This is a genomic window from Micromonospora sp. NPDC007271, from assembly GCF_040634005.1.
Lineage (GTDB): Bacteria > Actinomycetota > Actinomycetes > Mycobacteriales > Micromonosporaceae > Micromonospora.
The window spans coordinates 1-46,489 of sequence record NZ_JBEYER010000059.1 but is presented as its reverse complement, the minus strand read 5'-3'; the positions used below and the strand labels follow the sequence as shown (position 1 = coordinate 46,489).

At 72.4% G+C, this 46,489-nt stretch carries 41 protein-coding genes; 14 read left to right on the top strand and 27 right to left on the bottom strand.

Features of this window, described 5'->3' with window-relative positions; all coding sequences use genetic code 11:
- Positions 1-77: 77 nt before the first annotated feature.
- The 3 genes from ABZ570_RS21290 to mug all read left to right on the top strand — a co-directional run bounded on the left by ABZ570_RS21290 (position 78) and on the right by mug (position 2,044).
- Complete coding sequence (locus ABZ570_RS21290; RefSeq protein WP_358066150.1) at positions 78-572, top strand: hypothetical protein; 495 nt, start codon at positions 78-80, stop codon at positions 570-572.
- 43 nt (positions 573-615) lie between these two features.
- Complete coding sequence (locus ABZ570_RS21285) at positions 616-1,377, top strand: SDR family oxidoreductase (RefSeq protein WP_358066142.1); 762 nt, start codon at positions 616-618, stop codon at positions 1,375-1,377.
- A 166-nt stretch (positions 1,378-1,543) separates the two neighbouring features.
- Complete coding sequence (gene mug, locus ABZ570_RS21280) at positions 1,544-2,044, top strand: G/U mismatch-specific DNA glycosylase (protein ID WP_358066147.1); 501 nt, start codon at positions 1,544-1,546, stop codon at positions 2,042-2,044.
- Here the strand turns inward: mug and ABZ570_RS21275 are convergent.
- The 4 genes from ABZ570_RS21275 to ABZ570_RS21260 all read right to left on the bottom strand — a co-directional run bounded on the left by ABZ570_RS21275 (position 2,041) and on the right by ABZ570_RS21260 (position 7,013).
- Positions 2,041-4,026: an ABC transporter ATP-binding protein gene (locus ABZ570_RS21275; protein ID WP_358066144.1), complete on the bottom strand. Its 1,986-nt coding sequence runs from the start codon at positions 4,024-4,026 to the stop codon at positions 2,041-2,043. The two genes, mug and ABZ570_RS21275, sit on opposite strands and share 4 nt — an antisense overlap.
- Before the next feature lie 114 nt (positions 4,027-4,140).
- Entirely contained in the window at positions 4,141-4,908 is a 768-nt protein-coding gene (locus ABZ570_RS21270; protein WP_358066139.1) for an enoyl-CoA hydratase/isomerase family protein, read from the bottom strand.
- 46 nt (positions 4,909-4,954) lie between these two features.
- Positions 4,955-5,182, bottom strand: a complete 228-nt coding sequence (locus ABZ570_RS21265; RefSeq protein WP_007462679.1) for a helix-turn-helix domain-containing protein — start codon at positions 5,180-5,182, stop codon at positions 4,955-4,957.
- Between the two features lie 223 nt (positions 5,183-5,405).
- A complete protein-coding gene (locus tag ABZ570_RS21260; protein ID WP_358066136.1) occupies positions 5,406-7,013 on the bottom strand; it encodes an ABC-F family ATP-binding cassette domain-containing protein in 1,608 nt (535 codons plus the stop codon).
- A 248-nt stretch (positions 7,014-7,261) separates the two neighbouring features.
- Here ABZ570_RS21260 and ABZ570_RS21255 point away from each other — a divergent pair, with 248 nt between their 5' ends.
- Positions 7,262-8,173 (top strand): neutral zinc metallopeptidase, encoded by a 912-nt coding sequence (locus ABZ570_RS21255; protein ID WP_358066133.1) that lies wholly within the window; start codon positions 7,262-7,264, stop codon positions 8,171-8,173.
- On the opposite strand, the gene ABZ570_RS21250 is transcribed toward ABZ570_RS21255, so the two are convergent.
- The 4 genes from ABZ570_RS21250 to ABZ570_RS21235 all read right to left on the bottom strand — a co-directional run bounded on the left by ABZ570_RS21250 (position 8,170) and on the right by ABZ570_RS21235 (position 14,622).
- Positions 8,170-8,832: an acVLRF1 family peptidyl-tRNA hydrolase gene (locus tag ABZ570_RS21250; protein ID WP_358066130.1), complete on the bottom strand. Its 663-nt coding sequence runs from the start codon at positions 8,830-8,832 to the stop codon at positions 8,170-8,172. The two genes, ABZ570_RS21255 and ABZ570_RS21250, sit on opposite strands and share 4 nt — an antisense overlap.
- A gap of 77 nt (positions 8,833-8,909) precedes the next feature.
- Positions 8,910-12,602 (bottom strand): M12 family metallo-peptidase, encoded by a 3,693-nt coding sequence (locus tag ABZ570_RS21245; protein ID WP_358066127.1) that lies wholly within the window; start codon positions 12,600-12,602, stop codon positions 8,910-8,912.
- Positions 12,603-12,973: 371 nt separating this feature from the next.
- Complete coding sequence (locus ABZ570_RS21240; protein ID WP_358066124.1) at positions 12,974-13,612, bottom strand: LysE family transporter; 639 nt, start codon at positions 13,610-13,612, stop codon at positions 12,974-12,976.
- Between the two features lie 161 nt (positions 13,613-13,773).
- Positions 13,774-14,622, bottom strand: coding sequence for a DUF4262 domain-containing protein (locus tag ABZ570_RS21235; protein ID WP_358066121.1), 849 nt, complete (start codon positions 14,620-14,622; stop codon positions 13,774-13,776).
- A gap of 117 nt (positions 14,623-14,739) precedes the next feature.
- On the opposite strand from ABZ570_RS21235, the gene ABZ570_RS21230 reads away from it, so the two are divergent.
- On the top strand, positions 14,740-16,116 hold the full coding sequence (locus ABZ570_RS21230; RefSeq protein WP_358066118.1) for a pyridoxal-dependent decarboxylase: 1,377 nt from the start codon (positions 14,740-14,742) through the stop codon (positions 16,114-16,116).
- A gap of 74 nt (positions 16,117-16,190) precedes the next feature.
- Here the strand turns inward: ABZ570_RS21230 and ABZ570_RS21225 are convergent, their stop codons facing one another.
- The 8 genes from ABZ570_RS21225 to ABZ570_RS21190 all read right to left on the bottom strand — a co-directional run bounded on the left by ABZ570_RS21225 (position 16,191) and on the right by ABZ570_RS21190 (position 23,028).
- Entirely contained in the window at positions 16,191-16,643 is a 453-nt protein-coding gene (locus ABZ570_RS21225; protein WP_358066116.1) for a metal-sulfur cluster assembly factor, read from the bottom strand.
- The gene (sufU, locus tag ABZ570_RS21220) at positions 16,640-17,116 is read right to left on the bottom strand and encodes a Fe-S cluster assembly sulfur transfer protein SufU (protein ID WP_358066113.1); all 477 of its coding nucleotides are present in this window, start codon (positions 17,114-17,116) and stop codon (positions 16,640-16,642) included. Before sufU ends, ABZ570_RS21225 begins: the two co-directional genes overlap by 4 nt.
- Complete coding sequence (locus tag ABZ570_RS21215; protein ID WP_358066110.1) at positions 17,116-18,420, bottom strand: cysteine desulfurase; 1,305 nt, start codon at positions 18,418-18,420, stop codon at positions 17,116-17,118. The genes sufU and ABZ570_RS21215 overlap by 1 nt, the downstream gene beginning before the upstream one ends.
- Positions 18,421-18,440: 20 nt before the next feature.
- Entirely contained in the window at positions 18,441-19,214 is a 774-nt protein-coding gene (sufC, locus tag ABZ570_RS21210) for a Fe-S cluster assembly ATPase SufC (RefSeq protein ID WP_358066107.1), read from the bottom strand.
- Complete coding sequence (locus ABZ570_RS21205; protein WP_358066104.1) at positions 19,214-19,540, bottom strand: non-heme iron oxygenase ferredoxin subunit; 327 nt, start codon at positions 19,538-19,540, stop codon at positions 19,214-19,216. The genes sufC and ABZ570_RS21205 overlap by 1 nt, the downstream gene beginning before the upstream one ends.
- The gene (gene sufD / locus ABZ570_RS21200) at positions 19,540-20,682 is read right to left on the bottom strand and encodes a Fe-S cluster assembly protein SufD (RefSeq protein WP_358066101.1); all 1,143 of its coding nucleotides are present in this window, start codon (positions 20,680-20,682) and stop codon (positions 19,540-19,542) included. Before sufD ends, ABZ570_RS21205 begins: the two co-directional genes overlap by 1 nt.
- 124 nt (positions 20,683-20,806) lie before the next feature.
- Complete coding sequence (gene sufB, locus ABZ570_RS21195) at positions 20,807-22,237, bottom strand: Fe-S cluster assembly protein SufB (RefSeq protein ID WP_358066098.1); 1,431 nt, start codon at positions 22,235-22,237, stop codon at positions 20,807-20,809.
- The gene (locus ABZ570_RS21190) at positions 22,234-23,028 is read right to left on the bottom strand and encodes an HTH domain-containing protein (protein WP_358066095.1); all 795 of its coding nucleotides are present in this window, start codon (positions 23,026-23,028) and stop codon (positions 22,234-22,236) included. Before ABZ570_RS21190 ends, sufB begins: the two co-directional genes overlap by 4 nt.
- A gap of 98 nt (positions 23,029-23,126) precedes the next feature.
- On the opposite strand from ABZ570_RS21190, the gene ABZ570_RS21185 reads away from it, so the two are divergent.
- Entirely contained in the window at positions 23,127-24,089 is a 963-nt protein-coding gene (locus ABZ570_RS21185) for a COX15/CtaA family protein (protein WP_358066092.1), read from the top strand.
- Positions 24,090-24,173: 84 nt separating this feature from the next.
- Positions 24,174-25,841, top strand: a complete 1,668-nt coding sequence (locus ABZ570_RS21180; RefSeq protein WP_358066089.1) for a right-handed parallel beta-helix repeat-containing protein — start codon at positions 24,174-24,176, stop codon at positions 25,839-25,841.
- A gap of 42 nt (positions 25,842-25,883) precedes the next feature.
- On the opposite strand, the gene ABZ570_RS21175 is transcribed toward ABZ570_RS21180, so the two are convergent.
- The 3 genes from ABZ570_RS21175 to ABZ570_RS21165 all read right to left on the bottom strand — a co-directional run bounded on the left by ABZ570_RS21175 (position 25,884) and on the right by ABZ570_RS21165 (position 28,354).
- The gene (locus ABZ570_RS21175; protein ID WP_358066086.1) at positions 25,884-26,801 is read right to left on the bottom strand and encodes a hypothetical protein; all 918 of its coding nucleotides are present in this window, start codon (positions 26,799-26,801) and stop codon (positions 25,884-25,886) included.
- A 6-nt stretch (positions 26,802-26,807) separates the two neighbouring features.
- Complete coding sequence (locus ABZ570_RS21170) at positions 26,808-27,140, bottom strand: hypothetical protein (RefSeq protein ID WP_358066083.1); 333 nt, start codon at positions 27,138-27,140, stop codon at positions 26,808-26,810.
- 254 nt (positions 27,141-27,394) lie between these two features.
- Entirely contained in the window at positions 27,395-28,354 is a 960-nt protein-coding gene (locus tag ABZ570_RS21165) for a heme o synthase (RefSeq protein ID WP_358066080.1), read from the bottom strand.
- Between the two features lie 263 nt (positions 28,355-28,617).
- On the opposite strand from ABZ570_RS21165, the gene tkt reads away from it, so the two are divergent.
- The 6 genes from tkt to pgl all read left to right on the top strand — a co-directional run bounded on the left by tkt (position 28,618) and on the right by pgl (position 37,163).
- Positions 28,618-30,756, top strand: coding sequence for a transketolase (gene tkt / locus ABZ570_RS21160; protein ID WP_358066077.1), 2,139 nt, complete (start codon positions 28,618-28,620; stop codon positions 30,754-30,756).
- A gap of 16 nt (positions 30,757-30,772) precedes the next feature.
- Positions 30,773-31,975, top strand: coding sequence for a transaldolase (tal, locus tag ABZ570_RS21155; RefSeq protein ID WP_358066074.1), 1,203 nt, complete (start codon positions 30,773-30,775; stop codon positions 31,973-31,975).
- A gap of 80 nt (positions 31,976-32,055) precedes the next feature.
- Positions 32,056-33,702 (top strand): glucose-6-phosphate isomerase, encoded by a 1,647-nt coding sequence (locus ABZ570_RS21150; RefSeq protein ID WP_358066071.1) that lies wholly within the window; start codon positions 32,056-32,058, stop codon positions 33,700-33,702.
- Positions 33,703-33,742: 40 nt separating this feature from the next.
- Entirely contained in the window at positions 33,743-35,257 is a 1,515-nt protein-coding gene (gene zwf, locus ABZ570_RS21145) for a glucose-6-phosphate dehydrogenase (protein ID WP_358066068.1), read from the top strand.
- A 22-nt stretch (positions 35,258-35,279) separates the two neighbouring features.
- On the top strand, positions 35,280-36,296 hold the full coding sequence (locus ABZ570_RS21140; protein ID WP_358066065.1) for a glucose-6-phosphate dehydrogenase assembly protein OpcA: 1,017 nt from the start codon (positions 35,280-35,282) through the stop codon (positions 36,294-36,296).
- 96 nt (positions 36,297-36,392) lie between these two features.
- The gene (gene pgl, locus ABZ570_RS21135; RefSeq protein ID WP_358066062.1) at positions 36,393-37,163 is read left to right on the top strand and encodes a 6-phosphogluconolactonase; all 771 of its coding nucleotides are present in this window, start codon (positions 36,393-36,395) and stop codon (positions 37,161-37,163) included.
- 67 nt (positions 37,164-37,230) lie between these two features.
- Here the strand turns inward: pgl and ABZ570_RS21130 are convergent, their stop codons facing one another.
- From ABZ570_RS21130 to rapZ, 8 genes are all read right to left on the bottom strand, one after another.
- Positions 37,231-37,575 (bottom strand): RNA polymerase-binding protein RbpA, encoded by a 345-nt coding sequence (locus ABZ570_RS21130; protein ID WP_358066059.1) that lies wholly within the window; start codon positions 37,573-37,575, stop codon positions 37,231-37,233.
- 134 nt (positions 37,576-37,709) lie between these two features.
- Positions 37,710-37,970: a preprotein translocase subunit SecG gene (secG, locus tag ABZ570_RS21125; RefSeq protein WP_358066057.1), complete on the bottom strand. Its 261-nt coding sequence runs from the start codon at positions 37,968-37,970 to the stop codon at positions 37,710-37,712.
- A gap of 93 nt (positions 37,971-38,063) precedes the next feature.
- Positions 38,064-38,855: a triose-phosphate isomerase gene (tpiA, locus tag ABZ570_RS21120; RefSeq protein ID WP_358066054.1), complete on the bottom strand. Its 792-nt coding sequence runs from the start codon at positions 38,853-38,855 to the stop codon at positions 38,064-38,066.
- Positions 38,856-40,055, bottom strand: coding sequence for a phosphoglycerate kinase (locus ABZ570_RS21115; RefSeq protein WP_358066051.1), 1,200 nt, complete (start codon positions 40,053-40,055; stop codon positions 38,856-38,858). It lies immediately after the preceding gene.
- Positions 40,052-41,056 carry a type I glyceraldehyde-3-phosphate dehydrogenase gene (gene gap / locus ABZ570_RS21110; protein ID WP_358066048.1) on the bottom strand — a complete coding sequence of 335 codons (1,005 nt, stop codon included), beginning with the start codon at positions 41,054-41,056 and terminating at the stop codon, positions 40,052-40,054. The genes ABZ570_RS21115 and gap overlap by 4 nt, the downstream gene beginning before the upstream one ends.
- A 263-nt stretch (positions 41,057-41,319) precedes the next feature.
- Entirely contained in the window at positions 41,320-42,300 is a 981-nt protein-coding gene (whiA, locus tag ABZ570_RS21105) for a DNA-binding protein WhiA (protein WP_358066045.1), read from the bottom strand.
- Between the two features lie 54 nt (positions 42,301-42,354).
- The gene (gene yvcK / locus ABZ570_RS21100; RefSeq protein ID WP_358066043.1) at positions 42,355-43,350 is read right to left on the bottom strand and encodes a uridine diphosphate-N-acetylglucosamine-binding protein YvcK; all 996 of its coding nucleotides are present in this window, start codon (positions 43,348-43,350) and stop codon (positions 42,355-42,357) included.
- On the bottom strand, positions 43,347-44,255 hold the full coding sequence (gene rapZ, locus ABZ570_RS21095; protein ID WP_358066041.1) for an RNase adapter RapZ: 909 nt from the start codon (positions 44,253-44,255) through the stop codon (positions 43,347-43,349). Before rapZ ends, yvcK begins: the two co-directional genes overlap by 4 nt.
- A 274-nt stretch (positions 44,256-44,529) precedes the next feature.
- Between rapZ and recQ the strand changes: the two genes are divergently transcribed.
- The gene (gene recQ, locus ABZ570_RS21090; RefSeq protein ID WP_358066038.1) at positions 44,530-46,371 is read left to right on the top strand and encodes a DNA helicase RecQ; all 1,842 of its coding nucleotides are present in this window, start codon (positions 44,530-44,532) and stop codon (positions 46,369-46,371) included.
- Positions 46,372-46,489 lie beyond the last annotated feature (118 nt).

Sequence of the window (46,489 nt, the reverse complement as noted above, 5' to 3'; positions counted from 1 at the left end):
GCGGGCCAAGAACCACCTGCTGGAGGCGAACCTGCGGCTGGTCGTCTCGCTGGCCCGGCCGGGGCGCCGCCGGGCACGTGACCGGCCGGGGCGCCGCCGGCGAGATTCCGCCCGGTGCCGTCGCGACGGCGGGCGGCCTGGCGGCCCGCCAGGCAGCGCTGGTCGCGGCGCTGGTCGCCGGTGCGCCGCTGCCACCCCGGTTCGCGCCGGCCCCGGTGAAGGCGGCCCGCCGGGCGCTGCTGCGCAAGCGCGCGGGCGAGGTGGCCCGGCACTGGCCGCTGCTCGCCGCCGGTCTCGGCGCGGCCTGGCCGGCGACCTTCGCCGAGTGGGCGGCCGGCCGCCCCGGCAACGGGTCGCTGCGCGACGGCTGGGACCTGGCCCGGGAGCTGCGCGACCGCGGCACGCTGCCGCCGCTGGGCGCGGAGGAGCTGGCCACCCGCGAGGCCGCCGCCCGCTACGACGGCCGCAACCCGCCCCGGCCCCGCCGGCTGCCGGCCGTCGCCCGGGCCGGCGGCGCCGTCGCGCTGCAGCTCGCCGGCCGGGTACGCCTGCTCCGCCCGGCCGGTCGATGAGCCGGGTGGCCGGCCGATCCCGGGGTACGGCAGGATCGGCCTCATGGATCTCGGACTCGCCGACCGGGTGTACGTGCTGACCGGCGCCTCCCGCGGCCTCGGCTTCGCCACCGCCCAACACCTCGTCGCCGACGGCGCCCGGGTGGTGATCTCGGCCCGCGTACCCGAACAGGTGGCCGCGGCCGTCGAGGCGCTCGGCGGGCCGGAGCGGGCGATCGGGCTGACCGCCGACCTGACCGACCCCGGCACCCCGCAGCGGCTGGTCGCCGCCGCCCGCGAGCAGTTCGGCCGGCTCGACGGGGCGCTGATCTCGGTCGGCGGGCCGCCTCGGGGCACCGCCGCCCAGATCACCGACGAGCAGTGGCGGGCGTCCTTCGAGACGGTCTTCCTGGGCAGCGTCCGCGCCACCCGTACGGTGGCCGCCGCGCTCACCGGCGGCGGCGCGATCGGCCTGGTCCTCTCCACCTCGGCGCGCGGGCCGGTGCCCGGGCTCGGCATCTCCAACGGTTTGCGTCCCGGCCTCGCCGGGGTCGCCAAGGACATCGCCGACGAGTACGGCCCGCGTGGCGTACGGGTGTTCGGCCTGCTGCCCGGCCGGATCATGACCGACCGGAACCGGGAACTCCTCGCCGCCAGTGGCGATCCGGAGCGGGCCCGCGCGGAGGCGGAGGCCGGCATCCCGCTGGGTCGGTTCGGCGAGCCGGGCGAGTTCGGCCGGGTGGCCGCCTTCCTGCTCTCCCCCGCCGCCGGTTACGTCACCGGGGTCACCGTGCCGGTTGACGGCGGCGCGTTGCGCGGCCTGTGACGGCGGGCCGGTGAGCGGGCATCGCCGATCCCGGGACGCCTGGCCCGGAGGCGCCACCGGCGCGACGGGGCCCGGCGCGGCCGAGCCGGGGCCGGCGGACCGCACGTCGGCCACCCGGCGGCATCCCCGGCCCACGAAGGAAGAGCTCGCGGCGGCGGCCGACAAGCTGCTGCCGGACGTGATCGGCCCCGGGCTGGACGTGCTCTTCGTCGGGATCAACCCGGGGCTGTGGTCGGCGGCGACCGGCTGGCACTTCGCCCGGCCGGGCAACCGGTTCTGGCCGGCCCTGCACCGGGGCGGTTTCACCCCGCGCCAGCTGCACCCCAGTGAGCAGGACGAACTGCTCACCCTCGGCCTGGGCATCAGCAACCTGGTGGCCCGGGCGACCGCCCGGGCCGACGAGCTGACCGCCGGGGAACTGGTGGCCGGCGCGGCGGAGCTGACCGGCAAGGTCGAGCGGTACGGGCCGCGCTGGGTGGCGGTGGTCGGGGTGACCGCGTACCGGATCGGCTTCGCCCGGCCGAAGGCCGGCTTCGGCCCACAGCCGGAGCCGCTCGGCGGCGCCCGACTGTGGGTGCTGCCCAACCCGAGCGGGTTGAACGCACACTTCACCCCGGAAACGCTCGGCGCCGCCTTCGCGGAGCTGCGGGCGGCGGTGGGCGCCTAGTTGGCTGCGGCGGGCGGCACCGGCTCCTGCGCCACGTAGGTGCCGAGCGGCACCGTGCTGACCACCGGCTGCGGCTGCTCCGGCTCGGCGTAGGGGGCCGGGGAGTCGGTCACCGCGAACTGGGTGCGGTACAGCTCGGCGTAGAGGCCGCCGACGGCGACCAGTTCCTCGTGCCGGCCGCGCTCGACGATCCGCCCTTCGTCGAGGACGAGGATCTGGTCGGCGTCGCGGACGGTGGAGAGCCGGTGTGCGATCACCAGCGCGGTACGCCCGGTCAGCGCCACGGACAGCGCCCGCTGCACCGCCGCCTCGCTCTCCGAATCCAGGTGGGCGGTGGCCTCGTCGAGGATCACGATCGACGGTGCCTTGAGCAGCAGCCGGGCGATCGCGATGCGCTGCTTCTCGCCGCCGGAGAAGCGGTAGCCCCGCTCGCCGACCATGGTGTCGAGCCCGTCGGGCAGGGCACGGACCAGGTCGGCCACCTGGGCGCCGGCCAGGGCGGCCCAGATCTCGTCGTCGGTGGCGTCCGGCTTGGCGTAGCGCAGGTTCTCCCGGATGGTCTCGTGGAACAGGTGGGAATCCTGGGTGACCACGCCGATCTCGTCGCGCAGCGAGGCGAGGGTGGCGTCCCGCACGTCGACGCCGCCGACCAGCACCTGGCCGTCGGTGACGTCGTAGATCCGGGAGATCAGCATGGACAGCGTCGACTTGCCGGCGCCGGAGGGGCCGACCAGGGCCACCATCTGCCCGGGCTCGACGGTGAACGAGACGCCCTTGAGCACCGGCTCGTTGACCGTACGGTCCAGCGCGGCGACCTCCTCGAGCGACGCGAGGGACACCTCGGCGGCGCTCGGGTAGCGGAACCGCACGTCGCGGAACTCGACCCGGCCGCTGCCGCGAGGCACCGGCACCGCGTCGGGCTTCTCCTCGATCCCGGGGTGCAGGTCGAGCACCTCGAAGACCCGGTCGAAGGAGACCAGCGCGCTCATCACGTCGACCCGGACGTTGGAGAGCGCGGTGAGCGGCCCGTAGAGCCGGGTGAGCAGCAGCGCGAGCTTGACCACGGTGCCGGCGCTGACCGCGCCGGCGACGGCGAGCCACCCGCCCAGACCGTACGTCAGGGCCTGGGCGAGGGAGGCGACCAGCAGCATGGCCACGAAGAAGGTCCGCGAGTACATGGCGGACTGGATGCCGATGTCCCGGACCCGCTCCGCGCGGCCGGCGAACCGGGCCGCCTCCACGTCGGGCGAGCCGAAGAGCTTGACCAGCAGCGCCCCGGCGACACCGAACCGCTCGGTCATCGTGGCGTTCATCTTCGCGTCGAGGTTGTACGACTCGCGGGTGATCTCGGCGAGCCGCCGGCCGACCCGGCGGGCCGGGATGATGAAGATCGGCAGCAGCACCAACGCCAGCAGGGTGATCTGCCAGGAGAGGATGAGCATCGCGCCGGCGGTGAGCACCAGCTGGATGACGTTGCTCACCACCCCGGACAGGGTGGAGGTGAACGCCCGCTGGGCGCCGAGCACGTCGTTGTTGAGCCGGCTGACCAGCGCGCCGGTCTGGGTGCGGGTGAAGAACTGCAGCGGCATCCGCTGGACGTGGTCGTAGACCCGGGTCCGCAGGTCGAGGATGATGCCCTCGCCGATCCGGGCCGAATACCACCGCTGGGCCAGGGAGAAGAGCGCATCGGCGACGGCCAGCGCGGCGATGATCAGGGCGAGCCGGACCACCGTCGAGCCCGCGTCGGGGCGGCGGGGGGGCGAGATCGCGTCGATGATGTCACCGGCGAGCAGCGGGGTGGCCACCCCGATCACCGCGGCGATCACCACGGTGAGCAGGAAGATGACGATGTCGCGCCGGTAGGGCCGGGCGAACGCGACGATGCGTCTGGCGGTGCCGCGCTTGAGCTGATGGGTTGCGACCTCGTCCTGGTTGCGCATCGACCGGAGCATGCTCCAGCCAGCCATGCCGCCACCGGCCATGTGGTTGGACACTCGTCACCTCCGGGTCGTCGGGCAGCCCTGGGCCGTCGGGTCAATTCTCCCGACCACTACGACAACCTCGCGAGTAACCCGGATCTTCCCGAACGGTCCTTACTATTCTCCGCGCCCGGTTAGCTCGCGCAGCCGCCGGGTCTGCGCCTCGCGCTCGGCTCGCTGCTGATCCGCGTGCGTACGCCCGGCCGCGCCAGCGAGCAGCGCCTTGATCTCCACGATCGCGTCGCGGCTGTTGGCCAGCAGGCCCGCGGTCAGGTCCCGCACCGCGGCGTCCAGCTCCGCGTGCGGCACCACCAGGGTGGCCAGGCCGACCCGGTCCGCCTCGGCGGCGTCCATCCGCCGGCCGGTGGCGCAGATCTCCAGCGCGCGGGAATAGCCGACCAGCTCGACGAGACGCTTGGTGCCGGCCAGGTCGGGGACCAGACCGAGGGTCACCTCGGCCATGGAGAGCTTGGCGTCCTCGGCGAGCACCCGCAGGTCGCAGGCGAGGGCGAGCTGGAACCCGGCACCGATCGCATGCCCCTGCACGGCGGCGACGGAGATCACGTCGGGGCGGTGCAGCCAGGTGAAGCCGGCCTGGTACTCGGCGATCCGGTCGGCGCACTCCTGCTCGGGCAGGGTGGCGAGTTCGGCGAACGAGCCCGGGCCGGCGGCGCCGGCCACGGACAGGTCGAGGCCGGCGGAGAAGGCCCGCCCCTCGCCACGCACCACGATCACCCGGACGTCGCCGGGCAGCTCGCGGGAAAACTCGCTCATCGCGCGCCACATCGTCGGGGTCTGCGCGTTGAGCACGTCGGGCCGGCACAACGTGACCGTCGCTACCGGCCCGTCGCAGTCGAGTCGTACTCCGGTCGTTGCGGAGGTCACCGGACCATCCGGAGCGCGACGCTGATGGACGACGCTGGTGAGCGGGTCACGCCTTCTTGCGGCGCCGGGCACCGCCACGCTGCCGCAGCTGCACCCCGGACTCGGTGAGCACCCGGTGAATGAACCCGTAGGATCGGCCGGTCGAGGCCGCGAGCGCACGGATGCTCTCACCCGAGGTGTACCGCTTTACCAGGTCCTTGGCGAGCGTCTGGCGCTCGGCTCCGACGATCCGGCGACCCTTCTCAGTGCTGGTGGCTGTGCCGGTGGCTGCCATGCTGATTCCTCACGTCCCAGACTGTGCGGTTCGGATACGGTCCCACCTATTAGACCGCCTCGAACGATCATGCGCCAGATATCAACTCTTCGCCAACCGACACGCTATGCAATGTCAGCTTCCCGATAGCGTGATTCTTCTGACCGGTCAGCCCGATCCGACCAGGTGGATCATGGCGGGCCGACCGGCCGGTGGACCCGTACCCCGCGGTGCCGGGTGCGGGTCAGGCGAGTTCGACGAGTTCGAGCAGGTCGTCGCTCCAGGCGTCCTCGTCGCCGTCGGGCAGCAGGATGGCCCGGTCGGGCTTGAGTGCCGTCACCGCGCCCGGGTCGTGGGTGACCAGCACGATCGCCCCCGGGTAGCGGGCGATGGCGTCGAGCACCTGCTCCCGGCTGACCGGGTCGAGGTTGTTCGTCGGCTCGTCGAGCAGCAGCACGTTGGCGCCGGAGCAGACCAGGGTGGCCAGGGCCAGGCGGGTCTTCTCGCCGCCGGAGAGCACCCCGGCCGGCTTGTCGACGTCCTCCCCGGAGAAGAGGAACGCGCCGAGGATCTTGCGCAGGTCGGTGTCGGTCTGCTCCGACGCGGCGCTGCGCATGTGCTCCAGGATGGTCCGGTCCACGTCCAGGGTCTCGTGCTCCTGGGCGTAGTAGCCGAGCCGCAGGCCGTGCCCGGGGCGTACCTCGCCGGTGTCCGGTTCGAGCAGGCCGCCGAGGATCCGCAGCAGGGTGGTCTTGCCGGCGCCGTTGAGGCCGAGGATGGCCACCCGGGAGCCGCGGTCCACCGCCACGTTGACGTCGGTGAAGATCTCCAGCGACCCGTACGACTTGGACAGGCCGGCGGCGGTGAGCGGGGTCTTGCCGCACGGCGCCGGGGTGGGGAAGCGCACCTTCGCCACCTTGTCCGCGACGCGTACCTCTTCCAGGCCGCTCAGCAGCTTCTCGGCCCGCCGCGCCATGTTCTGCGCGGCGACCGTCTTGGTGGCCTTGGCCCGCATCTTGTCGGCCTGGGCCATCAGCGCGCCGGCCTTCTTCTCGGCGTTGGCCCGTTCCCGGCGACGGCGCCGCTCGTCGGTCTCCCGCGCCTCCAGGTACGCCTTCCAGCCCAGGTTGTAGACGTCGACCACCGAGCGGGTGGCGTCGAGGAACCAGACCTTGTTGACCACCGCCTCCAGCAGCGACGCGTCGTGGGAGATCACGATCAGGCCGCCCTTGTGGTTGCCGAGGAAGCCGCGCAGCCAGGTGATCGAGTCGGCGTCCAGGTGGTTGGTCGGCTCGTCGAGCAGCAGGATGCCGCCGCCGTTCTCACCGGCGTCGCGGAACAGGATCCGGGCCAGCTCGACACGCCGGCGCTGACCGCCGGAGAGGGTGCCGATGGTCTGGGCCAGGGCCCGGTCGGGCAGGCCGAGGTTGGCGCAGATCCGGGCCGCCTCGGCCTCGGCCGCGTATCCGCCGAGCGAGGCGAACTGGTCCTCCAGCGCGCCGTAGCGGCGGACCAGGCGCTCGTCCTCGGCCCCCTCGGCGAGCCTGGCCTCCAACTCCTTCATCTGCGCCATGAGCACGTCCAGGCCACGCGCGGAGAGCACCCGGTCCCGCCCCGTGACGTCCAGATCGCCGGTACGCGGGTCCTGTGGCAGGTAGCCGATCGCGCTGCGCCGGTCGACCTGCCCGGCGTACGGCTGGCCCTCCCCCGCCAGCACCTTCAGCGTGGTGGTCTTGCCGGCGCCGTTGCGGCCCACCAGGCCGATGCGGTCGCCCGGCTGCACGCGCAGCGTGGTGTCGGACAGCAGGATCCGGGAACCGGCGCGCAACTCCAGGCCGGTGGCAGTGATCATGTCGGGGTACTCGCTCTCGGGGTTCCGGAAGGGCTGATTCAGGGCACGCGAAAGCGCCGGCGGGTCATCATTTCCCGTCGGCGCGGGGCCGTTCAGCCTTCGCAGCGCAGCACGGGGCAAGTGTAGCGGGCGCCCCCTACCCTTTCCCCCGGATTACCGGGCAAGATCATCGGGTATCGGAAACGCCGCCCGGACCCGGTCCGGTGCCACAACCACCACAGACGGACAAATCGGCGATCGGGGTCAACATGGAGCTGAACGAGAAGGCGGAGATCGACACCAGCCAGGTGGACGATCGGCGAGGGTCCGGCGGCGGCGGTGGCATGGGCATCCCGATCCCGATCGGCGGCGGGCGGGGCGGGATCGTGGGCATCATCATCGCCGTGCTCGTCGCCCTGGTGGGTGGCGGCTTCGGCCTCAACGCGCTCGGCGATGGCGGCTCCGACCAGGGCGACAACACCTCGCTGGAGCAGAAGTGCTCCGCCCAGGACGCGCTCGAGCAGCTCGACTGCCGCAACACCCTCTACGTCAACTCGATCCAGGCGTACTGGCGGACCGCCATGCCGGAGGTCTTCGGCCAGCAGTACCAGCCCGCCAAGACCGTCTTCTTCAGTCAGGCGGTGCGTACCGGCTGCGGCGCGGCCGACTCCGGCGTCGGGCCGTTCTACTGCCCGGCCGACCACCTGGTCTACATCGACCTCACCTTCTACCGGCTCCTCGCCGACCAGCTCGGCGCCAAGGGCGAGTTCGCCCAGCCGTACGTGCTGGCCCACGAGTACGGCCACCACGTGCAGAGCCTGCTCGGCACCGAGGCGCAGATGCGCCGCCAGCAGCAGCGTGACCCGGCCAACGCCAACGCGCTCTCGGTGCGGCTGGAGCTGCAGGCCGACTGCTACGCGGGCGTCTGGGCGAAGGGCGCCACCGGCACCGGGGACGCGAAGGGCCAGAAGATCTTCAAGAGCATCACCGAGCAGGACATCCAGCAGGCGATCGACGCCGCCGAGAAGATCGGCGACGACGCGATCTCCAAGCGCGCCGGCCGGCCGGTGAACCCGAACGAGTTCACCCACGGCACCTCCCAGCAGCGCACGCAGTCGTTCACCAGGGGCTGGTCCACCGGCGACCCGAAGTCCTGCAACACCTTCGGCACCGGCAGCTAGCCCGCCGCTCCCGGGGCGGGGTCGCGGACCAGGATCCGTACCGCGCGGGCGGCGGCCACCGCACCGACCAGCACCGCGTGCCGGGGCTCGGGCACATCGAGCAGCCGGTCGGCGCGCAGCGCGGCGAGCGGGGCCAGCCGTCGGTCGGCCAGCACGCCCTCCACGGCCCGCCGGTCACCGCCGCAGACCAGCGCGGCCAGCGTCGGCGCCTCCGGCAGCAGCAGCCGTACGGCCAGCTCCGCCGCGTCGCCCAGCGCCGCCTTCGCCTGGTTGTCCCGCCGTCGGGCGAAACGCTGCTGCGACCAGCCACCCGCGGCGGTGCGCCCCTGCACGTAGCGGGTGTCCACCTTGGAGACGGTCAGCTCGGTCCCGTCGGCCACGCCGACCGCCACCGCGCCCTTGCGCGCCAGCAGCAGGCCGAGCCGCCGCGGCGCGCCGGCGGCGGCCACGAACCCGGGTACGTCGGCGCTCCCGGGAGTGCCGGGCGGGGTGTGCAACTCGGCGGTCGCCCCGTCCGGGGCGGCGAGCAGCAGGCCGTACCCCTCGACGGTGGTGGTGGGCGGGCCGTGCCGGTCGGCGAAGCCCTCGACCCAGCGAGCGACGCGGGCCGGGTCGACCTCGACCCACCGGCCGCCCCCGGCTGCGGGTCGGCTGGTCACCACTCGACCGTACGGCACGGCGGAAAATGGAACGCGGGAGGACACCGCGACCGGCGTCCTCCCGCGCTACCTGTCGGTCAGTGGACGGTGAGGTTGCCCGCCGTCAGGTTGACCTCGTCGGTCCCGCTCCCCGTCCAGTCGGACGAGAAGACCAGGGCACCGCCGTTCCACAGGGTGATGCCGACGGTGTCGTTCTTCCCGGGGGCGCCCCGGTCGGTCACCGTCACTGCCAGCATGAGGCCGCTGGCCACCACCTTGCCCCTGCTGTCGTACAGGCTGGCCCGGTAGCGCACCTGGCCGACCTTGCCCGCCGAGGTGATGCCGAGCCCGTCGACGGTGTTGGCCTTGATCGTGTAGGACTGGCCGCCGGAACGGAACGCGATCTCGGCCTCGCCCGACGCGGCCTTCTTGCCCGGGCCGGGCATCGCGGTCAGGTCCACCGCGACCTTCGACTTCGCGTCGGCCGGGTACGCCCCCGCCGAGCGGGCGACGGTGATCTCGCCGTCACCGGTGAGGAAGCCGCCGTCGGAGACCGCGACCGTCACCTGCGTGGTGGTGCTGCCCGTGTAGTACCCACCGACCGTCGCGGTGACGGTGTGCGTACCCTCCGGCAGGGTGGCCTCGCACGCCGCGGAGGCGCTCGTGGTCTCCGTGCCGAGCAGTTCCAGCGCGCCGGTGCAGAGCGTCACGCCACCCTCGGTGAAGGTGACCGTGGCGTTGCGGATGTCACCGGCGGTGGTGTCCGTCGCCGAGGACAGCACCGAACTGTCCCGGACGACGGACCGCAGCAGCGCCTTGCCGGAGGCACCGCTGGTCGCGGTGCTCACCAGCGTGTCACCGGCCCAGGTCGCCGCCGCGTCCTCGGCGGTGACCGTGATGGTGAACGAGGTGCTGCCGGCCAGGCCGGTGCCGTCGGAGACGGTCACGGTGACCGGGTAGTCGCCCGGTGCCGCCGCGGCGGTACCGGCAACGGTCCAGCTGCGCGTACCGGGCAGGGTGTCGGTGCCGGAGGTCGCCGAGACGGCCAGCGACAGGCCCGCGGGCAGGCCGGACGCGGACGCGGCCAGCCCGGCGCCGGCGGTGTCGCCGTCGGTCGCCGTGACGGTGACGGTCGGCGCGAGCGCGTCACTGTACTGGACGCGGGCCCCGCCGGCCGGGGCGTCGTTGGTGACGACCGGGACGGACCGGATGGTGAAGTCGGCGTCGTTGACGTCGAAGAAGACGTTTCCGACTGCCTCGATCTTGATCCGGGCCTGCTTGGTCGCCACGTTGGGCAGGGTCACCGTCGCGCTGCCGTTGTTCGGGGTGCTCTCGGCCAGCACGTACGGGAAGGTGAGCCCGCCGTCGGCGGACAGCGAGATCTTCACCTGGCTGGCGTTCACCGGCGCCGCGTCGGTGCCGGCCACGTCCCAGGTGACGGTCTGGGTCGAGCCACCGTCGAGGACAGCGGCGGAGTCCTGCGAGATGACCAGGAACGGCCCGGCGTTCGGGGCCAGCACCAGCGCGACGTCGGCGCTGCCGATGCCGCCGCCACCCAGCCGCCCGTCCCGGGCGGTGAGCTTGAAGTGCAGGGTCCGGTCGTTGCTGAAGCCGACCCAGTCCCGGGTGGGCAGGAACTCCGAGTAGCAGTCGACGATCGCCGCCGGCACGTTCGAGGCACCACCGGTGGGCGGCGGGGCCGGCGCGGCCGGGCAGGCGCCCGTCCTGGCGTTCGTGTTGCCCGCCAGGATCTGCTTCATGTCCGGGAAGACCCGGGTCGAGTTGGTCGTGACGTGGTTCTGACCCGGCGAGTGGTACTTCAGGGTGTCTTCCGGCGTCACGTTCGCCGCCTCACCGAACACCCGGAACAGCGGACCGTTGATCTTGGTGTTGTTCATCAGCGCGGTGCCGGCGGTGGCGCCCCGGTCGTTCTGCTCCCACATGTACGTCACCGCGTCGCCGTCGGCGTCGGTGGCGCTGCCGGTCAGCGCGAACGGGGTACGCACCGGGATGGTGACGCTGCCCGGCACGGTGACCACCGGCGCGTGGTTGGCGGTCTCCTCGACCAGGTAACCACCGTTGTCGATGGCGCCGCCCTTGGCCGTCTCACCGACGAAACCGGAGGCACCCTCGAAGTTGGTGAGTTCGAGCGAGGCGACGTTGGTGTTGGCCAGCGTGCCGCCGAAGGTCACCTGGAAGCCCGTGTCGTCCAGCGTGCCGCTGCCGCCGAAGGCGGCCACGGTGACGGTCGCACCGGCCGGCCAGCCGGCGGTCCCCTCGATGGCGGCCTTGATGCCGGCGGTGGTGTAGTTGGCACCCCGCACGATCGGCGCCGAGTCGTTGCCGTTGTAGCGGACCCGGAACGAGGCACCGTTGGTGTTGAAGCCGTACAGCGAGACGGTCTGCACCTCGCTGATCGCCGGACGGTTCGCCGTGACGTACGTGGTGATCTCGGTGTAGCTGCGGTGCGACCAGTACGGGTCGGTGTGCGGCTGGAGGTTGTCCTGCTGGCAGATGCCGGCGTACGCCATGATGGACGAGCCGCTGCCCGGCTCGTACGAGTTGGCCGCGCTCCGGTTGCCGCCCGAGCAGTTGTACTGGGTGCCGTTGAAGGTGTGGTTGCCGGCGAACTGGTGGCCCATCTCGTGTGCCACGTAGTCCACGGCGTAGTAGTCACCGATCGGCTGCGGCAGACCGGTGCAGCCGCGCGCCTTGCCGTCGCCGCCGATCACGCCGAGGCCGGCCACGCCGCCGCCGTTCACGCCGAGCCCGATGTGGCCCACTTCGTAGTTGCTGGCGCCGACGAGCTGACCGAGCACGATCCGGTTGCGGTTCAGCGTGCCGCTGCCGCAGGAGCTGATCTGCGCCGGGGTGAAGCACGCGGCCGCGCCGCACGGGCCGTTCGGCTCGGTGGCCAGCGCCGGGGTGTTCAGGTTGGTCTTGTCGGTGTCGTTGATCAGCACGAGCCGGATCGCGGTCTCGTCCTCGTAGATCTGGGTGACCCGGTTCATCAGCGTGACCTTGGCGGCCGTGACGTTCTCCGCGCCGAAGAAGTTGGCGTAGGACGGGTCGGTCACCAGCGCCACCCGGTAGGTGCGCAGCTTCACCAGCGGCCCGGCCGGCGCCTCGGCAGCGGCCGCCGCGATCTCGTCCGCCAGGGCGTGCGCCTCGTGCGCCACGTCCTCGCGCTCGACGAACTCGCCGTGCGGGTTCTCCAGGTCGCGGGCGAAGTAGCTCGCGTACAGGCTCTGGTCGAGGTGGTAGTACGGGTCGACGTACCAGTTCCCGGCCCCCGAGCGGACCGAGGCGTGGAAGCCGAGCGGAGTGAGATCCGCCCGGATGGTCGCGCTCGGGTCGTCCACGCCCTTGCCGGCGTACGTGGTGATCTCGGGGTGCTTCGCCGCCAGCCCGGCTTCCATCACGGGTGAGTTCACCAGCTCGAAGCGCTGGAACGTCCCGTCCGGCGCGGGCAGCGACACGATCTGCCGCTGCTCGCGCAGCGCCTTGCCGCGCTCCCGCGGAGCCTTGTCGAGGGTGCTCTTCAGGCTGCCGCGGTCCAGGGTGAACGCGGCGAGCCGCTCGGCCTTGACGGTGGCCTTCTTACCGGCCCTGGTCGGTGCCGGCTTGCCGTCCACCTTGTGCCACGGGCCGTTGGAGGACGGGGCCGGGCTGGCCGCCGCAGGGGCCGTCAGCGCCGGCAGCGCCGCCGCTACCAGCGCGGCGGCGAGTAGTGTTGCGATCCGCCCACGCCGCGGCCGACCGTCTCGTGCACGGCGCTGCGGCAGACGCATCAGGGTGATCCTCAAGACATCTCCCTGCTCGGTGAGGAATGGTGGCGCCGTCGCGCCGCCCGGGGTCGGCGGCGCGCGCACGGCTGATCCACAAGTTGGTCAGAGACCCTAAACGGACGACGGACTCTCAGCATCCACCGAACAGGTGAGGCCGTCCTGACAGGACGTCGGCTGCCCGGGTCCGCCAGGTGATCGTCGGCGTGCGCCGGCGATGGTGCGCGCGGGGGCGGCCGTCCCGACGGCCGAGCATCGGTGATCGGAAATGTGAAGAAGGCCGGTGCGTTCGACAGTCAGACCTGCCGATTCGACCGATGCCGGCGTAACACGACCGAAGATCAATTGTCATGAGACTGTCATAGTCCATGGCGGGATCAGCCAGCTCCCGGCGAGCTCAGCAGCACGGCGACGGCGAGCGCGGCGATGATCGCGCTGGACGCCAGCGCCGTGAGCAGCCGACCCCGCGGGCCGGTGAGGGCCCGGCCGACCAGCGTGCCACCCCCGGCGATCAGCAACTGCCAACTGGCCGAGGCCAGGAAGGCCCCGAGCACGAACAGCCCGGCGGCCACTGCCTCCGAGCCGCCCGGGTCGCCCCGGCCCAGGACGAGCGCCGCGAAGTAGACGACGGTGGCCGGGTTGAGCAGGGTCAGGGCGAGAATGGCCAGGTAGGCCCGGGCCGGGGTGTCCAGCCCGCGCCGCACCACCTGGGGACCGGCCGCGGCGGGCGGCCGCAGCGCCCGCCACGCGCCGTGCCCGGCGAGGACGAGCAGCACCGCCGCCGCGACCAGCCGCAACGGATCGGCGAACGGGGCGAGCAGGCCGGCCAGCGCGGCACCGCCGAGGGCCGCCACCGCGGCGTAGACGCCGTCGGCGGTGGCGACCCCGAGCGCCGCGGCCGCGCCGACACGGAACGAGGTACGGGCACTGAGCCCGAGGATGAGCACCGCGATCGCGCCGACCGGGACGGCGACGCCGTAGCCGGCCACCAGACCGGCGAGGAACGCCCCGGTCACGACGGCAGCGGGATCGCCTCCGACCGGAAGCGACGCTGCTGTCGACCGGCCCGAGGAGCCGACGGTACGGGCAGCGTTCGCATCGTCTTGATCGTCACGCGGACATCATCGGCGCCGGCCCCACGCCGGTCCACCGCATTTCGACCCGGCCACCGCCACCGCTACATCGGCCGGGCGCGCTTCCACGATCTGGCGCTGGCACGGCGGTCGCGGGCCGACAGCGGTGACCGGCTCCAGGTCTGGTGTTCGCCGAAGACCGCGACCTGGCCGTCGGCGAGGTCGGCGCAGCCGGCGAGGTGCGGGTGTCGCTGCACCAGCTCACCGAGGAACGCCAGGCAGAGGTCATCCGCGCGGTATCCGCGCTCGTCGAGTACGTCGTAGCAGCCCTGGTCCACGGCCACGTGAGCGACGGGGCGGGCGCCGGCAGCTACCGCGCGGGTGGCCAACGCCCAGGAGTCCGGACCCACCGGGAACGGGAAGTCCGGTTCCAACTCGCCGACCAGGCGCCAGCCGCCGGCCGGGTGCTCCTCGACGGGCAGCCAGGAGAAGGCCTGGCGGTTGCGGCTGCTCGCCGTGGCTCCTTCCGCCCAGGGCCACCGGCCCGTACGGTCCGGCCACACCAACTGTTGGAACGGCACCGCGGATCCTCGATAGAAGCGGTACGCCGTGCCGAAGAGAGCGTCGTGCCAGGAGTCGTGCACCGGCCGAAGCTGGGTGGGGAAGTCCTCGATCACCCCGTGGAACGGCTCGTTCCCGCCGGGCCAGCCATGTTCGCGGGCGTGCTCCACGTAGTCGTTGAGCCAGTGCTGCATGCCCTGGCCTTCCAGCCCGAACATCACCGCCTCGGGGCGGCGGAACGTGTGCCACAGCCCGATGGTGTACGCGAAGTCCAGTCCCCCGGCCACCCACAACACGGACCAGCCGTTCTTACGAACCTTCTCGACAATGCCGCCGTCCCGGCCCGGGGCGCTCCCGCTGCAGATCAGGCACGAGCAGTCCTCAATCACCACCCGCCGACCTTAAGCGACGTCTCGACCGGCTATCCGTCCCGCCGTTCGGAAGGCGCACCAACTGGTCGCCGCCCGGCCATGATCAAGGTCACGGGCCCGGGGAGATATGGTGCGTCGATGGAGGAGCTGAATCGCCTGTTTCGCTTGGCCGCCGACCACGCGGCCGACTACCGGCGGTCGTTGCCGGGCCGTCCGGTCGGGGTGCCGATCGACCAGGCTGCACTGACCAAGGCGTTCTCCGGCCCGTTGCCCGCCGCGCCCTCCGCTGCGGAGCAGGTGCTGACGGAGCTGGTCGCCGCAGCCGAGCCGGGCCTGGTCGCGAGCGCCGGACCCCGGTACTTCGGGTTCGTCGTGGGCGGTGCGTTGCCGGCGGCAACCGCGGCCGACATCCTCGCCGCAGGTTGGGATCAGGTCGCGTTCAACGCCGTCATGTCACCGGCCGCCATCGCCGCCGAGGCCGCCGCCGGCGACTGGCTGAAGGAGCTGCTCGGGGTCCCGGCGTCGGCGTCGGTCGGTTTCGTCACCGGTTGCCAGGCGGCGAACACCGCCGGGCTCGCCGCCGCCCGGCACCAGGTGCTGGCCGACGCAGGCTGGGATGTGGAACGGCGTGGGCTGCTCGGGGCGCCGCCGATCCGGGTGATCGCCGGCGAGGAGCGGCACGCGACCATCGACCGGTCACTGCGTCTGCTCGGCCTCGGGGTGGACGTGGTGGAGCCGGTGTCCGCCGGGCCCAACGGTGCCATCGACCTCGGGTCGCTGCGGGAGGTGCTGCGGGCCGGTTCCCCGGGTCCCACGATCGTGTGCCTGCAGTCGGGCAACGTGAACACCGGCGCCTGCGACCAGCTCCGCGAGGCGTGCGAACTGGTCCGCCGGCACGGCGGATGGGTGCATGTGGACGGGGCATTCGGGCTGTGGGCTGGGGCGAGCCCCGCGACCCGGCATCTGGTGGACGGGCTGGAGCTGGCGGACTCGTGGGCCTGCGACGGCCACAAGTGGCTGAACCTTCCGTACGACTCGGCCTTCGCGTTCTGCGCGCGGCCCGACGTGCATGCCGCGGCGATGTCCTACACCGCCGCGTACCTGGTCGGTTCCGGTGGTTCCCCGGTGGGGGCGGACCTCACCGCCGAGTCCTCGCGTCGGGCCCGCGGGTTCGCCGTCTGGGCCGGACTGCGGGAGCTGGGCCGCGACGGGGTTGCGGCGTTGGTCGACCGCTGCTGCGCGCTGGCCCGCCGGTTCGCCGACGGCCTGACCGCGGCCGGGTTCGAGGTGGCGAACGAGGTGGTCCTCAACCAGGTGCTGGTCGGCTTCGGCGACGACACGCGCACCGACCAGGTGACAGCGGCGGTGCAGGCGGACGGCACCTGCTGGGCGGGCGGTACGACCTGGCGGGGACGGCGACTGATGCGGATCTCGGTATCGAACGCCACCACCACCGAGGCGGACGTGGACCGGTCGATCGCCACGATCACCCGCCTCGCCGGCCGGGACCGATGACGATGAGGGGTCTGCCCGCCGCGAGCGCGGTGGACAGACCCCTCAGGGCGGGCCAGAAAGAGTTGTGCCCGACCTCAGACGTTGAAGCCGAGGGAACGGAGCTGGTCCCGCCCCTCGTCGGTGATCTTGTCGGGGCCCCATGGCGGCAGCCACACCCAGTTGATCCGGATGTCGTTGACCAGCCCGCCGCCCGGGCCGGTGGTGAGCGCCTGCCGGGCCTGGTCCTCGATCACGTCGGTCAGCGGGCAGGCCGCCGAGGTCAGCGTCATGTCCAGGGTGGCTACGTTCTCGTCGTCGACGTGGACGCCGTACACCAGGCCCAAGTCGACCACGTTGATGCCGAGTTCGGGGTCGACGACGTCCTTCATCGCCTCCTCGATGTCGGCGACCGCGGCCTTGCCACCGGCGGCTGCCGTGCCACCGGCCGCAAGGGCGCCGGCCGGCGGGTTCCCGCCGGTGGCCGGCGTCGCCGCGCCCTCGGTCGCCACGGCACCGGTCTCCGGCGTGGTGGTCTCCTCGCTGCTCATGCCTTCACCTCCGTCGGGCTCACGCCCACCCCGGCGCGTGCCGCGGCGTCCTTGAACGCCATCCACGACAGCAGCGCGCACTTCACCCGGGCCGGGTAGCGGGCGACACCCGCGAACGCCACCCCGTCTCCGAGCACCTCCTCGTCCGGCGTGACCTGGCCACGCCCGGACATCAACTCGACGAACGCCTCGTGCACCGCCGTGGCGTCGTCCGCGGTCCGGCCGCGCAGCAGCTCGTGCAGCACGCTCGCCGATGCCTGGCTGATCGAACAGCCCATCCCGTCGTACGAGATGTCGGTGAACACCGTGCCGTCGGTGGCCACCCGCACGGTGATCTCGTCGCCGCAGGTCGGGTTGACGTGGTGCGCCTCGCCGACCCGGGCGGCCGGGTCCGTCGCCTCCCGCAGGCCACGGCCGTGCGGGTGCTTGTAGTGATCCAGGATGATCTCCTGGTAGAGCTGGTCGAGCTGCATCAGCCGAACACCTTCCGCACCTGCTCGAGACCGGCCACCAGCGCGTCGATCTCCTCGGTGGTGGTGTACAGGTAGAACGACGCCCGGGTCATCGCCGGCACGCCGAACCGGGTGCACACCGGCTTCGCGCAGTGGTGCCCCACCCGTACCTGCACGCCGAGCGAGTCGAGCACCTGCCCGACGTCGTGCGGGTGCACGCTGCCGAGCGCGAACGAGATCGTCCCGCCCCGGCCGACCGGCACGTTCGGGCCGAAGATGCGCAGCCCGGGCACGGTGGCGAGGGCGTCCAGCGCGTACGCCGTCAGCTCCTTCTCGTGCCACTGGATCGCGCGCATCCCGATCCCGCTGAGGTAGTCCACCGCCGCGCCGAGCGCCACCGCCTCGGCGATCGGCGGGGTGCCCGCCTCGAACCGGGCCGGCGGCGCGGCGAACGTCGACCGGGCCATGGTCACCGTCTCGATCATCGAGCCGCCGCCCATCACCGGCGGCATCGCCGCCAGCAGCTCGCCCCGGCCCCACAGCACGCCGATGCCGGTCGGCCCGCACATCTTGTGCCCGGTGAAGACGATGAAGTCGGCGTCGTAGTCGACCACGTCCATCGGCATGTGCGGCACCGACTGCGAGCAGTCCAGCAGCAGCAGCGCGCCCACCTCGCGGACCCGCTGGGTGATCCGCGCGGTGGCGTTGACCGTGCCGAGGATGTTGGACATGTGCACCAGCGAAACGATCTTCGTCCGCTCGGTGACCAGCTCCGCCAGCCCCGACTCGTCCAGCCGGCCGTGGTCGGTGACCGGGAACCAGCGCAGCGTCGCGCCGGTCCGCTCGGCGAGCAGCTGCCACGGGACGATGTTCGAGTGGTGCTCCATCTCGGAGATCACGATCTCGTCGCCGGGGCCGAGCCGGAACCGTGGGTCGGCGTCCGGCCGCAGCGAGGCGTTGGAGAACGCGTACGCCACGAGGTTGATCGCCTCGGTGGAGTTCTTGGTGAACACCACCTCGTCCACGCTCGGGGCGTTGATGAACGCCGCGATCTTGGCCCGGGCCCCCTCGTACGCCTCGGTCGCCTCGGTGCCCAGGGTGTGCACCGAGCGCGACACGTTGGCGTTGTGCCGCGCGTAGTGCTCGGCGAGCACGTCGAGCACCTGCCGCGGCTTGTGCGAGGTGTTGGCGCTGTCGAGATAGACCAGCCGGTGCCCGTTGATCTCCCGGTCCAGGATCGGGAAGTCGGCGCGCACCGTGGCCACGTCGAAACGCGGCACGTCGTCGTACTGCGGCATCCCCGGCGGGATGGCGATGGTGGTCATCTCCGCGGCCCTTCCAGCTCTCAGGCCCGCGCCGAACCGGCCCCGGCGACGTACCGCTCGTAGCCCTCGTCCTCGAGCTTGTCGGCCAGCTCCGGGCCGCCCTGCTCGACGATCCGGCCGGCCACGAAGACGTGCACGAAGTCGGGCTTGATGTAGCGCAGGATCCGGGTGTAGTGGGTGATCAGCAGCAGGCCGGTGTCGCCGGTGTCGCGGACCCGGTTCACGCCCTCGCTGACCACGCGCAGCGCGTCCACGTCGAGGCCGGAGTCGGTCTCGTCGAGGATCGCCATCTTCGGCTTGAGCAGCTCCAGCTGCACGATCTCGTGCCGCTTCTTCTCGCCGCCGGAGAAGCCCTCGTTGACGTTGCGCTGGGCGAACGCCGGGTCCATCTGCAGCTTCTCCATGGCGCCGCGCAGCTCGCCGGCCCAGGTGCGCAGCTTCGGCGCCTCGCCGTCGATGGCGGTCTTGGCGGTACGCAGGAAGTTGGCGACGGAGACGCCGGGCACCTCGACCGGGTACTGCATGGCCAGGAAGAGGCCGGCGCGGGCCCGCTCGTCGACGGACATGGCCAGCACGTCCTCGCCGTCGAGGGTCACCGAGCCGCCGGTGATCTCGTACTTCGGGTGGCCGGCGATCGAGTAGGCCAGAGTCGACTTGCCGGAGCCGTTCGGGCCCATGATCGCGTGGGTCTCACCCGAGCGCACGGTCAGGTCGACCCCGTGCAGGATCGGCTTGAGCTCACCCTCGGGCAGCTTGACCGACACCTTCAGGTCGCGGATCTCCAGGGTGCTCATTATCGGGTCACTCCATTGCTCGGCGTCAGACTGACGTAGATCTCGCCGTCGCGGACTTCGACGGGGTAGACGGGAACGGGTTCGGTCGCGGGCAGCCCGGTGGGCTCACCGGTACGCAGGTCGAAACGGGATCCGTGCAGCCAGCATTCCAGCGTGCACCCCTCGATCTCGCCCTCGGAGAGGGCCACGGCGGCGTGGGAGCACTCGTCGTACACGGCGTAGAACTGGTCGTCCTCGCCGTGCACGATCGCGAGCTGGGTGCCGTCGACGTCGGCGCTGATCGCGGTGCCCTTCGGCACGTCCTCGGTCGCGCAGATCCTGATCATCAGGCGCCGGCCTTGGTGAGGCGCGCCTCGATCGCGTCGCCGAGCCGCTCGCGCAGCTCCTCGACCGGGATCTTGTTGAGCAGCTCGGCGAAGAAGCCGCGCACCACCAGGCGGCGGGCCTCGGCCTCCGGGATGCCCCGGGCCATCAGGTAGAAGAGCTGCTCGTCGTCGAAGCGGCCGGTCGCACTGGCGTGGCCGGCCCCGGCGATCTCGCCGGTCTCGATCTCCAGGTTGGGTACGGAGTCGGCCCGGGCGCCGTCGGTGAGCAGCAGGTTCCGGTTGATCTCGTAGGTGTCGGTGCCGGTCGCCTCGGCCCGGATCAGCACGTCACCGACCCAGACGGTGCGGGCGTCGTCGCCCTGCAGGGCACCCCGGTAGCCGACGTAGCTGCGGCAGTCCGGCACGGTGTGGTCGACCAGCTGCCGGTGCTCCAGGTGCTGCCCGGAGTCGGCGAAGTAGAGGCCGTACAGCTCGGCCTCGCCGCCCCGGTCGGCGTACTCCACCGAGGTGTACTGGCGGACCAGGTCGCCGCCGAGGCTCACCTGCACGTGGACGACCTTGGCGTCGCGGCCCAGCCGCACCTTGAGGTGCTGCGCCTGCACGGCGTCGTCGGCCCAGTCGGCGACGGTGACCAGGGTCAGCTTCGCGCCGTCGGCCACGGCCACCTCGACGTTGTCGGCGAGTGTGGCGGAACCGTTGTGCTCCAGCACCAGGGTCACCTCGGCGAACCGGCCCACCTCGACGAAGGTGTGGCCGAAGGCGAGCGCGCCCGCGCCCTCGCCGACCACCCGCAGGCGCACCGGCGCCGTCACCACCGCGTCCCGGGCGACCTGCACCAGCAGCGCCTGCTCGGCCCCGCCGTACGCCAGCGCGCTGACCCGGTCGACCGGGGTGAGCACGCTGCCCACCCGCGGGTCGTCCCGGCCGATCCGGCTGACGGTGACGCCCTCGGGCAGGTCGGCGTACTCGTGGCGGACCGTGCCGGCCGCGGCCGGCGCCCCGCCGGCCAGGCCGCGCAGGCGCTTGAGCGGGGTGAAGCGCCACTCCTCCTCCAGGCCCGTCAGGGCCGGGAAGTCGGCGACGTCGTACGAGCGGAGCGCCTGCGACTTGGTCACGGGCGGCGCGGAAGCCTGGGTAGTCATCTCTTCCTTGGTCTGTTCTTGCGACGGCGGTCTCATTGATCGGAGGGTGGGTCGAGGTCCGCGTGGCCCGGCCCGACGGGTCCGGGTTCGCGCGGCCCGGCCCGACGGCTCGGGGCCGCGCGGGTCAGCCGACCGCGCCCTCCATCTGGAGCTCGATCAGGCGGTTGAGCTCCAGGGCGTACTCCATCGGGAGCTCCTTGGCGATCGGCTCGATGAAGCCGCGCACGATCATCGCCATCGCCTCGTCCTCGCTCAGGCCCCGGCTCATCAGGTAGAAGAGCTGGTCCTCGCTGACCTTGGAGACGGTCGCCTCGTGCCCCATCGACACGTCGTCCTCGCGGATGTCGACGTACGGGTAGGTGTCGGAGCGGGAGATGGTGTCGACCAGCAGCGCGTCGCACTTGACCGTGCTCCGGCTGCTGGTGGAACCCTCCAGCACCTGCACCAGGCCACGGTAGGAGGTGCGGCCGCCGCCCCGGGCGATCGACTTCGACACGATCGTCGAGGAGGTGTGCGGCGCGGCGTGCACCATCTTGGCACCGGCGTCCTGGTGCTGGCCCTCGCCGGCCATGGCCACCGAGAGCACCTCGCCCTTGGCGTGCTCGCCGGTCATGTAGACCGCCGGGTACTTCATGGTGACCTTGGAGCCGATGTTGCCGTCGATCCACTCCATGGTCGCGCCCTCGTGGCAGACGGCGCGCTTGGTGACCAGGTTGTAGACGTTGTTCGACCAGTTCTGGATGGTCGTGTAGCGGCAGCGGGCGTTCTTCTTGACGATGATCTCCACCACGGCGCTGTGCAGCGAGTCCGAGGAGTAGATGGGCGCGGTGCAACCCTCGACGTAGTGCACGTAGGCGCCCTCGTCGACGATGATCAGCGTCCGCTCGAACTGGCCCATGTTCTCCGTGTTGATCCGGAAGTAGGCCTGCAACGGGATCTCCACGTGCACGCCCTTCGGCACGTAGATGAACGAGCCACCGGACCAGACGGAGGTGTTCAGCGCGGCGAACTTGTTGTCGCCGACCGGGATCACCGTGCCGAAGTACTCCTTGAACAGGTCCTCGTGCTCCTTGAGCGCGGTGTCCGTGTCCAGGAAGACGACGCCCTGCTCCTCGAGGTCCTCACGGATCTTGTGGTAGACGACCTCGGACTCGTACTGCGCCGCGACACCGGCGATCAGCCGCTGCTTCTCCGCCTCGGGGATGCCCAGCTTGTCGTAGGTGTTCTTGATGTCCTCGGGCAGGTCCTCCCAGGAGGTGGCCTGCTTCTCGGTGGACCGGACGAAGTACTTGATGTTGTCGAAGTCGATCCCGCTGAGGTCGGCGCCCCAGGCCGGCATCGGCTTGCGCTCGAACAGCCGCAGGCCCTTCAGGCGCAGGTCGAGCATCCAGGCCGGCTCGTTCTTCTTCGCCGAGATGTCCCGCACCACCGCCTCAGTGAGGCCGCGCTGGGCGGACGCCCCGGCGACGTCGGGGTCGGCCCAGCCGTACTCGTAGCGACCGAGGGCGGCGAGCTGCTCCTCCTGGGTCAGGGGCTGAACGATCTGCTCGGTCATCTATCTGTCCTCACAGTGGTGACGGTCTTACCGGACTTACGGGGCTGGGCCGGGATGTGCGTGGTGCACACCCCGTCGCCGTGCGCGATCGTGGCCAGGCGCTGCACGTGGGTGCCGACCAGACGGGAGATCACCTCGGTCTCGGCCTCGCACAGCTGGGGAAACTCGGCGGCCACGTGCGCCACCGGGCAGTGGTGCTGACAGAGCTGGCCGCCGGAGGCGATCGTGGACGCGTTGGCAGCGTAGCCCTCGGCGGTCAGTGCCCCGGCGAGCGCCTCCGCCCGCGCGAGCGGGTCGTCGCCGGCGTCCTCCATGGCGGCCCGGCAGCGGGCCTCCAGGGCGGAGACCTGCTCGGCGGCGAACGCCTCCACCGCCACCGAGCCGCCGGTGCGGGCGATCCAGCGCAGCGCGGCGGTGGCCATGTTGTCGTAGTGGTGGGTGCCGCAGCGCACCCGGGCCGCCTCGGTCAGCGCGAAGACCTTGGCCGGACGGCCCCGCCCCCGGCTGCCCCGCACGACCTGCTCGCCGGCGATCACGTCGCCGTCGGCGAGCATCGCGTCCAGGTGCCGGCGGATCGCCGCCGGGCTGAGCCCGAGCGCCGAGCCGAGCTGGGCGGCGGTGGCCGCCCCCCGCTCCAGCAGCAGCTGGGTGACCCGGTCACGGGTGGAAAGATCGGCGGAAGCGGACGCGGACTGCGTCGACTCCAGCTCGGCGCGCCGCGGCCTGGAGCCTCCGCCGGCGACCGGCTCGGTCGCCGGAGGGTACCCGGAGAGCCCCGCCGCCTTTTTCACAACGGCAACGTTACGTAATTCGCCGGAGCGCCGCAAACCGGGTCCCGGTGATTCCCACCACCGGGGTGACGGAGTCACCCGATCGGGGCACCACTACGGTGCGTAGGATTCGCTGCGTGAAGCCATCCGCCCGGTTCCCGATCTCCCCCACGCTGCTGCGCCGGCTCGCCTACGCGTCGATCATCGCGAACGTGGCGATCGTGGTCACCGGCGGGGGTGTCCGGCTCACCCGCTCCGGGCTCGGCTGCCCCACCTGGCCCCGGTGCACCGACGACTCGTACACCGCCACCCCCGAGATGGGCGTGAACGGGGCGATCGAGTTCGGCAACCGGCTGCTCACCTTCGCGGTGGGCGTCATCGCGCTCGCCGTGGTGCTCGCCGTGCTGGCCCAGCGGCCCCGCCGGCGCGGCCTGCTGCCACTCGCGCTCGCCGTGGCGTTCGGCATCCCCGCCCAGGCCGTGGTCGGCGGGATCACCGTGCTGACCAACCTCAACCCGTGGGTGGTCGGGCTGCACTTCCTCGCCTCGATGGTGGTGATCGCCGCCGCGTACGCCCTGTGGCGGCGCACCGTCGACCCGGACGGGCCGGTCACACCCACCGTGCCGGCGCCGCTGCGTACCCTCGCCCGACTCACCACGCTGGTGAGCGCGGCGGTGCTGCTGGTCGGCACCTGGGTGACCGGCAGCGGCCCGCACGCCGGCGACCAGGGCGCGGCCCGCAACGGCCTCGACCCGGAGGCGATCTCGCAGGTGCACGCCGACGGGGTCTTCCTGCTGATCGGCCTCTCGGTCGCGCTGGTCTTCGCGTTCCGCGCGGTGGGCGCCGAACGGGCCACCCGGGCCGCCGTGGTGCTGGTCGTGGTCGAGCTGGGTCAGGGCCTGATCGGCTTCGTGCAGTACTTCACCCACCTGCCGGTGGTGCTGGTCGCCGCCCACATGCTCGGCTCCTGCCTGGTGCTGCTGGCCACTCTGGCGATGCTCTGGTCGACCCGGGAGCGCCGCCCGATCGCGCCGGCCAGCCAGCCCGGTCCCGTCGCCGAGCCGGTCGCCGCGGCCGTCTGAGCCCGCCCGGCCCCGCCGGCGCACGTTACCCCCGGGCGGCAGCGGGAATGCCCTTTCGGAGCGTCCGCGCCGAGGGGAGTTCGGGTGACGCGCAAGGGCCTGTCCACGAGCATTCCGCAGCGGCTCGCCCCGGTCGCCGGCGCGCCGCTGTGGTGCGACGCGCACGATTTCGGTCTCACCGGCGACGGGGTGACCAACGACCAGCCGGCGCTGGCGGCGCTGGTGGACCGGCTGGGCGAGGGGTACGCCGCCGACGGGCGGGCCCGGGTGATCTACTGCCCGCCCGGCATCTACTCGATCCGGGACGCGGGCACCGTCTGGCGGAGTGGGGTGTCGCTGGTCGGCGCCGGTCCCGCGGCCACCCGGTTCCTGCTCAGCAACGAGGGCAACCGCGGCGACCCGGTGCCGCTGGCCTTCTGGACCACCGTCCAGCACGGTGCGGACCGGGACCGGCACATCGCCGACTGCACGTTCGCCGACTTCGAGATCGACGGCTCCGGCGTCGGCATGGCCGAGTACAACTACCTCGCCAAGGGGCTCGGCCTGCAGTACGTGGTGCGCGGCGTCTTCCGCAACCTCTACATCCACCACACCGGGGCGACCGGCCTGGGCTGCGACTTCCTCCAGGACAGCCTGATCGACGGGGTGATCGTGGTGGGCTGCGGCCGGCTCGACAACGGCGAACAGATGGGCGGCGCGGGCATCGGCGTCGGCATCGGCGGCTGGGGCGACGTGGAGCGGCTCACCATCGCCAACTGCACCACCATCGGCAACGGCACCAACGGGATCTTCCTCGAGCTGCAGAAGGAGAACTGGCCTCCCCCGCGCGGCTTCCGCATCATCGGGTGCCACAGCCAGGCCAACCGGTTCGGCATCTCCGACTGGGGGGCAGACGGCCTCGTGGTGTCGGCCTGCACCCTCACCAACAACCTGGAGGCGGGGTTCGACGTCTCCGCCAACGGCACCTCGGGGGTGGCCGGCCGGGGCGGCCTGCTGACCGGCTGCGACATCGACCACAACGTGGGCGACGGGATCAGCATGGGCAACACGCCCGGCGGCTACGCGGTGCGTGGCAACCGGATCAGCCGCAACGGCGGGTACGGCTACCACGAGCACGACCTGGGCAGCGGCTACCGGGGCCCGGCGGCGGACGTGGTGATCGAGGGCAACGACATCCGGGACAACGCGCTCGACGGCATCCGGATCGACCGTCCGATGATCGACGCGACGGTGGTCGGCAACCGGATCCGCGACAACGGGCGGCGCTCCGCCCCGGCCCATCGTGGCAGCGGCGAGGCGGTGCGTTACGCGCCCCGCACGCTGGTCGACGGCGCGGCGGACTGGCCCTGGGACGGGCACCGGGGCAAGGTGGTGCGGGTCGACTCGCGGGTGGCCGTGGTGGCGGCCAACACCGCCACCGAACTGTCCCTCGCCGAGGTGCGGCCGGACGGCGCGACCGGGTGGAACGAGGCGATCCCGGCGCCGGGCACGCCGTACGAGCTGCCGGCCGGCCCGGCGGTCCGCGCCGGGATCACGATCAACTCCCGGTTCGAGTCGGCCACGGTGCGGGGCAACCGGGTCTGGCACCGGGACGAGAGCACCCACACCTACGGCTTCTGGGTCACCGCGGCCGGCAGCTGTGTCTCCTGCCGCGTCGAGGACAACGACTTCGCCGGCGCCGAGGCCGGCATCCGGCTGGAGACGCCGCCGGTCGGGGGCCGCTGGGACCGCAACCACGAGGACGGGGCCTGAGGCCCGCGCCAGGTGCCGGGGGCGGGCCTCAGGCCACCAGGGTCAGGGCCAGCGGGCGAGGTGCGTGGTGATCGCCGCGGCGAGGCGGTCGGGCGCGGCGTCGGCGTACCCGATGAAGAGGCTCGGCTCGGTGAGTTCCAGCTCGACCAGGACCGGTGCGCCGTCCGGGCCGGGGATCAGGTCGACCCGGGCGTAGAGCAGCCGGTCCGGGCCGCCAGGAACGGCGGCCAGGGTCCGCTGCGCCACCGTGAGCTGCTCGGGCCGCGCCGTCCGAGGGTCGATCTGCTCCTCCTTGTAGAGCTCGGCCACGCCCAGGTCGGGGCCGGTCAGCATCGGCCCCTTGCGGATGGCGTGGCTGAACGCCAGGCCGTCCGGCCCGGCGAGGAAGAGCAGCGCGGTCTCCCCGGAGGTGTCCACCGCGCTCAGGTACGGCTGGATCATGGCGACCCGCCCGGCGTCCGTGAGCCGCCGCACGTGTGCGGTGGCCAGTTCCCGGTGCGCTGGGTCGGCCAGGTCGTACCGGCCGGTGTCCTGGCTGCCCGCGCTGACCGCCGGCTTGATCACGTACTCGCCCGAGTCGGCGGGCACCCAGCTCTCCCCCGGCTCGACCCAGACGGTCGGCACGGTGGGCACGCCGGCGGCGGAAAGCTCGGCCAGGTAGCGCTTGTCGGTGTTCCAGGCGACCACATCGGCCGGGTTGACCAGGCGCGGCACCTTCTGCGCCCAGGCCACGAACTCGTCGCGGCGCAACGCGTAGTCCCAAGGCGAGCGGAGGACCACCAGGTCGTACCCGGACCAGTCGACGGCCGGGTCGTCCCAGATCGCCGCCTCGACGGCGACGCCGCGGGCGACCAGCGGAGTGAGCACGAGCCGGTCGTCCGGATCGAGGTCGGGCAGGGCGGTGCAGGTGACGAGAGCGACCCGGGGTTCCCCCCGGGTCGGCTGGTGGTGGCTGGTCAACTTATCTCAACGGGCCATCGTGCGACGGGCCATCGACCGCCAGAGGTCGTTGCTCGGCCGCATCTGGTCCATCAGTTCACGCTCCCAGGCGTTCTCGACCGCGACCCCCGCCCGGGCACAGGCCTCCCGCGCGACGTCGGTGCCGTCCGCGAACTGGTCGGCCCATTCCCCGTCGGAACCCACGAGGACGATGCGGGCGCCGCGCTTGCCGACGTACTCGATGACCGCCTTCGCGCCGCCGTGCCCGGCGGCGAACGACTTGATGCCGGCAACCAGGCCGTTGGGGGTCTGGTCGACGGTCTGTTCAGCCGTCAGCGTCGTATCGGAACCATCTGCCATGACGCGAAGCCTAAGCAGACTTCCACCCACAGGTGCGAGAACGATGAACCAATTGTGATGCCAATTACCTACGGGCTTAAGGAAGACCACAGGTAATTCGCCCGGCTATATCGCGTTAAGTCTGCACAAAGCGGACGAGTCAGATCGTCCCAATCTGCCCGAGTTGAGGCGGCCTTGCTCAGGCCCGAAAAAAATTTCTGATGAACTCGCCGACCTGGGGGAACCCATCCATCCCGGTCAGCGCCGGGCCGGGATCAGATCAGCGCGTCGAGCGCGACGGCCGCGAAAAGGATGGTCAGGTAGGTGGTCGACCAGTGGAACAGCCGCATCGGCTTGACCGCCTCGCCGCGCGCCGCGCGCCGGCAGAGCTTGTGCGCCTCGACCACGAAGACGCCGCCGACGACCAGCGCGGTGACGCCGTAGATCGGGCTCATCCCCATCGGCCACACGGCCAGCGACGAGAGCAGGGTCAGCCAGGAGAAGAGCAGGATCTCCGCGTTCACCCGCCGGACCGAGGCCACCACCGGCAGCATCGGCACGCCGGCCCGGGCGTAGTCGGCCTTGTACTTGATCGCCAGCGCGTAGAAGTGCGGCATCTGCCAGAAGAAGACCACCGCGAACAGCCCCCACGCGGCGGGGGCCAGCGAACCGGTGACCGCCGCCCAGCCGATCAGCACCGGCGCCGAGCCGCAGATGCCGCCCCAGAAGGTGTTCGCCACCGTGGTCCGCTTCAGCCAGAGCGTGTAGACCAGGTCGTAGTACGCGATCGCGGCCAGGGTCAGCCCCGCCGCCAGCAGGTTGGTGAACGCGGCCATCAGCGCGACCGAGATCACGGCCAGCACCAGACCGAAGACCAGCGCGCTGCGCGGCGACACGGTGTGCGCGGGCAGCGGCCGGCGCTTGGTGCGCCGCATCACCTGGTCGATGTCACGGTCGATGTAGCAGTTCAGCACGCTGGCCGCACCGGCGGCGAGCGAGCCGCCGACCAGCACCACGGCCACCAGCCGGAGCGACGGCATGCCGCCGGCGGCGAGCATCATCGCCGGCACGGTGGTGACCAGCAGCAGCTCGACGATCCGCGGCTTGGTGAGGGCCACGTACGCGGCCACCACCCCCCGCACGCTCCGCCGGCCGCTCGCCGACTCCTCGGGCCCCGTGCGCACCGGCGGCTGCCCGGCAGAGTTGCTGACGGGGCGCTCGGTGATCATGCTCACGGATTGCCACCTTCCGGCTTCGGCAGGGGGGTCGGGTCGGCTCGGACCCGGCCGGGTCCACACACCGACCCACAGACTACGCGTCGTCGTTTTCGCTGCCCCCGAGACCCGACAACGGTGCGGGCCGTCACACCGTGGGGTCGACCGCCGATCCGGTCGGACGCGTACAGAACACCATGCAGAGATCCCCGGGCGCACGTTTAGGACCGCTCGATAGGGTCATCAGTGAGGGTTCCGCCCATCTGCCGAGGAGCACAACCAACGTGGCTGCCAACCGACCCGAGCTTCCCGCTCTCAACTGGTCCGACCTCGACCGCAGGGCCGTCGACACGGTTCGCGTCCTGGCCATGGACGCCGTGGAGAAATCCGGCAACGGCCACCCGGGCACGGCGATGAGCCTCGCCCCGGCGGCGTACCTGCTCTTCAACCGGGTCATGCGGCACAATCCGGCCGACCCGGGTTGGGCCGGTCGGGACCGGTTCGTCCTCTCCGCCGGGCACTCCAGCCTGACGCTCTACATCCAGCTCTTCCTCTCCGGCTACCCGCTGTCGCTGGACGACCTGAAGGCGCTGCGGCAGTGGGGCTCGCTCACCCCGGGCCACCCGGAGCACGGGCACACCCCGGGCGTGGAGACCACCACCGGCCCGCTCGGGCAGGGCCTCGGCAACGCGGTCGGGATGGCGATGGCGGCGCGCCGCGAGCGCGGCCTGTTCGACCCGACGGCGGAGGCCGGCGAGTCGCCGTTCGACCACGACATCTGGTGCATCGCCTCGGACGGCGACATCGAGGAGGGCATCAGCCACGAGGCCAGCGCCCTCGCCGGCCACCAGCAGCTGGGCAACCTCTGCGTGATCTACGACGACAACGAGATCTCGATCGAGGACGACACCCGGATCGCCAAGAGCGAGGACGTCGCCGCCCGCTACGAGGCGTACGGCTGGCACGTGCAGACCGTCGACTGGCGCCGCGGCGACGCCGACCAGGGCGACTACCACGAGGACGTCGAGGCGCTGCACCAGGCGCTGCTGGCCGCCCGGGCGGAGACCGGCCGGCCCTCCTTCATCGCCCTGCGCACCATCATCGGCTGGCCCGCCCCCAACAAGAAGAACACCGGCAAGATCCACGGCTCGGCGCTCGGCGCCGACGAGGTGAAGGCCACCAAGGAACTCCTCGGCTTCGACCCCCAGCGGACGTTCCAGCTCGACGAGGACGTCCTCACCCACGCCCGCCAGGTGATGGAGCGCGGCACCGCGGCCCAGGCCGAGTGGACCGCCACGTTCGACGCGTGGGCGCAGGCCCACCCGGAACGCAAGGCGCTCTGGGACCGGATGGCCACCCGCAAGCTCCCCGACGGCTGGGCCGACGCGCTGCCGACCTTCCCGGCCGACGCCAAGGGCATCGCCACCCGGGCCGCCTCCGGCAAGGTCCTGGAGGCCCTCGCCCCGGTGCTGCCCGAACTCTGGGGCGGCTCCGCCGACCTGGCCGAGAGCAACAACACCACCATGAAGGGCGAGCCCTCCTTCATCCCGGCCAACCACGCCACGAAGGAGTTCCCCGGCCACGAGTACGGGCGCACCCTGCACTTCGGCATCCGCGAGCACGCCATGGGCGCGATCCTCAACGGCATCGCCCTGCACGGCGGCACCCGCCCCTACGGCGGCACCTTCCTGGTGTTCAGCGACTACATGCGCCCCTCCGTGCGGCTCGCCGCGCTGATGAAGCTGCCGGTGGTCTACGTCTGGACGCACGACTCGATCGGCCTGGGCGAGGACGGCCCGACCCACCAGCCGGTGGAGCACCTGACCGCGCTGCGCGCCATTCCCGGCCTGGACGTGGTCCGCCCAGCCGACGCCAACGAGACCGCGTGGGCGTGGCGGCAGGCCCTCGAACACACCGACCGGCCCACCGCGCTGGCGCTCAGCCGCCAGCCCCTGCCGACCCTCGACCGCACCGGCCTCGCCGGCGCCGAGGGCACCGCCAAGGGCGGCTACGTGCTGGCCGAAGCCTCCACCGGGATGCCCCAGGTGATCCTCATCGGCACCGGCTCCGAGGTGCAGCTCTGCCTCACCGCCCGCGAGCGCCTCGAAGCCGCCGGCACCCCCACCCGGGTCGTCTCGATGCCCTGCCAGGAGTGGTTCTCCGCCCAGGACGAGGCGTACCGGGAGTCGGTCCTGCCGCGCGGGGTAAAGGCACGGGTGAGCGTGGAAGCGGGCATCGCCATGTCCTGGCGGGGGATCGTCGGCGACAGCGGCGAGAGCGTGAGCCTGGAGCACTACGGGGCGAGCGCCCCGCACACCGTGCTCTTCGAGCAGTTCGGGTTCACCCCCGACCGGATCGTGGCCGCCGCGCACGCGGCACTGACCCGGGTGGGCGTCATCACCGGTTCGACGACCGGCAACTGAGGGGAGCGTGGACGGCATGACCGACAGGCTGGGTGAGCTGAGCGCCGCCGGAGTGGCGATCTGGCTCGACGATCTTTCCCGGGTACGACTGAGCTCCGGCGGGCTGGACCAGCTGCGCCGCGAGAAGCACCTGGTCGGGGTCACGTCCAACCCGACCATCTTCGCCAAGGCGCTGAGCGCCGCGGACGAGTACGACTGGCAGCTGAAGGACCTCGCCGTCCGTGGGGTGGACGTCGAGGAGGCGGTCCGCATGCTCACCACGTACGACGTGCGGTGGGCCTGCGACGTGATGCGCCCGGCGTACGACGCCAGCGCCGGCATCGACGGCCGGGTCTCCATCGAGGTGGACCCGCGGCTGGCCCACGAGACGGAGAAGACCGTCGCGGAGGCCGGGGCGCTGTGGTGGCTGATCGACCGGCCCAACCTGTTCATCAAGATCCCGGCCACCGAGGCGGGGCTGCCGGCAATCACCGCCACCCTGGCCCAGGGCATCAGCGTCAACGTCACGCTGATCTTCGGGCTGGACCGGTACTCGCAGGTGATGGAGGCGTTCCTCGCCGGGCTGGAGCAGGCGAAGGCGAACGGGCACGACCTGTCCAAGATCGGGTCGGTCGCGTCGTTCTTCGTCTCCCGGGTCGACAGCGAGGTGGACAAGCGACTTGATCGGATAGCCGGCGAGGCCGCGGACACGGCGGGCAAAGAGCGTGCGGTGGCACTGAAGGGCCGCGCCGCGATCGCCAACGCCCGGCTGGCGTACCAGCGCTACTGCGAGGTCTTCGCCTCCGACCGGTGGCAGGCCCTCGCCGACGCCGGCGCCCACCCGCAGCGCCCGCTCTGGGCCTCCACCTCGACCAAGAACCCGGACTACCGGGACGTCATGTACGTCGAGGAGCTGATCGCCCCCGGCACGGTCAACACCATGCCGGAGGCGACGATCCACGCCTTCGCCGACCACGGTGAGGTCCGCGCCGACACGGTCACCGGCTGCTACGACGACGCCCGCCAGGTCTTCACCGACCTGCAGGCGGCCGGGGTGGACATGGCCGACGTGGTGGCCGTCCTCGAGCGGGAGGGCGTGGAGAAGTTCGAGGCGAGCTGGGTGGAACTGCTCGACGGGGTGCAGAAGTCCCTCGCCGAGGCGGCCAAGGGCACCGGGCAGCCGGGCCGGGCCGCGAAGGGCAACGCGCGGGCCGCCGAACGGGCCGGAGGCAACGCGTGACGGACGGCGCCGGAAGCGTACCGGGGCACCGCCCCGGTACGCCCCGCGCCGTGGTCGCCCCCGCGGACCCCGGTGGTGCCGTGAGCGACCTGCTGGCCGGCCCGGCGGACGCCGCCGCCGGCCTGGTCGTGCACGGCGCGGACGCGGTCGACCGGGCCGCGCCCGCGCCGGTGCGCGAGGCCCTGGCCGCCCGGGACGTCCCCGCCCGGCTGGCCGCGAAGGACCCCACCCTGTGGGGCCCCGGGGCCGAGGCCGAGGCGAAGGTGCGCCTCGGCTGGGTGGACACCCACCGCCGTAGCCGGGAGCTGCTCCCCCAGCTCGCCGAACTGGCCGAGGAGCTGGCCGACCTGGACCACGTGGTGCTCGCCGGGATGGGCGGGTCCTCGCTCGCCCCGGAGGCGATCACCCGCACCCTCGGCCGGCCGCTGACCGTGCTCGACACCACCGATCCCGGGGAGGTCCGGGCGGCCCTCGTCGACCGGCTGGACCGCACCGTCGTGGTGGTCGCCAGCAAGTCCGGCTCGACGGTGGAGACGGACAGCCTCCGGCGGGCGTACTGGCACGCGTTCCTCGACGCCGGGATGACCGAGGCGGAGGCGGCCCGCCACTTCGTCGCGGTCACCGACCCGGGTTCGCCGCTGGAGGCGACCGCCGCCGAGATGGGCGTGGTCACCATCCTCGCCGACCCGGACGTGGGCGGGCGGTACTCCGCGCTCACCGCGTTCGGCCTGGTCCCGTCGGCGCTGGCCGGGGTCGCCGTGGCCGACCTGCTGGACGACGCCGACGCGCTGGCCACGTCGTTGGGCGGGGACCGGGACAATCCGGGCCTGGCCCTCGGGGTGGCGCTCGGCGCGGCGGCCACCACCGGCCGGGGCACGGTCGCCCTGGCGTCGGACGGCACCGGCGTCGACGGGCTCGGCGGCTGGGCCGAGCAGCTGCTCGCCGAGTCGACCGGCAAGACCGGCCGGGGCATCCTGCCGGTCGTGGTCGAGTCACCGGACGCCCCCGGCGCCACCGGCCCGGGTGTGCTCACGGTGAGCTACGGCGGGGCGCTCGCACCCGGCGTGGCGCCCGGTGCCGGCACGGCCGACGTGGCAGTCAACGGCCCCCTCGGCGCCCAGTTCCTGACCTGGGAGTACGCCACCGCGATCGCCGCGCTGGTGCTGGGCGTCGACCCGTTCGACCAGCCGAACGTCACCGAGAGCAAGGAGCACACCGCCCGCATCCTCGCCACCGGTCCGGCGGTGGAGACACCGTCGTTCACCGAGGGCGCCGTCGAGGCGTACGCCCCGGCCGGCGCCCCTGGCGACCTGGCCGGCGCGCTGCGCTGGCTGCTCGACGGGCTCGCCGACGACGGATACCTGGCGGTGACGGCGTACCTCGACCGGCGGGCCGACGGGACGGTGGCCGGGCTGCGCCCGCTGCTGGCCCGGGCGACCCGGCACCCGGTGACCTTCGGGTGGGGGCCGCGGTACCTGCACTCGACCGGGCAGTACCACAGGGGCGGCCCCCCGGTCGGCGGCTACCTGCAGGTGACCGGCGCGGTCACCGACGATCTGCCGGTCCCCGGCCGCCCGTACAGTTTCGGGGAGCTGCAGGCGGCCCAGGCCGCCGGCGACCGGCAGGCCCTGGCCGGCCGGGGACGGCCGGTGCTGCGCCTGCACCTGACCGAGCGGTCGGCGGGCGTCGTACAGCTGCTGGATGCTGCCGGACGGACCCGGACATGACGATGATTGACGTGAACCCCCAGCGGAGCGAGGAGGCAGGATGAACCCGCTGCGCGACCCGCAGGACCGGCGGCTGCCGCGGATCCCGGAGCCGTGCGCTCTGGTGATCTTCGGAGTGACCGGTGACCTGGCCCGCAAGAAGCTGTTGCCGGCGGTCTACGACCTGGCAAACCGGGGGCTGCTGCCGCCCGGTTTCGTGGTCCTGGGCTTCGCCCGGCGCGACTGGGGCCACGGCGACTTCGAGTCGCTGGCCTACGAGGCGGCGAAGAAGGGCGCCCGCACCCCGTGGCGGGAGGAGGTGTGGGCGCGGCTGGCCGGCCACATCAAGTTCGTCGGCGGCTCGTTCGACGACGACGCCGCGTTCGACCAGCTCGCCGCCACCCTCGACGAGCTGCGGGACACCCAGGGCATCCCCGGCAACGCCGCCTTCTACTTCTCCATCCCCCCGGCGGCCTTCCCCGTGGTGCTCAAGCAGCTCGCCCGCACGGGCATGGCCGACAACGCCAAGTCCGGCGGCTGGCGCCGCGTGGTGGTGGAGAAGCCGTTCGGCAACGACCTGCCCTCGGCCAAGGCCCTCAACGAACTGGTCGACGACGTCTTCACCCGCGAGGACGTCTTCCGCATCGACCACTACCTGGGCAAGGAGACGGTCCAGAACATCCTCGCCCTGCGGTTCGCCAACAACCTGTTCGAGCCGCTGTGGAACTCGAAGTACGTCGACTCGGTGCAGATCACCATGGCCGAGGACGTCGGCATCGGCACCCGGGCCGGGTTCTACGACTCGGCCGGCGCCGCCCGGGACGTGCTCCAGAACCACCTGCTGCAGCTGCTCGCCCTGGTGGCCATGGAGGAGCCGACCAGCTTCGACGCCGACGAGATCCGCACCGAGAAGCTGAAGGTGCTCAAGGCCATCACGGTGCCCGAGGACATCTCCCGGGACACCGTCCGGGGCCAGTACCTGCCCGGCTGGGTGGGCGGCGAGCGGGCCGTCGGCTACCTGGACGAGCAGGGCGTACCGCAGGACTCCACCACCGAGACGTACGTCGCCGTCAAGCTCGGCATCCAGAACCGGCGCTGGGCCGGGGTGCCGTTCTACATCCGGGCCGGCAAGCGGCTGCCCCGGCGGGTCACCGAGGTGGCCATCATCTTCAAGGAGGCGCCCCACCTGCCGTTCAACCCGGCGGACGTGGAGTCGCTCGGCAACAACCAGCTCGTCATCCGGGTGCAGCCGGACGAGGGCGTGGTGTTGAAGTTCGGCTCCAAGGTGCCGGGCACCGCGATGGAGGTCCGGGACATCGCGATGGACTTCCAGTACGGCGAGGCGTTCACCGAGTCCAGCCCCGAGGCGTACGAGCGGCTGGTGCTGGACGTGCTGATCGGCGACCGGACGCTGTTCCCGGACGCCGCCGAGGTGGAGCAGAGCTGGCAGGTGGTGGACCCGCTGGAGCGCGCCTGGGCGGGCAGCAGGCCGGAGCCGTACCGGGCCGGCGAGTGGGGCCCGCGAGCCGCCGACGAGATGCTGGTCCGCGACGGCCGGGCCTGGCGACGGGCATGAGCGAGCAGACCTGGAGGATCCGTTGATCGGGCTGTGGGACACCACCGGCAACGAGGTGGTGAAGGCGCTCGCCGCCGAGCGGCGCAGCGCGGGCGGGGTGGCCAGCGGCATGGCGCTCACCCTGATCGTGGTGGTGGACGAGAAGCGGGTCCGGGAGGCGGAGGCGGCGGCGACGATAGCCGCCGCGGCCCACCCGTGCCGGCTGCTCGTGGTGGTCCGCTCCGACGTCGAGCGGGACCGCAACCGGCTGGACGCGGAGATCGTCGTCGGCGGCCGGCTCGGCCCGTGCGAGGCGGTGGTGACCCGGATGTACGGCCGGCTCGCCCTGCACGCCGAGTCGGTGGTGATGCCGCTGCTGGTGCCGGACGTACCGGTGGTGACCTGGTGGCACGGCGATCCGCCGGAGGAGATCGCGACCGACTTCCTCGGCGTGGTGGCGGACCGACGGATCACCGACTCGGCGCAGGCGACCGACCCGATCGCCGCGCTGCGGCAGCGGGCGGCGGACTACGCCCCCGGCGACACCGACCTGGCCTGGAGCCGGATCACCCCGTGGCGGACCCTGGTGGCCGGCGCGTTCGACACCGCCCAGGCCAGGATCACCGAGGCGACGGTGGTGGCGCCCGGATCCGACCCGACGGCGGCGCTGATGCGCGGCTGGCTCGCGGCCCGGCTCGGCATCGACCCGGTCTGGGAGCGCACCGACGAGTTCCCCCGGATGCGCGAGGTGCAGCTGCGCTGCTCCAACGGCGAGGAGCTGACCCTGACCCGGGAGGACAGCATGGCGACCTTCCGGCGCACCGGGCAGGAGGACCGGGTCCTGCCGCTGGTCCGCCGACCGCTCGGCGACGAGTTGGCCGAGGAGCTGCGCCGCCTCGACGCCGACCAGGTGTACGCGGAGGCGCTCGGTGCCGCCGCCGGCATCTCCGGCCTGGACCAGCGCCCCGGCAAGCGGGTGCACGTGTGGAAGGATCCGGCGACCGCCCGGCGGGCCGAGGCCGGGGTCACCGCGCATGCCGGGGCGACCGCCAAGGGGTGAGCCGGACCGCCGCCACGGCGGGCGACACGGACCGCTACGCGGTCGGACAGCACAGGTGACCGCCCCACGGGCGGTCGGAACGCGAAGGCACGATGGATGAGTGAGGCGAGCGTCGCCGTACACGCCGATCCCGACCTGCTGGCGCAGGCGGTGGCGGCCCGGTTGGTGGTGAAACTGCTCGACGCGCAGGCGGACCGGGGCCAGGCGTCGGTGGTGCTGACCGGCGGGCGGATCGCCGCGGCGGTGTACCGGGCGGTGGCGGAACTGCCGGCCCGGGACGCGGTCGACTGGTCCCGCGTCGACCTCTGGTGGGGCGACGAACGATTCCTGCCGGCCGGCGACCCGGAACGCAACGAGACGCAGGCCCGGGAGGCCCTGCTGGCCGCGCTGCCACTGGACCCGGCGCGGGTGCACCCGATGCCGGCCTCCGACGGGCCGGCCGGCAACGACCCGGAGGCGGCCGCCGCGGGGTACGCCGAGGAACTCGCCCGGGCGGCCCGGCCGGGCCACGCCACACTCCCCCACTTCGACGTGCTGATGCTCGGCGTCGGTGAGGACGGGCACGTGGCGTCGGTCTTCCCGGAGCACCCGGTGCACCACGACAACCGGCCGGTCAGCGCGGTACGCGGCAGCCCCAAGCCGCCACCGGTGCGGACCACGCTGACCCTGCCGGCGATCAACACCGCCGAGGAGGTCTGGCTGGTGGCCGCCGGCGCGGACAAGGCCCGCGCGGTGGGCATGGCGCTCGCCGGGGCCGGGCCGGTGCAGCTGCCGGCGGCCGGGGCGCACGGGGTGTCCCGTACCCTCTGGCTGCTGGACCGGGCGGCGGCGGCCGACGTGCCACCCCGCTTCCGCAGCCTCCGCTGAGCGGTAAGGAAGGGCCCCTTCTTAACGCCTGGCGTAGAACAGGGGCCCCCTCCTAACCGCCCAGGGGTCAGGCGCCGCCGCGACGGCGGCGCAGCGCGTCGAGGGCCTCGGCGAGGAGTGCCTGCGCCTGCTCCGGGGTACGCCGCTCCTGCACGTAGGCCAGGTGGGTCTTGTAGGGCTCGGCGCGCTGCCGGCCCGGCGGGTTGCCCCGATCCGGCCCGGCCGGATGGCCACAGCGGGGGCAGTCCCACGCCTCCGGCGCCTCCGCGTCGGCGGCGATGAGGAACTCGACCCGGTGGGCGTTGCCGCACCAGTAGGTGACCGGCCGGCGCGGGGCCGGCTCGTACCGCTGATCGAAGCGCTCGGGGGCGGACCCGATCCGGGTGCCCCGGATGATGTTGCCACTCGCCACGGCTGCTCGCTCCTGTCGTCGGAGGGGACCGCCGCTCGCGGGGAAGGGCGGCGGGCGACGCGGTGCAGCGCAAAAGCAATCTGCGCGCGGTCCGTGACGGACCGCGCGCAGATTGTACGACTCGACGGGCTGGCTCAGGCGCCGCTGGTGAGCTGGAGGCGGAGCCAGAGCCCGATCCCGACAATGCACGCGAACCAGATGATCCCGACCAGAACGGTGTAGCGGTCGAGGTTCTTCTCGGCGACCGAGGAGCCGGCCAGGCTGGAGCTGACACCGCCGCCGAACATGCTCGACAGGCCGCCACCCTTGCCGCGGTGGAGCAGGATCAGCAGGGTGAGCAGGATGCTCGTGATGACCAGCAACACGATCATCGTGTAGGCGAACCAGATCGGCATGGCGGGGGTCAGTCCTCTCGTTGCGATCACTGCCCGTCCAACGGGCACGGGGGCACCGGCCGGCGGACGGGCAGCGTCAAGGATAGCGAGCGATCAGCGGGCGATGTGCTCCGGGAACCGGCAGATCTGCGCGAATTCCTCGGCGTCCAGGCTGGCGCCACCGACCAGCGCCCCGTCCACGTCCGGCTGGGCCATGATCGCGGCGATGTTCGACGCCTTGACCGACCCGCCGTAAAGAATCCGGACCTGGTCCGCGGTGTCCTGGTTGAAGGTCTCCGTCAGGCGCTTGCGCACCTCGCCGCAGACCTCCTGGGCGTCGTCCGGGGTCGCCGTCTTGCCGGTGCCGATCGCCCAGACCGGCTCGTACGCCACGACGACCTTGGTGACCTGCTCCGCCGTGAGCCCGCGGAGCGCGCCGTCGAGCTGGTCACAGCAGTGGGGGACGTGCCGCAGCTGCTCGCGGACCTCCAGCCCCTCGCCGATGCAGAGGATCGGGGTGAGCCCGTTGGCCAGGGCCGCGTTCACCTTGTCGTTGACCAGCGCGTCGTCCTCGTGGTGGTACTGCCGCCGCTCCGAGTGGCCGACCACGACGTACGTGCAGCCGAGCTTGGCCAGCATCGGCCCGGAGATGTCCCCGGTGTACGCGCCCGACTGGTACGGCGACAGGTCCTGCGCGCCGTAGCCGATCAGCAGCTTGTCGCCGTCCACCGCGGTCTGCACGGTACGCAGGTCGGTGAAGGGCGGCAGGACCACCGTCTCGACCTCGGTGAGCTGCTTCTCGGTCAGGCTCGCGGCCAGCTTCTGCACCAGCAGGTTGGCCTCGAGGTGGTTGAGGTTCATCTTCCAGTTGCCGGCCATCAGCGGCCGGCGGGGGGTGCTCGCCATTCAGCTCTCCAGGGCCGCGATGCCGGGGAGGGTCTTGCCCTCCAGGTACTCCAGGGAGGCGCCGCCACCGGTGGAGATGTGACCGAAAGCGGACTCGTCCAGCCCCAAGGTGCGGACCGCGGCCGCGGAGTCACCGCCGCCCACGACGCTGAACGCGCCGGACTTCGCGATCGCCTCGGCGACCCCGCGGGTGCCGTTGGCGAACGCCGGCATCTCGAAGACGCCCATCGGACCGTTCCAGAAGACCGTCCGCGCCTGCTCGAGGGCGGCGGCGAACCCGGCCACTGTCTCCGGGCCGATGTCCAGCCCGACCCGCTTGCTCGGGATGCCGTCCACCCGGACGGTGTCGTGCTCGGCGTCCGGGGCGAACGCGACCGCGGCCACCACGTCCACCGGGAGCATGATCTTGCCCGGCTCGCGCTCCATCAGGTTGCGGCAGGTCTCGACCATCTCCTCCTCGAGCAGCGAGCTGCCCACCTCCAGGCCCCGGGCCTTGAGGAAGGTGAAGCACATGCCGCCGCCGATGAGCAGCCGGTCGACCTTCGGCAGCAGCGCCTCGATCACCGCCAGCTTGTCGGAGACCTTGGAGCCGCCCAGCACCACCACGTACGGCCGCTCCGGGTCGCCGGTCAGCTTGCTGAGCACCTCCACCTCGCGCAGCACCAGCCGGCCGGCGAAGTGCGGCAGCCGGGCCGGCACGTCGTGGACGCTGGCGTGCTTGCGGTGCACCGCGCCGAAGGCGTCGTCGACGTACGCCTCGCCGAGGGCGGCGAGCTGGTCGGCGAACGCGCCCCGCTCGGCGTCGTCCTTGCTGGTCTCGCCCTTGTTGAAGCGCAGGTTCTCCAGCAGGGCGACCTGGCCGTCGGCCAGCCCCTCCACGCAGGCGCGGGCGGAGTCGCCGACGGTGTCGGAGGCGAAGAGCACCGGGGCGCCGAGCAGCTCGCCGAGCCGCCCGCCGACCGGGCTGAGGCTGAACTGCGGATCCGGCGTGCCCTTCGGGCGGCCCAGGTGCGAGCACACGACCACCCTGGCGCCGGCCTGGACCAGCGCGCTCAGGGTCGGCAGGACGGCCCGGATCCGGCCGTCGTCGGTGATCTCGCCGGTCTGCTTGTCGAGCGGGACGTTCAGGTCGGCGCGCACCAGCACGCGCCGACCCGACACCCCCTCGGCGAGCAGGTCGTCGAGGTTGCGGATGCTCACAGCGAGCTACCCACCAGCTTGACCAGGTCGACCAGGCGGTTCGAGTAGCCCCACTCGTTGTCGTACCAGCCGACGACCTTGACCTGGTTGCCGATCACCTTGGTCAGCGGCGCGTCGAAGATGCAGGACGCCGGGTCGGTGACGATGTCGGCGGAGACGATCGGGTCCTCGTTGTAGACCAGGATGCCCTTGAGCGGGCCGTTCGCGGCGGCCTTCATCGCGGCGTTGACCTCGTCCACGGTGGTCTCCCGGCCGACCGTGACGGTCAGGTCGGTGGTCGAGCCGGTCGGGATCGGCACGCGCAGCGCGTAGCCGTCCAGCTTGCCCTTGAGCTCCGGCAGGACCAGGCCGATCGCCTTGGCGGCGCCGGTCGAGGTCGGCACGATGTTGAGCGCGGCGGCCCGCGCCCGGCGCAGGTCCTTGTGCGGCGCGTCCTGCAGGTTCTGGTCCTGCGTGTACGCGTGGATGGTGGTCATCAGACCCTGCTGGATGCCGAACGTGTCCTGCAGGACCTTCGCCATCGGGGCGAGGCAGTTGGTGGTGCAGGACGCGTTCGAGATGATGGTGTGCTTGGCCGGGTCGTACTGGTCCTGGTTGACGCCCATGACCACGGTGACGTCCTCGTTCTTCGCCGGAGCGGAGATGATGACCTTCTTGGCCCCGCCGTCGATGTGCGCCTTCGCCTTGGTGGCGTCGGTGAAGAACCCGGTGGACTCGATGACGACGTCGACGCCGACCTCGCCCCACGGCAGCTTGGCCGGGTCCTTCTCGGCGTACGCCTTGATGGTGTGGCCGCCCACGCTGATCTCGTCGTCGGTGGCCTTCACCTCGTGCGGGAGGCGGCCCAGGATGCTGTCGTACTTGACAAGGTGGGCGAGAGTCGCGTTGTCGGTCAGGTCGTTGACCGCCACAACCTCGACGTCAGCGCCGGACGCCAGCACTGCCCGGAAGAAGTTTCGGCCGATCCGGCCGAAGCCGTTGATGCCAACCCGGATGGTCACAGGTCCCATCTCCTCGCGTTCTGGTCCGCCGGCGTCGGAACAGGGCCGGCGGAGGTGTGTGCGCCGACCGTTGGAGCCGGCCGTTGACGGTTCATCTCGGCCACCCCGCCGCGGTCCTGGGGACCTGACCGCCCGAGGCGGTGAGCACGGCGAGGAGTGCCTGTGCCGGCCCCCTTGCCGTACGCAGCGACCCTATCCGAGCGCGCGACATCGCGCTGCGGCGGGTGGTGATCCCGCCGGCAGAACGACGCCCCACCGTCCTATCAGACCACGAGCATGTCGGGCGTGACGGCTGCTTCCGTATCCGGGATGCCCAGATCCCGGGCCCGCTTGTCGGCCAGCGCGAGCAGCCGGCGGATCCGGCCCGCGATGGCGTCCTTGGTCAGCGGCGGGTCGGCCAGCGCCCCCAGCTCCTCCAGCGAGGCCTGCCGGTGCTCCAGCCGCAACCGCCCGGCCGAGGTGAGATGGTCGGGGGCGTCGTCGGCGAGGATCTCCAGCGCCCGGGTGACCCGGGCGGCGGCGGCCACCGCGGCGCGGGCCGAGCGACGCAGGTTGGCGTCGTCGAAGTTGGCCAGCCGGTTGGCGGTGGCCCGGACCTCGCGGCGCACCCGGCGCTCCTCCCAGGCCAGCACGCTGGCGTGGGCGCCGATGCGGGTGAGCAGGGCGGCGATCGAGTCGCCGTCCTTGACGACCACCCGGTCCACCTGGCGTACCTCACGGTTCTTGGCGGTGATGCCGATCCGCCGGGCCGCGCCGACCAGGGCGAGGGCCGACTCCGGACCGGGGCAGGTGATCTCCAGCGCGCTGGAGCGGCCCGGCTCGGTGAGCGAGCCGTGCGCCATGAACGCGCCCCGCCACGCGGAGACCGCGCAGCAGACGTTGGCGGCGACCACGTGCGGCGGCAGGCCGCGCACCGGGCGGCCACGGACGTCGAGCAGGCCGGTCTGGCGCGCCAGCGCCTCACCGTCCTTGACCACCCGTACGATGAAGTGGCTGCCCTTGCGGAGGCCACCGGAGGCGAGCACGTGGATCTCGCTCGGATAGCCGTAGACCTCGGCGATCTCCCGCCGCAGCCGGCGGGCGACCGCGCCAGTGTCCAGCTCCGCCTCGACCACCACGCGGCCCGACACGATGTGCAGGCCGCCGGCGAACCGCAGCAGGGCGGCCATCTCTGCCCGCCGGCAGCAGGGCTTGGGCACGTCGACCCGACTCAGCTCGTCCTTGACCGCAGCCGTCATCGCCATAGTGCGCCCCCTCACGGACCGGTTTCGGCGTGTCGCCGGTGATTACGTACGTGTCTAACGATCGGCGCCCAGGACAGGCACCAGCGCGGCACCCAGCGCGGCTGGATCATGACGGGGCGCGCCGTCGATGACGGCGACGGGAGCGAGGACCAGCCGGGCACCCAGCGATTCTGCCGCACGTTCCACCGCCACGGGGTCACCCACCGCCGTGGAGTCGGCCAGCACCATGTCCACCTTCAGCTCGGGCAGATAGCGCCGCAGGGTGTCCAGATGGTCGGCCAGGGAGAGCCCGAGTGTCTCCTTCTCCGCCACCAGGTTGAGCGTGACCAGCCGCCGCGCCGGGCTGGAGATGATCGCGTCGGCCAGCCCCGGCACCAACAGGTGCGGCAGCACGCTCGTGTACCAGCTGCCCGGCCCGAAGATCAGCCAGTCGGCCTGGCGTACCGCGGCCACCGCTTCCAGGCAGGCGGCCGGCGCGGCCGGGGTGAGCCGCAGCGCCTCGACCCGGCCGGTGGTGACCGCCACCTGGTGCTGGCCGCGCAGCGTGCGTACCTCGTCGGGGCGGTCCGGGTCGGCGCCGCGCACCCGGGCCTCGATGCCGACCGGCTGGCGGGACATGGGCAGCACCCGGCCGACCGCGCCCAGCATCGCGCCGGCGTGGTCGAGGGCGGCGACCGGGTCGCCGAGCAGCTCCATCAGCCCGTGCAGCACCAGGTTGCCGACCGCGTGCCCGGCCAACGGGTCGCCCGCGCCGCCGCCGGCGCCCGCCAGGCCGGCCGCCGTGACAGCGGCGAAACGGTGCTGGAACAGGCCGGCGGTACGCCGGGTGGCCGGGTGGTCGCCGGCCAGCGCGACCAGCGCCTGCCGCAGATCCCCCGGGGGCAGCCCGCCGCGCTCGGCCCGCAGCCGGCCGCTGGAGCCGCCGTCGTCGCCGACGGTGACCACCGCGGTGATGTCCAGGTCCAGCTCGGGTACGCAGTGCCGCAGCGCCCGCAGGGACGCCGAGAGCCCGTGCCCGCCGCCGAAGGCGACCACCCTGGCCCGGGTCATTCCCGCCCCAGGTCCCGGTGCTGGGCGTTCGCGGCGATGCCGGAACCGCGCAGCCGGGCGGCCAGCTCCTCGGCGATCGCGACGCTGCGGTGCTTGCCGCCGGTGCAGCCGACCGCGACGGTCAGGTAGCGCTTCCCCTCCCGCTCGAAGCCGGCGGTGGTGGCGTTGACCAGGTCGGCGTACCCGGCCACGAACGCGTCGGCACCCTCCTGGCCCAGCACGTACGCGCTGACCGCCTCCTCGCGCCCGGTGTGCTCGCGCAGCTCCGGCACCCAGTAGGGGTTGGGCAGGAACCGGGCGTCCATCACGAAGTCGGCGTCCGGGGGGAGGCCGTACTTGAAGCCGAAGGAGAGCACGGTGATCCGCAGCCGGCGGGCGTCCTCCCCGCCGAACAGCTCCTCGACCCGGCGCCGCAACTGGTTGACGTTGAGGTGGCTGGTGTCGATGATCACGTCGGCCTGGTCCCGGGCCTCCTCCAGCAGGGCGCGCTCCACCGCGATCCCATCGGCGAGCCGCCCGTCCCCCTGCAACGGGTGCGAGCGACGGACGCTCTCGAACCGGCGGATCAGCACCTCGTCGTCGGCGTCGACGAAGACCACCCGGGGCTGGAAGCCGCGCTCGCGCAGCTCCCGGATCGCCCCGGCCAGGTCGGTCGAGAAGGCGCGCGAGCGCACGTCCAGCACCATCGCCGTACGCCGGGCCGCGCCGCCGGCCTTGAACGCCAGCTCGGCCATGTCGAGCATGAGAGCCTGGGGCAGGTTGTCGACCACGTAGAAGCCGACGTTCTCCAGCGCCCGGGCCACCGTGCTCCGGCCGCCCCCGGAGAGGCCGGTGACCACCACCAGGGTGGTGTCCGCCTCGGCCGGTGCCGGCCGGCCCAGGGCTGTCTCCGCACTGGTCGGCACCAGGTCTCCCGCCGTCCGCGCCTCGCTCACTCGATACCCCCAAGCCGTGGCGCCGCGCGACCGGTCGGCCGCGCATGGTCAGTCAGCGACTCTAACGGCTGCGACCCCGCCCGGGATTCCACGGGGTGACGACCGGAACAGCAGCTTGTCCGGTTTGCCGGCGGCTGTCCCCCACCCTGTCGTACTGCCGACCGTCCGGCCGGATCCGGCCGTCGCCCCGGCACGCGGCCCGCCGCACCCGGGCACTGTCGGAGGGCGCTCGTAGACTGCGCGGATGGTCTCCCCCACCGATCAGCGGACCGAGGACGCCCTGCGGGTGCTGCGCCGGGTGTTCGGGTACGACTCCTTCCGGGGCTTCCAGCAGGAGGTCGTCGAGCACGTGGTGGCCGGCGGTGACGCGCTGGTGCTGATGCCGACCGGGGGCGGCAAGTCCCTCTGCTACCAGATCCCGGCGCTGGTCCGGGACGGCGTCGCGGTGGTCGTCTCGCCGCTGATCGCGCTCATGCAGGACCAGGTCGACGCGCTGACCGCGGTCGGCGTCCGCGCCGGGTTCCTCAACTCGACGCAGGAGCCGGCCGAGCGGCGGCGGGTGGAGGACGCCTTCCTCACCGGCGAGCTGGACCTGCTCTACCTCGCCCCGGAGGCCCTCGCGGGCCGCTCCACCGTCGGCCTGCTGGAGCGGGGCCGGATCGCGCTGTTCGCGATCGACGAGGCGCACTGCGTCTCCCAGTGGGGGCACGACTTCCGCCCCGACTACCTCAACCTCTCGATGCTGCACGAGCGCTGGCCCGGGGTGCCGCGGATCGCGCTCACCGCCACCGCGACCAGGGCCACCCGTACGGAGATCGCCACCCGGCTCCAGCTCACCGACGCCCGGCACTTCGTGGCCAGCTTCGACCGGCCCAACATCCAGTACCGGATCGTGCCGAAGCGGGAGCCGCGCAAGCAGCTGCTGAGCCTGCTGCGCGACGAGCACCCCGGCGACGCGGGGATCGTCTACTGCCTGTCCCGCGCCTCGGTGGAGAAGACCGCCGAGTTCCTGGTGGCGAACGATGTACCGGCGCTGCCCTACCACGCCGGGTTGGACGCGGCCACCCGGGCGGCCAACCAGCAACGCTTCCTACGCGAGGACGGGCTGGTCATGGTCGCCACCATCGCGTTCGGCATGGGCATCGACAAGCCCGACGTACGCTTCGTCGCCCACCTGGACCTACCCAAGTCGGTGGAGGGCTACTACCAGGAGACCGGCCGCGCCGGCCGGGACGGCCTGCCGTCGACCGCCTGGCTGGCGTACGGGCTGCAGGACGTCGTCCAGCAGCGCAAGATGATCGAGACCTCGGAGGGTGACCTCGCGCATCGGCGCAACCTGGCCACCCACCTCGACGCGATGCTGGCCCTCTGCGAGACCGTCCGCTGCCGGCGGGCACAACTGCTCGAATACTTCGGCGAGACCGGTGTGGGCGGCTGCGGCAACTGCGACACCTGCCTCGAACCGCCCGAGTCCTGGGACGGCACCGTCGCCGCGCAGAAACTGCTCTCCACCGTCTACCGGCTGGACCGGGAACGCAACCAGCGGTTCGGCGCCGGGCACTGCGTGGACATCCTGCTCGGCAGGCACACCGACAAGGTCGACCAGTACGGCCACGACTCGCTGACCACCTTCGGCATCGGCACCGAGCTGCGCGAGGCGGAGTGGCGGGGCGTGGTGCGGCAGCTGCTCGCCGAGGGCCTGCTCGCGGTCGAGGGCGACTACGGCACCCTCGCGCTGACCGAGGCGAGCGCCGAGGTGCTGGGCCGCCGGCGTACGGTCACCATGCGGCGGGAGCCGGAGAAGCCGGTGTCCGGCCGGTCGGCGAAGCCCCGAGGCGCGGCCACCGTCGTCGCCGACCTCTCCCCGGACGCGGCCCCGGTCTTCGAGCGGCTGCGCGCCTGGCGGGCGGCCACCGCCAAGGAGCAGGGCGTGCCCGCGTACGTCATCTTCCACGACGCCACCCTCCGGCAGGTCGCCGCCGAGGCGCCGGCCTCGCTGGCCGAGCTGTCCCGGATCAGCGGCGTCGGCGAGAACAAGCTCGCCAAGTACGGCGAGCAGCTCCTCGCCGTCCTCGCCGATCACTGACCCGCGGGTGGGGGTGGCTGGCTTCGGTGGGGGTCGGTCGGGTGTGGGGATGACGAAGGGCCGGCCCCGGGTGGGGGCCGGCCCTTGTCGGTGGGTCAGGAGGCCGAGTAGCCGCGGG

Bases quoted from the DNA above. Each gene is read 5' to 3' on its own strand.
- sufC (WP_358066107.1), bottom strand. From the start codon at position 19,214: ATGAGCACCCTGGAGATCCGCGACCTGAAGGTGTCGGTCAAGCTGCCC.
- yvcK (WP_358066043.1), bottom strand. From the start codon at position 43,350: ATGACCCGGGCCAGGGTGGTCGCCTTCGGCGGCGGGCACGGGCTCTCG.
- ABZ570_RS21245 (WP_358066127.1), bottom strand. From the start codon at position 12,602: ATGCGTCTGCCGCAGCGCCGTGCACGAGACGGTCGGCCGCGGCGTGGG.
- ABZ570_RS21275 (WP_358066144.1), bottom strand. From the start codon at position 4,026: ATGGCCGGTGGCGGCATGGCTGGCTGGAGCATGCTCCGGTCGATGCGC.
- sufB (WP_358066098.1), bottom strand. From the start codon at position 22,237: ATGACCGAGCAGATCGTTCAGCCCCTGACCCAGGAGGAGCAGCTCGCC.
- zwf (WP_358066068.1), top strand. From the start codon at position 33,743: ATGAACCCGCTGCGCGACCCGCAGGACCGGCGGCTGCCGCGGATCCCG.
- secG (WP_358066057.1), bottom strand. From the start codon at position 37,970: ATGCCGATCTGGTTCGCCTACACGATGATCGTGTTGCTGGTCATCACG.
- pgl (WP_358066062.1), top strand. From the start codon at position 36,393: ATGAGTGAGGCGAGCGTCGCCGTACACGCCGATCCCGACCTGCTGGCG.
- recQ (WP_358066038.1), top strand. From the start codon at position 44,530: ATGGTCTCCCCCACCGATCAGCGGACCGAGGACGCCCTGCGGGTGCTG.
- ABZ570_RS21225 (WP_358066116.1), bottom strand. From the start codon at position 16,643: ATGAGCAGCGAGGAGACCACCACGCCGGAGACCGGTGCCGTGGCGACC.
- ABZ570_RS21215 (WP_358066110.1), bottom strand. From the start codon at position 18,420: ATGACCACCATCGCCATCCCGCCGGGGATGCCGCAGTACGACGACGTG.
- ABZ570_RS21230 (WP_358066118.1), top strand. From the start codon at position 14,740: ATGGAGGAGCTGAATCGCCTGTTTCGCTTGGCCGCCGACCACGCGGCC.
- whiA (WP_358066045.1), bottom strand. From the start codon at position 42,300: ATGGCGATGACGGCTGCGGTCAAGGACGAGCTGAGTCGGGTCGACGTG.
- ABZ570_RS21260 (WP_358066136.1), bottom strand. From the start codon at position 7,013: ATGATCACTGCCACCGGCCTGGAGTTGCGCGCCGGTTCCCGGATCCTG.
- tal (WP_358066074.1), top strand. From the start codon at position 30,773: ATGACCGACAGGCTGGGTGAGCTGAGCGCCGCCGGAGTGGCGATCTGG.
- ABZ570_RS21205 (WP_358066104.1), bottom strand. From the start codon at position 19,540: ATGATCAGGATCTGCGCGACCGAGGACGTGCCGAAGGGCACCGCGATC.
- tpiA (WP_358066054.1), bottom strand. From the start codon at position 38,855: ATGGCGAGCACCCCCCGCCGGCCGCTGATGGCCGGCAACTGGAAGATG.
- ABZ570_RS21170 (WP_358066083.1), bottom strand. From the start codon at position 27,140: ATGGCAGATGGTTCCGATACGACGCTGACGGCTGAACAGACCGTCGAC.
- ABZ570_RS21255 (WP_358066133.1), top strand. From the start codon at position 7,262: ATGGAGCTGAACGAGAAGGCGGAGATCGACACCAGCCAGGTGGACGAT.
- sufU (WP_358066113.1), bottom strand. From the start codon at position 17,116: ATGCAGCTCGACCAGCTCTACCAGGAGATCATCCTGGATCACTACAAG.
- sufD (WP_358066101.1), bottom strand. From the start codon at position 20,682: ATGACTACCCAGGCTTCCGCGCCGCCCGTGACCAAGTCGCAGGCGCTC.
- ABZ570_RS21265 (WP_007462679.1), bottom strand. From the start codon at position 5,182: ATGGCAGCCACCGGCACAGCCACCAGCACTGAGAAGGGTCGCCGGATC.
- ABZ570_RS21285 (WP_358066142.1), top strand. From the start codon at position 616: ATGGATCTCGGACTCGCCGACCGGGTGTACGTGCTGACCGGCGCCTCC.